A 56,444-nucleotide genomic window follows, 5' to 3' on the forward strand; every position below is an offset into this window, starting at 1 on the left:
TATGACGAAGGGTTATCCCACCTTTCGGGAACGATTCTGTTCAACCGGGCCGATGGCTATATCTCGGCATTCTCGATTCCGGTCCCGTTGCAGCAGGCCAACAGCTACAGCTACAATTTCCCGCATTCCCTGAGCTTCAGCAAGGAAAACAACAAATACCTCACCGCGATCCTGAGCGACGAGACCTATATCAATCCGCACCTGATCGTCAGCGGCAAATTGTTCATGATCCGCTCGTCGTCGGATTTCACCAGCTTCATGAACCCTTACGCGCCAGGAACCTATTCGCCGGACCCGAATTTCCCGTATCAGGTGAATTTCCAGGTTCCCTATCTCGGCTACGGCGCTCTCGGGCCGACGGCGGTAGCCAATGGCGTAGCGACCAACCCCGGCGCCTACAAGCCGGGGTTTTTCACCTACGATCCGTTCATGTTCGCGCCGGCGGGATGCAGCCCGACCAACGCGACCTGCTATTCCTACGGCGAATCCGCCGAGCAGATCAATAATCACAGCACCACCATCGGCTTCACCCCGAAGGCCAATATCTTCCTGCCGCATAACGACATCACCATCGGCGCTTTGATCGCCAAGGAATCGAGCAGCGGCCAAAGCTTCATGTACGCCACGCCGAACATGTCGAATGAGATCGGCTACAACTCCTTCGGCTTCGGCGGCGGTACCCAGCGCACGCTCTACTCGGCCTATGCGCAGGACAAGATCAGCCTGCTGAACAATAGGCTGCACCTGCTGCCCGGCGTCACTTTCACCGGGATCTATACCAGCAACATCACCCAGTTCAGCCTGCAGGGTCTGCCGGCGAAACTGCAGAACTGGGGCGCGGTGGCCGAACCCTATTTCGGCATCAGCTACGACCTGCCCTATCACCTGGTCGCCTACGCCAGCTACGGCAAATCCGCCCGCTTCGCCCCGGCGACCGATTATACGCTCGGAACGGCAGGGAGCACGACCCATGCGCCGACGCCGGAAATCGTGCATCTCTACGAAGCCGGCATGCGCTACGACACCTCGCGCCTCTATCTGAACGCCGACATCTACTACCAGAAGATCAACGACCAGTTCTCGTTCTACACCAACTACCAGACCCTGCTGTCGTTCTATTCGAACACAGGATCGTCCCAGTATCGCGGCTACGAATTCTCCGGCAAATACCGGCTGACCCACGATATCGAACTGTTCGGCAACGCCTCCTATACCAAGGCGAATTATCTCAACAATTTCTTCGCGCAGGATACGCCGTTCGAGGGTCAATTCGGCTACGTGTTCAAGGGCGAGCCACTGGCCGGTATTCCGAACTGGCTGGGCAATTTCGGCGTCGAATACGATCGCGGACCGTTCAGTGCCCGACTCTCCGGCCAGTATACCGGCCAGCAATACATCACCTTCGATCTGCCGGTGCTGCCGAATTCTCCGGTCATCGTTTCGGGCGTTCCGAATTCGGCGCTGTCTCAGGCGACCTCGCCCTATTATCCGACCGCGCCGGGCAATCTCGCCCAGGCGCTCGGCGGTCTGCCGCCGGTTCAGAACTTCAAGCTGCCCGGCCACATCCTGATGAATCTGTTCCTGAGCTACAAATTGCGGCTGCACGGCTACGACCATATCCAGTCGCTCAAATTCTCGCTGAACATCCACAATCTGCTCGGGCTGCACTACTATCAGCACTTCTTCCTGGCGCCAGCGGAAATCCCGCTAAATGGCAGCTTCGTGCCGACCCCGACCTACGCTTCCTCCTTCGTCGGCATCCCGCGCTCGATCTTCTTCAACGTCTCGGCGAAATTCTGATCGGACAATGTCCGGTTGCAAAGGGGTGGCGCGCCAGCGCCGCCCCGATGCGCAAAACCCTTCCAGATTGCACGATTTGATGATTTTTTCTTGCTCAATTCGTTCTAAGATACACATTCATGAGAGAAGCCTCGTCTCTTTTCGCGCTACATTGCATGATATCCTTGCTACCTGACGCGCATTCCGAGAACCGGCGAGACCAGACCATGACCGACGACCACCAGATTGCCTATACAGCCCATACAAGCCCCCGGAATCGCCGTCCGCGCCGCCTGTCCGCCGCCGTGCTCACCCTCGCCACGATCGTCACCGCCCCCGCTGTTTTTGCCGGGGCACCGCCCATTTGCGGCACCGTCATCGTGCCGCCCGGCGTCGGCCTCGGCACCCCGCCGGGCTCGGTCACCTCGCTCAACCCGCTGCTCGCGAAATCGGCCTATGACACCGAGGCATCCGGCCTGCTCTATTACGGGCTGCTCTGGGTCAACCGCGACCACAAGATCGACTGGTCGCGCAGCCTTGCGACGAAGATCGACGTTTCGACGGACGACACGACCTTCACCGTATCCATGAAGCCGTGGACATGGTCGGACGGCGTGCCGGTCACCGCCGCGGACGTGAAGTACACTTACGACCTCATCAGGAAACTTGGACCGACCTTCCTGAATTACGGCACCGGCGGCGTGCCGACGCTGATCAAATCGCTCGCGGTGCTGAGTCCCGAAAAATTCCAGGTCGTGATGAAGCATCCGGTCAACCCGGACTGGTTCGAACTCCAGGGCCTGCCGATCCTCACCCCCTTCCCCGCGCATTCCTGGGGGAAATACACGATCAATCAGATATGGCGGCGCCAGTCGCAGCCGAGCTTCGTCAAGGTGGTGGACGGCCCCTATCGCGTGGTCAGCTTCCGCATGGGGCGGCACGTCGTTTTCGGCGTCAACCCGACCTACCAGGGCCACAAGCCGGAAATCCCGCGCCTCGTCATGAAGTTCCTGCATTCGTCCGGCGCGGTCATCGCGGGGATGAAAACCGGCACGCTCGATATCGGCAACCTGCCCTTCTCGCTCTGGCAGGCGGGACGGCGCCTGCAGAACATCAACCTGCTCCGCATGACCCCCAACTGGGGGTTCGACTTCATCCAGATCAATTTCCGCAACCCGAAAGTCGCTTTTTTCCGCGACCTGAAGGTGCGGCAGGCGTTCGCCGACGCGATCGACCAGAAAGCCGCTATCAAGCTGCTGTTTCATGGCATGTCCCACGCGCAGCACGGGCCGGTGCCGGTCGATCCGCCAACCTTCCTGTCGCCCTCGGCGCGGGCGGGCAAATATCCGGTCGGCTACGATCCGGCCAGGGCACGCGGGCTGCTCGACGCGGCCGGATGGAAACCGGGGGCGGACGGCATCCGCGTGAAGGACGGCAGGCGGCTCGAATTCACCTATCTCACCTATGCGGGCGGCGCGACGGCGATGCTCTATGCCGAAATGATGCAGCAGGGTCTGCGCGCGGTCGGCATCCAGATGAATATCCGCCAGGTGACGTTCAACCAGTTGCTCGCGCTGTCGCACCGTCCGCTGACCTGGGAGGCGATGGGCTTCGGCTGGTCGCTCGCCTCCTATCCGTCCGACGGCAATCAGCTCGAAACCGGCGGAGCCTACAACCAGGCCGGCTACAGCAACAAGAAGCTCGACCGGCTGATCGAGGCGGTGCGCACCGAGCCGGGCGACAAGGCGCTCTATGCGTATCAGGACTACGCGGCGGAACAGCAGCCGGAAATCTTTTTCAACGAGCCGGGATCGGTCGTGATGGTCCGCAACGGGCTGAAGGGCATCCGCAAGTCGTTCCCGTCCACCGGCTCCTGGTCGCCGCAATATCTGCACTGGGCCCTGCCGCAATGCACGGCGCGGGTCGCGGAGAACGCCAGCCCATGACCGGCCACCCCAATTCCGCCGATACGGCCCATGCGCTTCCCCGGAATCGCATCCTGCGCCGCCTGTCCGCCGCCGCCGGGCTCGCCGCCCTGGCCGCGCTGGCGACCGCGCGCCCTGGTTTCGCCGCCGCGCCGCTTGCCTGCGGCACCGTGATCGTGCCGCCCGGCGTCGGCCTCGGCACCCCGCCCGCCTCGGTCACCTCGCTCAATACGTTCGTGCTCAGCTCGGCATACAACCAGGAAGCCGCCGGCCTGCTCTATTACGGGCTGCTCTGGGTCAACCGCGACCACAAGATCGATTTCTCGCGCAGCCTCGCGACGAAGATCGGCGTTTCGAAGGACGACACGACCTTCACGGTATCCATGAAGCCCTGGACCTGGTCCGACGGAAGGCCGGTGACCACCAAAGACGTGCAATTCACCTACGATCTGATCAAAAAGCTCGGCACGGCCTACATCCCCTATGGGTCAGGCGGCATCCCGATGCTGATCAAGCACTTCAGGGTGCTCGGCCCCGAACAGTTCCAGATCGTGCTGAAACATCCGGTCAACCCGAACTGGTTCGAGATCACCGGCCTCAGCCAGTTCATCCCCTATCCCGCCCATTCCTGGGGCAAATATACCGTCAACCAGATGTGGCGCCGGCAATCCGACCCTAGTTTCTTCAAGGTGATCGACGGGCCTTACCGGATCGTCAGCTTCAAGATGGGCCGGCACATCACTTTCGGGCCGAACCCCACCTATCAGGGCCATAAATCGCGGATCCGCCGCTTCATCATGAAGTTCCTGCACTCCTCGGGCGCGGAAATCCTCGGCATGCGCACCGGCACGCTCGATGTCAGCAACCTGCCCTTCTCGCTCTGGCAAGCCGGCCACCGGCTGAAGAACGTGCGGATGATGGAGGTGACACCGAATTTCGGCTTCCAGATGATCCAGCTGAACTACAAAAACCCGAGCGTTTCGTTCTTCCGCGACCTCCGCGTCCGCCAGGCGATCGCGGATGCGATCAACCAGGAACAGGCGATCCGGGTCCTCTACCATAACACGGTCAAGCCGCAATACGGACCGGTGCCGGTCGATCCGCCGACCTTCCTGTCGCCCTCGGCGCGCGCCGGCAAATATCCGGTCGGCTACGATCCGGCCAAGGCGCGCCAACTGCTCGACGCGGCCGGATGGAAAGTCGGGCCGGACGGGATTCGCGAAAAGAACGGCAGGAAGCTCGAATTCACCAACGTCATCCCCTCGGGCGGCGCGACGGCAACTCTGTGGACCGAGCTATGGCAGCAGAATTTGCGGGCGGTCGGCATCCAGATGGATATCCGGCAGGTGACGTTCAACCAGTTGATCGCGATGACCTACAAGCCGCTCGAATGGCAGGCGATGAGCTATGGCTGGTCGCTCGGCAGCTACCCGTCGGACGGCCCGCAGTTCCGCAGCAACGGCAATTACAACCAGATGGGCTATGACGATCCGAAAATGGATCGCCTGCTCGCCGCGGTGACCACCACCCCCGGCAATCAGGCGCTCTACAAATACGAGGATTACGCGTCCGAGCAGCAGCCGGTGATTTTCCAGAACAATACCGGCGTCGTGCTGCTCGCGCGCGACGGGCTGCGCGGCATCCGCAAGACATTCTCGCCAACCGGCTCCTGGTCGCCGCAATATCTGCACTGGACGACGCCGCATTGCGGCGCCCAGCTCGCGGCGAACACCAAGCCATGACCCGGCGTCGCCACCACGGAACGAGGCACGGAGCAGGAGCAAAAACATGCTGCGCATGATCACCACGCGGCTCGCCACCGCCATCCTCTCGCTGGTCATCCTGGTGTCCATCGTCTTCGCGATGACCCATGCGACCCCCGGCGGCCCGGCCTATTCGATTCTCGGCCAGAAAGCCACGCCCGCCGCCGTCCACGAACTCAATGTGCGCCTCGGCCTCGCGGCGCCGCTCTGGAAGCAATACGCGATCTGGTGGTGGCACCTGCTCCAGGGCCGGCTCGGCTATTCCTATCTGCTGAACCGGCCGGTCACCCAGCTGGTCGGCGACTACATGGCGAACACCCTGGCGCTCTATATCGGCGCGATCGTGCTTTCGGTCGTGCTGTCGATCGGCATCGGGCTGGTCCAGGGCGTCACCTACGGGCGCTGGCCGGCGAAGCTGATCGGCGCATTCCAACTCTCGCTCTACGCGCTGCCGACATTTTTCGTCGGCACCATTTTCATCCTGTATTTCAGCGTGACGCTCGGGATATTGCCGACCGGCGGCATCACCGATCTGCGCATCGAAAACCCCGGCCTCCTGGTCTATGCGCGGCATCTCGTGCTGCCGGTGCTCACCGTCGGGCTGCTCGGCGTCGCCGGATTGTCGCGCTATTTCGGCTCCTCGGTACATGAGGAGCTGGGCAAGGACTATGTGCGCACCGCGCTGGCCAAGGGGTTGACCTTCCGCGCCGTGCTGTTCCGCCACGTGCTGCGCAACGCGCTGCGGCCTTTGGTCACGATTCTCGGCCTGTCCTTTCCCTATATTTTCGCGGGCTCGGTGCTGGTCGAATCCGTGTTCAACTATCCGGGGCTCGGCTACCTGCTGTGGCGCTCGGCCTTGTCGCAGGATTATCCGGTGATTTCCGCGATCGTGCTGCTGATCGGCGTGATGACCGTGCTGGGCAATCTGCTCGCCGATCTGGTGAACGGGCTGCTCGACCCCAGGGAGAGATTCGAATGAGGATGGACGCGCATCATGAGTAATTCCCTGTCGCAATCGCTCGCCGCCCCCGGCGGAATGCTGCGCCGCTCGGCGATCGAACGCGCCTCGATCTGGATCGGCGACCGCGGCACGCTGATCGCCGGCATCGCCCTGTCGGTTTTCGTGCTCGGCTTCAGCCTGGTCGGCGGGCTGCTCTATCACGCGAGCCCTTATGCGGTGCATGGCCATCACGCCCTGCAGCCACCCTCGGCCGCCTTCCCGTTCGGCACCGACCAGATCGGCCGCAACGAACTCGCACGGCTGATCTCCGGCGGCTACGCGACGCTGATCGTCAGCATTCCGGCGGCGATTCTCACCTTCATGCTCGGCATCGTCTACGGTCTCGCCGCCGCACTCGGCCCGTCCTGGTTCGACAAGGTGCTGATGCGCCTGCTCGATGCGATTCTCGCTCTGCCCACCCTCGTCGTGCTGATCTTCTTCGCCGCCCTGGTGCCGCTCAATGATTTTTCGCTGGTCGTCCTGCTCGGGGTCACGTCCTGGCCCGGCCTCGCCCGGCTCGTGCGCAACGAGGCGATCGCTCAGCGCGGGCGGGATTTCGTGCTCGCCACCCGCCAGTTCGGCGGCGGCACCTGGTATGTCGCGCGCGTTCATATCCTGCGGGTGATGGCGCCGATCCTGGTGGTCAACGCCACCTTCCTGATCGGCGATTCGGTGCTCGCTCTCTCGGCGCTGAGCTTTCTCGGCCTGGGCGTGCAGCCGCCGCACACGAGTTGGGGCGGCCTGCTGCAGACCGGGCTGAACCTGATCGCGCTCAACCCGTGGTGGATGATCCTGCCGTCCGGCGCGATGATCTTTCTGGCGATCATGGCCGCCAACCTGCTCGGCCAGGGGCTGCTCGCGCGGTTCGGTGCGGCACGATGAGCGCGGTTCTCACCCTCGACAATCTGTCGGTCGCGCTCAAGCGCGGACGCGGCAAGCCGGTGCCGATCCTCGACGATGTCAATCTCACCGTCGCCGCCGGGGAAATGACCGCGCTGGTCGGTGAATCCGGTTCGGGCAAGACGGTCGCCTCGCTCGGCATCATCCGCCTGCTACCGCGCGGCGCCAAAATCGCCGGCCGCGTCCAGCTCGGCGATACCGACCTTACGCGCCTGAACGATGCCGAAATGCGCCGGGTGCGCGGCCGCGATATCGGCATGGTGTTCCAGAACCCGCTTTCCGCGCTCAACCCCACCACGCGGGTCGGCAATCAGATCGCCGAGGTCTATCGCCTGCATACCGGCGAGAGCGACCGCGCCGCCCGCGCCCGCGCGCTCGATCTGCTGGGTGAGGTCGGCATCCCGAACCCCGCCGACCGGCTCGACGACTATCCCCATCAGTTCTCCGGCGGGATGCGCCAGCGGGTGATGATCGCGATGGCGCTGGCCTGCTCGCCCAAGCTGCTGATCGCCGACGAACCCACCACCGGGCTCGATCTTCTCGTCGCGCGCCAGATTCTGGCGCTGCTCACCCGCTTACGCCGCGAACACCGCATGGGCGTGCTGTTCATCACCCACGATCTCTCGATCGTCGAGGAACACGCCGATCAGGTTCACGTGCTCTATGCCGGGCGCTCGGTGGAATGGGGCCGCGCCCGCGACTTCTTCGACCAGCCGCGCCACCCCTATAGCCAGGCGCTGCTCGGCGCGATCCCCCGGCTCGGCCAGACCCGCCTGACCAGCATCCAGGGCAATCTGCCCGATCCCGAAACCCGCCCGCCGGGCTGCCGCTTCGCGCCGCGCTGCGCCTTCCGCGAAGCCGCGTGCGAGACCGCCTATCCGGCGCCCGACACCACCGGCGGCACGGTCTTCGCCTGCCGGCGCGGCCGCGAGATCACCCAGGCCGACACGCTCGACGCGGTGACCGAGTCGCCGCCGCCGCGTGCGCGGACGGTGGACGGCACCGCGCTGAAAGTCGATCGCCTCGCCGTCGATTACGAACGAACCGCGACCAGCTTCCTGCGCGGCATCGTCGGCCGCAAGGACCGGCTGCGCGCGCTCGAAGATATCTCGTTCACCCTGAAGCACGGCGAATGCCTCGGCATTGTCGGCCAGAGCGGCTCCGGCAAATCGACCCTGGGCCGCGCCGTCCTGCAGATGATTCCCTATCACGGCGGCGTCGTGTTCGAGGACGAAAGCTTCGGCGCGATGAAACACCGCCGGCGCCGTCTCGCCAGGCGGCGCATCCAGGTCGTGTTCCAGGACCCGCGCGAATCCCTCAACCCGCGGATGCGCATCGGCGATATCGTCGCCGAACCGCTGAAACTCTCGGGAATCTCGGGCCAGCGCAAGCGCTGGACCCAGGCCGCCGCACTGCTCGACCGGGTCGGGCTTTCGGAGCGGATGCTGCCGATGTTTCCGGGCTCGCTCTCGGGCGGCCAGGCGCAGCGCATCGCGATCGCGCGGGCTCTTGCCACGAATCCTGGCATAATCGTTCTCGATGAGCCCACATCGAGTCTCGATGTTTCAACCCAAGCACTTTTATTGAACCTTTTGAAAGATTTGGCTTGTCAAGATGGTTTAAGCTATATGCTTATCAGTCATGACATTGCCGCAGTCAGCTATATGGCCGACAAGGTCGCCGTGTTGAACGGCGGAAGACTGGTCGAGTTCGGACCGGCGGGCGACGTGCTCGCGCATCCGCGCAACGACTATACGAAAGAACTGATCGCCGCCTCGCCGCATTTCCGCCCTCGCGCCGCTCAGGGCGGACGCGGCGGAGCGGATGAAATGCCCGCCTACGCAACCCGAACCGCTCAGCACGAGACCGCTCAGACCAAGGAGTATAACCCATGAATGAAATCATTCGACTTGTTCTTCTCACCGGCGGCCTTCTGGCCGTCATGCCCATCCTTCTGCTGATCACCCTGGTCGTCGCTTTCGAGCGCCTCTGGCTGCTCAAGCGGACGATCAGCGCCGGCACCCGCATCCATGCGAAACTGCGCCAGCTCGGCTATCGCAATGTCGAAGGGCTGCGCGACCTCGCCGAAGCGAACAGCAAGACGCTGCAAGGCCACCTGATCGTCACCGCGCTGGCCTCGCGCGCCGATACCGCCGACGAACTGGATAATCATCTCGAGGAAGAAATCATGGACAGCATGCCGCGGATCAATCGCGGCCTCTGGATTCTCGACACCTCGGTCACCATCGCGCCGCTGCTCGGCCTGTTCGGCACCATCATCGGCATGATCCAGGCGTTCAACGTGCTGTCGCAGCATGGCGGCCCGTCCAAGGTCACCGGCGGCATCGCGGATGCGCTGGTCTCCACCGGCGCCGGCCTGCTGATCGCCATCATCGCGGTCTATTTCGTGAACTACTTCAATGCGCTCAGCCGCCGGATCATCCAGCAGCTCGAACTCATCAAGGTCGTCCTGGTCAACCGCTTCCATACCAAGGGCCTGTCGGACGGTTCGCCGGCAAGCAACGAGACCCTGGCCGAAAGCCGCGCCTCCGAATACGCGGGAGTCTGATCCATGCGCCGCAGGCATAGTATGCTCGAACGCGAGCGACCCCGGCTCGAAATCGTGCCGATGATCGACATCATGATGTTCCTTCTGGTGTTCTTCGTGATGATCGTGCTGAAAATGATCCCGGATTCCGGGGTGAAGCTGCAACTGCCCGGCGCCTCGACGGCGAACGAGCTGAAACCGACCCAGATCGTCATCATGATCGACCCCACCGGCGGGCTGCACGTGAAAAACCAGTCGATCACCCGTGCGGGGCTGCAGACCTATCTGACCGGCCTCAAGGACGCCAACAAGAAGGTCGATGTCATCATCGCCGGCGACAAGTCGATCAAATACCAGCGGCTGATGCAGGTGATGAATGCGATCCGCAAATCGGGCATCACCGATATCGGCCTCGCGACCAAGCACTGAGATGGGCGGGGCCGGTGGCCCTGCGTCACGGCTGAGCGGAGTTGCGTTGCGCGCGGCGTTCCTGTCCTGGTTAGCGGGGGAACGCCGCGCCGCCGCCAAAACCACCGAGACCTATGGCGGCGATCTCGCCGAATTTCTCGGTTTCCTGACCAACCATCTCGGGCATGAGCCCACCGGCGCCGATCTCGCCGGCCTCGCCCTGGCCGATCTGCGCGCCTATCTCGCCGCCATCGCCGCCAATGCGGGCAACGCGACGCGGGCGAAAAAACTCTCCGCGATACGCAGCTTCTACCGGTTTCTCAGGCTCCGTCATGGCATCGCCAACGAAGCCCCCGGCCTGATCGTCACCCCGCGCGCCCGTCGCCCGCTGCCCCGCGCGCTGACCGCGCCGGATGCGCGCGCGGTTGTCGATGCGATCGGCGATGACGCGGCGACTCTCGCCATTGCCGCGCGCGATTCGGCCCTGATGGCGCTGCTCTACGGTGCCGGCCTGCGCATCAACGAGGCCCTGTCCCTCGATATCGCCGATCTGCCGCCCGAGGGTGCTGCGCTGATCGTGTGCGGCAAGGGCGGCAAGCAACGGGTTATTCCGCTCCTGCCGATCATCCGCACCGCCCTCACCGACTGGCTGCGCCATCATCCGGCCGCGCCCGACTCCCCGCTTTTTATCGGCGCGCGCGGTGCGCGGCTCAATGCCGGCGTGGTGCAGAAACGGCTGCGCGACTTCCGCCGGGCCAACGGATTGCCGGAACACGCAACGCCGCACGCGCTGCGCCATTCCTTCGCGACCCATCTGCTCGCCGGCGGTGCCGATCTGCGCTCGATCCAGGAATTGCTCGGCCATGCCAGCCTGTCCACCACCCAGCGCTATACCGATGTCGATACCGCGCAGTTGCTCGCGGTCTGGCAATCCGCGCATCCAAGAGCCGGAGCGCGCTGATCGACGGAAGAGCGCAATAAGGACCTATCGCATGCAAAGACATAAAGGCGCGTGCCACTGTGGACGCATTACCTTCGACTTCGACGGTAACGTTGACGCGGCCATTGAGTGCAACTGCTCGATCTGCCGCAAGAAAGGCGCCATCTGGCACGGCACAGACGATGCGCACTTCCGCATGCTGTCCGGCGAAGCCGATCTCGGCTTCTACCAATTCGGCACAATGACCGCCAAGCACTACTTCTGCAAAGCCTGCGGTGTCAGCCCTTTCAGCCACCCAAGAATCGCTCCGACCATGTGGGTCGTGAATCTGCGCTGTGTCGATGACATCGACCTGTCGCGGCTGAAGATCCACCCGTTTGACGGGGAAAACTGGGAGGCTGCCGCGCAACGGTTCATGCGAGAATAAATATCCGGTTTTCAGGCCGATATTCAGGGCGAAAAGCCCTACCCGACCAGCGGATCGATCGGCTCCCAGCGATACGCCGCCTGCGCCACCGGTATCCCGCCCACCCCGACCGTGCCGTCCGCCACGTGCCTGCCGCCCATCCGCTCGTAGAACCAGCGCGCCGGATTATCGGCCAGCACCCACAGGAACACCGAATTGCAGCCATGCGCCGCGAGATGCGCCGCCGCCGCGCGCAGCAATTGCCGCCCCAGCCCGCGCTCGCGGAAATCGTCGAGCACGTAGAGCGTCTCGATCTCGCCCTCGGCGAGCGCGCCCCGCCGCCGCCGCGCGGTCACGAACCCGACGACCCTGGTGCCGCTCTCGGGCGCCGCATCCGCCCCCGACGCGACCGCGACATGCACCCCGCCACCACTGCGGATCACCCGGTCGTAATACCCGGCCTGGCGCGGCGCCGAGAGCCCGGTCAGCACCGGCTCCGGCAACACCCCGGCATAGGTGCTGCGCCAGCTCGCGACATGGACATCGCCGATCCCCGGCGCATCCGAAGGCCGCGCGCGCCGTATGGTAATCATCGCGGCGCCGTCATGCCGCGCGCTCCAGCCGGCACGCGAAGAAACCATCGGTGCCGTCGCGCGCGGGCGACAGGCGCAGATAATCGCCCCGAAGATGGGCCGGAAACGCGTCGCCCAGCTTGGTCACGCGAAACCCCGGATGGCGGCGCAGAAACGCCGCGACCTGATCCTCGTTTTCCGGGGCGAGCATCGAGCATGTCGCATAGATGAGCGCGCCGCCCGGTTTGACCAGACGCTGCGCCTCGTCGAGGATCGCCGCCTGCTTTGCCGTCAGTTCCGCGAGATCGGTTTCGGTCAGCCGCAGCCGCGCATCGGGATTGCGCCGCCAGGTTCCGGTTCCGGTGCAGGGCGCATCGACCAGGACGACATCGAATTTCCGCTCCTGCCGCTTGGCCCATTTATCGCCCGGCGCGAGCAGATGCCGCTCGGCATTATGCACGCCGGCACGGCGCAGCCGCTTGATCGCGCCGTCGAGGCGCGGGGCCGAGACATCGCAGGCGATGATGTGCCCCTTGTTTTGCATGGTCATCGCCAGCGCCAGGGTTTTCCCGCCCGCGCCCGCGCAGTAATCGGCGACGCGCATCCCCGGCTGCGCATCCGCGAGCAAGGCGACCAGCTGGCTGCCCTCGTCCTGGATTTCCACGAAGCCATCGCGGAATGGCGCCGAGGTCGTGACACTCTGCCGCGCCGCCAGCCGCAGGCCCCATGGGCTCAGTTTCGTCGGCTCCGCCTTGAGTTTTGCCTTCGCCAGCGCGCCGATCGCCGCCTCGCGCGTCGCCTTGAGCAGATTGACCCGCAGATCGAGCGGCGCCGGTACCATCAGCGCCGCGCATTCCGCCGCCAATTTCTCGCCGAACCGCGCGCGCAGCAGCGGCACGACGAAATCCGGCATTTCGAGCCGCACCCCGTCCGGCATGTTCGGATGATCGAGCGTGTGCGTGTCGAGCTTCTCCAGCGCCCGGCGCTCAGCCTCGTCCAGCGCCGGCGGGGCGAAGCGCGAAGCGCCGAATTCGGAGGCCGCGCGATGCACCGTCACCCCGCCCAGCACCATCAGCGCCAGCACCATCAGGCGCGGTGTCGGCTCGGCGCCGATCCGTTCGAGCCACCAGCCCAGCCGGCGCCGCGCGCGCAGCACCGACCACACCGTCTCGCCGATGTCGCGCCGGTCGCCGCCGCCGATGAAGCGGCGGGTGCGCAGGAATTCGTTGGCGACGGCGTCCGCGGGCCGGCGATCCGCCTCGATCGCGCCGAGCAGCTCGATCGCCGCCTGAAGCCGTCCGGCCGGTGTCATGATAGGGTCTCAGTCCTGCCGGTAATTCGGCGCTTCGCGGGTGATCGCGACATCATGGACATGGCTTTCCCGCAGCCCAGCCCCGGTGACGCGCCGAAACCGCGCCTTGGTCTGCAATTCGGCGATATTGGCGCAGCCGGTATAGCCCATGCCGGCGCGCAGCCCGCCGACCAGTTGATGCACCACCGCCGCCATCGGCCCCTTGTAGCCGACGCGGCCCTCGATTCCCTCGGGCACCAGTTTCAGCGTGTCCTTGATCTCCTGCTGGAAATACCGATCCGCCGAACCGCGCGCCATCGCCCCTAGGCTGCCCATGCCGCGATAGGATTTATACGAGCGCCCCTGATACAGAAACACCTCGCCCGGCGCTTCGTCGGTGCCGGCGAGCAATGAGCCCACCATCACGCAATCCGCCCCGGCGGCGAGCGCCTTGACCATGTCGCCCGAGGTGCGCACCCCGCCATCGGCGATCGCCGGCACGCCAGCCTCGCGGCATGCGGCGGCGGTTTCCAGCACGGCGGTGAATTGCGGCATCCCCACCCCGGCGACCACCCGCGTGGTGCAGATGCTGCCCGGCCCGATGCCGATTTTCACCGCATCCGCTCCCGCCTCGATCAGCGCCGCCGCCCCTTCGGGCGTCGCGACATTGCCGGCGATGATCTGCACCGCGTTCGACCGCGCCTTGATCCGCGAGACCGCGCGCAGCACGCCCTCGGAATGGCCGTGCGCGGTATCGACCACGATCACGTCTACTCCGGCGCCGATCAGCGCCTCGGCGCGCACCGCGCCATCCTCGCCCACCCCGGTCGCCGCGGCGACGCGCAGCCGCCCCAGCTCGTCCTTGTTGGCGAGCGGATGCGCCTCGGCCTTATCCATGTCCTTCACGGTGATCAAGCCCACACAGCGATAGGCGTCGTCGACCACCAGCAGCTTCTCGATCCGGTGCTTGTGCAGCAGGTGCCGCGCCACTTCCGGCGCGACATCGGCGGGCGCGGTCACCAGATTCTCCCGCGTCATCAGCTCGTAAACCCGCGCGGCCGGATCGGTCGCGAACCGCACGTCGCGATGGGTCAGAATGCCGACCAGGCGATTGGTTTCGCGTTCCACCACCGGAACGCCGGAGATCCGGTATTGCGTCATCAGCGCCTGGGCATCGGCCAGGGTCTGGTCGGGATGGATGGTCAGCGGGTTGACCACCATGCCGCTCTCGAATTTCTTCACCTGCCGCACCTGGGCGGCCTGATCCTCGGGGGTGAAATTCTTGTGGATCACGCCGATGCCGCCCTGCTGCGCCATGGCGATCGCCATCGGCGCTTCGGTCACCGTGTCCATCGCCGCCGAGATCAGCGGGATGTTCAGCCGGATCGTGCGGGTCAGCCGCGTTTCGGTATCGACCGCGCCGGGCAGGACCTGCGAATAATCGGGCACCAGAAGCACGTCGTCGAAGGCGAATGCCTCGGTGATCCGGTCGATGCCGCGCGGTCCGGCGTCAGTCTGTGGGGAAGCCATGGTTCACCTTCGGGGAGTTGCGAAACCTTGGCGATCCCTACTAGCCATCGGCGACCATGGCGGCAAGGCCGGCGGCGCATTTCTGCCCCGCCGCCTCGTGCTCAGCCCTGCTGCGCGGGTACGGAAGTCTTCTGCGGAAGCTTGTAATCCGTGTAGATCAGCTTGGATGGCGGCGGCAGCGCGCCAGGTGGCAGATGCGGTACGGCTTGAGCGGGGGCAGACATCGGCGCCACCGGCGCGGGCATCGCCGCCGGAACCGGCGCGCAGCCATTGCCGAACCGCCGGACCGAAGCTACCGGCTGACCGTTTGGCCCCGGCACGACGGTCATGCTCTCGCCGCACGCACCACGCAGACCACTCACCGATACCATCGTCACCTGGGCAAAGCCGGCACCGCCCGGCGGAGGTGAAGCCGTCATCATCGGTTGCATCGCAAATTGCTGCAATGCGGCCATACTCGCCTGCATCTGATCCTGTATCAGAACAACTTGACGGATCAGCGCCATCGGCACCAGCGGCGGCAGTTCCATTATCACCGGCTGAAATGCCGGAACCATCATTCCGACCGGGCGAACCGCACCTTGCACCCGCTGCGCGGCGGCAACAGGCCGATAGAAAGCCCCGGTCCCCGGTCTATTATTCGTGCCGGTCCCCCGGTGGGCCGCCAGTGCCGCAGCGGGGAGCGCCACCGCGGCCGCCGCGATCAACCAACGTCTTTTCCTGGCCATGACGCATCTCCTATGATCCCGTGATCTCGGCAACGCCGATCGTCGGACGATTTTGGCGCGTCCGCCTGCAAAGTCCAGAACGCCACGCGCGGCTTGCATTCACAACACCGCGCACGGCGATCACCCCGCCGCGATTGGCGAGGCGGCCTACATGCTGTTAACTTCCGCGCAACGAACGACAGGAACCGTCCATGACCGATTATCGCACCGGACTCGGCAAGACCGCGGCGAATTACCAGCCGCTCTCACCGCTGTCGTTCCTCGCGCGCAGTGCGGCGATCTGGCCCGAGCGCACCGCCATCGTCCATGGCGCGCGGCGCCAGAACTGGGCGGAAACCTATCGCCGCTGCCGTGCTCTCGCCTCGGCGCTGGTCGCCCAGGGCATCGGCGCGAACGACACCGTCGCGCTGATGGCGCCGAACATTCCCGAAACCGTCGAGGCGCATTTCGGCGTCGCCATGGCCGGCGCGGTGCTCAACGCCCTGAACGTTCGGCTCGACGCCCCGACCATCGCCTATGTCCTGCGCCACGGCGAGGCGAAGCTTCTGCTTACCGACACCGAATTCGCCCCGGTGGTCAAAGCCGCTTTGGCCGAACTCGGCGATGCCGCGCCGATCGTCATCGACATCGCCGATCCCGAAGGGCCCCATGCTCAAGGCGGGGGCGGCGAATGTCTCGGCATCATGGACTACGAAGCCCTGCTCGCTTCGGGCGATCCGGCATTCGCCTGGCGCTTCCCGGACGATGAATGGTCGGCGATCAGCCTTAACTACACCTCCGGCACCACCGGCAAACCCAAGGGCGTGGTGTATCACCATCGCGGCGCTTATCTGAACGCGCTGGGCAACGCGGTCACCTGGAGCATGGGCCAGCATCCGGTCTATCTCTGGACCCTGCCGATGTTCCACTGCAACGGCTGGTGCTTTCCCTGGACCGTTACCGCGCTGGCCGGCACCCATGTCTGCCTGCGCCGGATCGACGCCGCATCGATCGCCGCCGCGATCGGGTGCTTCGGCGTCACCCATCTCTGCGGCGCGCCGATCGTCATGAACATGATGCTCAACGCGCCGGAGCCGGTGCGCGCGGTCTTCGCGGGCCGCGGTCTCGCGATGATGACCGCCGGCGCGCCGCCGCCCGCCGCGGTGATCGAGGGGATGGAAGCGCTCGGCATCCGCGTCACCCATGTGTATGGCCTCACCGAGGTTTATGGGCCGGTCACGGTCTGCGCCTGGAAGGATGAATGGAACGATCTGCCGCCTAGCGAGCGTGCCGCGCTGCGCGCGCGCCAGGGCGTAACCTACCCGGTGCAGGAAGGGCTGATGGTCGCGGAGTCGATGACCCACGCACCGGTCCCCGCCGACGGCGCCACCATGGGCGAGGTGTTCATGCGCGGCAACATCACCATGATGGGCTATCTCAAGGACCCGAACGCCACCGAAGCCGCTTTCGCGGGCGGCTGGTTCGCCACCGGCGATCTCGGCGTGACGCATCGTGATGGCTATATCGAGCTGAAGGATCGCGCCAAGGACATCATCATTTCCGGCGGCGAGAACATCTCGACCATCGAGGTGGAAACTGTGCTGTACCGCCATCCGGCGGTGCTGGAAGCCGCCGTGGTCGCCGCCCCGGACGCGCATTGGGGCGAGGTTCCCTGCGCCTTCGTGCTGCTGAAGCCGGGCATGGCGGCGAGCGCCGAAGACATCATCGCGCATTGCCGGGCCAGTATGGCGCGGTTCAAGGCGCCGAAACGGGTGATTTTCGGCGAGCTGCCGAAAACCTCGACCGGCAAGATCCAGAAATTCCTGCTCCGCGAGGCGGCGCGATCGTCTTCGGCCCATGATTGAAAGCACCGGCTTTTCAGTGTCCTGACTGGACGTTCATCCAACGACCATGACTGCCGGCATCAAGGTTCCGCGCGAAACTCTGCGCCGCCGGAATGAAATACAACGCGAACCACAGAATCAACAGGCAGGAGCAGAGACACGGAAGCACCGCCGTCAGGCCGGGCATCGCGATGCCGCGCCGTTCGTTCCGGCTCGAAGGCGCCTTTGTGCGCAATGACAGGGGCCGCTGCCATCCCAGCCTCATTGATGAATTCTCGATGCGATCCGGCGCGATCGAGAAGAACCGGATCTGAGCCGCATACGGGTTCATGTTTGCTCCTATGGCGCGAAGCTCCGCGCCTGCTGCCTGATGATGCAGACAGATAAGCAAACCCCATGCCAAGCCAATTCAGCCTTTGCTCCTGGTGAATCCGCGCTATCGGCTCCCGTCGGATCGCCCTGAATCCCGGTTCTGGAATTACCGGTCTCGTGCCGTCCCGGATTTCAGAACGATCCTGAAATCCCGGCACGGCACGTTAGAGCGGGCAATTTCACAGCTCTGCGGGTCGCTGCGCGATTCCGCTTAAAGCCATATCGTTCTTATACCATGTCTCGCTGATCGCGACCCATGGTATTCGCTCTTTATGTTCGCGCGCGCCGCCCGCCAACCCGCGCGCATACCAAATCTCATGAGTCGAGATTCATGAGATTGGTTATTAGTGTGGTGGCTCTGAAGTTCCTACGCATAGCGGCATTTGAAGCTAATGGCACTTGAAACGGTCGAAGCTTTCGCCGCATTCGGTGCAGTGCCACACCGCGCGGCAGGCGGTCGCGCCGAACGGACTGATTTCCTCGACCGCGTCGGCCAGGCATTTCGGGCAGACCACCGGCTTGTTGCGTTCCGGCGGGGCGATGCCGGCGTCGCGCAGCTTGCGCAACGCGTCTGCCGACATCAATTCGGTGCTCCAGACCGGGCTGGTCACCATCGTCACCTTGACCGGGAAAATTCCCGCCGCCGTCAGGGCCCTGCTGATTTCCAGCGCGATCATGTCGAGCGCGGGGCAGCCCGGATAGGTCGGCAGCATCAGTACCTCGACGCCGCCCTGATAAGGGAGAATGTCGCGCAAAATGCCGAGATCGACGACGCTGAGCATCGGCAGCTCGGGGTCGGCAATGCATTCGACCACCGCACGCGCGCGGCGGACGATGTCGGTTGCAACCAGGTCGGTTTCGTCGCTCATGGCGGGCTCCGGCAGGACGGGAACGGATGTCGGATATTCATGGAGAGAACGACCGGACGGTGCAAGCGATGTATCCGGGCGGATTTGGGCAAATAGGTCCGGTCTGGTTCCTTTGTTTCACGTGAAACAAAGGACAGTTATTATGACTAACTTTTTGTCACAGCGACACCGCTCATCTCGATAAAATGTGATTTCATCTTTGCCGGAAATCGTCTAGAATTCGCCTGCTATGATCGAAACCTTGGACATCGTTTCCTGGGCCGGTCCCTATGACGACAATTTCCGCCGGCGTGCCGCCGAGCGGCTCGAGGCGGGGGCGGTTCTGCTGTTCCCGTCGCTCGGCTTTCCGCTCGACGACACGGAGACGGCGCTGGTCCGCTCCGCCGGCTCGGATGGTTCGGCCAAGAATATCAGCCTCGATCCCGCGACCGGCCAGTGCAAGGGCAGCACCATCTCCGGCACCGAACTGGCAACGCTGACCGCGATGCTCGACCGGTTCGGCAAATCGGCGCGGTCCCTGGTCGAAGGATTGTTGCCGCATTATGCCGCCGGGCTCGAACGGGCGCGGACCAGCTTCCGCCCGGTCGAGATTTCCGGCCGGCACTCCTCCTGGCGGCAGGACGACAAGCGCCTGCATGTCGATGCGTTTCCGAGCCGCCCGATGCAAGGCCGGCGCATCCTGCGCGTCTTCGCCAATATCGACCTCGACGGCACGCCGCGCCATTGGCGGATCGGGCCGGATTTCAAAACCTATGCGGCGCGGTTCCTGCCGTCCTTGCCGCGCGCGGTGCCGGGAAAATCCTGGCTGCTGCACCGGCTCGGCGTAACCAGGGCGCGGCGCAGCCGCTACGACGAGGTGATGCTGTTTCTGCACGACGCCGCCAAGCGCGATCTCGGCTGGCAGCGCGATGCGCCGGTACAGGAGGTCGATTTTCCGCCCGGCTGCGCCTGGGCGGTGTTCACCGATCAGGTGGCGCACGCGGCGACCGCCGGGCGCAATGCGCTCGAACAGAGTTTTTATGTCGAACCGGGCGCGCTGGCGCGGCCGGAGACCGCGCCGCTCGCCGTGCTGGAGCGCATGTGCGGCGCGGCTATGGTCTGACTATACGACTTCCTCGACCTCGACGGTGACGTGCGAGAGTTCGCGAATCGCGGCGAGCTGCGCCTTGTAGCGCTCCGGCGGCGCGGGCGCGGGCGACTGGAGCGCGATGATCGCCCCGAGATGGCCCGGCCCGAGGCGCCAGACATGCAGATCGGTGATCCGGTTGCCGTCCCGCTCCAATGCCGAGCGAATCCGCGCCGGAATATCCGGGCTCGGCGTCATGTCGAGCAGGATGGCGCCGGCGGCGCGGATCAGCCCATAGGACCAGTTGGCGACGACGCCGGCACCGACGAGCCCCATGATCGGGTCCATCCAGACCCAGCCAAGGAATTTCGCCATCAGCAACCCGGCGATCACCAGCCCGGAGACCGCCGAATCGGCAAGCACATGGACATAGGCGGCGCGCATGTTGTTGTCGCGATGCAGCGCATCGTCATGCGCGTGCTCCGCGAACGCGATGTCGTGGGTTTCCGACGTTCCGCCCCGATCCAGCCGCACGACCGCCTGGAACTGGTGCGGTTCGGGGATCTCGTCGCGCGACTCCAGAAAACCGCTGCGCGCGACCATGGCGAAGCTCTGGCGCGTGCCATCCGGCCTGACGGTTTCGATGGTCGCGGCGAGGCCCTCGGCCGGGCCGGTCAGGCGGAAGCGCGGCGGTACGCCGTCTTCGAACACCTCAAGCGCGAACAGGCCGAACCGGCTCTGCACCGGATGCGCGTCGTCGTGATGATGGTCGTGCCCATGGTCGTGACCGTGATGATGATCATGGCCATGGTCGTGATCGCCAGCGAGCAGCAGCGCGCTCGCCGCGTTCACCGCGAGGCCGATAACCGCGATCGGGATGGCGGCGGCATAGTCGATATGTTCCGGCGCGAAAAACCGGCTGATCGCCGCGTAGCCGATCAGGAGCGCGAACATCGCGAGCACGATGGCGCTGGCGAAGGCGGCGAGATCGCCGAATTTGCCGGTGCCCAGCGCAAATCGCGAATCCTCGGCATGGCGGCGCGCATAGCGGTAGGCGAGGGCCGCGAGCAGCATGACGCCGGCATGGGTGCTCATATGGATGCCGTCGGCGACCAGGGCGATCGAATGGAACAGAGTTCCGCCGACGATTTCGACCAGCATCATCGCCGTGGTCAGCGCCACGACGAACCAGGTGCGGCGCTCGTTGCGCGCATTGCTCTCGCCCAGGAAGATATGCCGGTGCCCGTTCGTCATCGGGTCATCATAGCCGGAAAAACCGGATCAGAACAGGAAGCGGCGCTCGGCGTTCCAGCCATCGGCGAGGCGGCGGGCTTCGACCGACTGGTCGATCAGCCTGCCATGGCTGCGGGCGAGCTGCTCGGCGTAGCGCAGCAGAAGTTCAAGGGCTTTCAGCGCGGGATCGGCGGGTTCGGTATAGCGCAGCGCGCCGCCGCGATAGGCCAGAGGCGCTTCCTCGGCGATCGAACGGTCCGCGCCGGGCGAGAAATAGAGCGGATTGCCGACGAGCGTGCCGGGCGTATCGCGCAATTGCTCGAATGGCGCGCGGTAATGCGCCGCCCAACCCTGCGCCATCGCCGCCTCGCCGGCGGCGAGGATCTTGAGCCAGCCATTGACTATTTTATGGAGGTTCTGCCAGCCGGAGCGGCGCGAATAATGGGCGAGGCCGATGCGCCGGTCGAGCGGCGCCGGTAACATCCTGCCGTCGAGAAATCCGCAGTGATTGCCGGCATCGATGACGACACGGGTACCCAGACCGCCGCGCACGAAGATTTTGTAGGTGCCGGTGGGCGCGCGCATCCGCCAACGCATCCTGACCGGCACGACCGGCTCGGTCCGGTCGTCTTCCGCATAGTCAAAATAATGGATGAGCGGCACGGTGATCGCCTGATCGTCGTCATCGCGGCCGGCAAGCGCTTCGGCGAGGCTGGTTTCGGTCTCGGCCGCGATGAATTCGTCGGCGTCGAGAAAAATCACCCAATCGGCCCGGTGCATCTGGTCGGCGAGGCGATAGAGCCAGGTGTTGAACGAGGCTTCGTCGAACCGCGCCGACAGGGTCTGGAACACGGTGAGGGGAAACCCCTCGTCCTTGAGCGCTTTCAGGATGGCGAGGGTACGGTCGGTGCTGCCGTTGTCGAGAAAGATCATGTGCCCGACATGGACCGCGTTGTGGCGCACGAAGGCTTCGACGATATCGTCTTCGTTCAGGATGCGGGTGACGGCAACCAGGCGCATCGCCCTCACCCGCCCTGCATCGGCTAGCTGCGCCGGGCGACGGTGAAGGCGGCCAATGCCCGGAGCAGGTCGGCCTTTTCGCCGAAACTGTCGAGATAGGTCGCGGCCTGCTGGGCGAGGTGCCCGGCGTGCATGCGCGCGCGCTGGACCCCCATCACCGAGACCATGGTGGCCTTGCCCTGGGCGGCGTCCTTGCCGGCGGTTTTGCCCAATGTCGCCTCGGAGCCTTCGGCATCGAGAATATCGTCGGCGATCTGGAACGCGGCGCCGAGATCGCGGCCATAGGCGGCGATGAGATGGCGCAGCGGACCGGGCGCGCGGCCGAGAATCGCCCCCGCCTCGGCGCTGTACTGGATCAGCCGGCCGGTTTTCAGCGCCTGCAGCCTTGTGATCATCGGCGGTTCCAGCGTTTGGCCTTCCGAGACCATGTCGATCATCTGCCCGCCGGCCATGCCGCGCGCGCCGGAGGCGGCGCCGAGGGCGGCGACCAGTTCGCAGCGCGCCTCGGGGTCGGAATGGGTGTCGGGCTCGGCGAGAACCTCGAAGGCGCGGGTCTGCAGCGCATCGCCGGCGAGGATCGCGGTCGCTTCGTCGAACGCCTTGTGGCAGGAGGGTTTGCCGCGCCGGAGATCGTCATTGTCCATCGCCGGAAGATCGTCATGGACCAGGGAATAGGCGTGCAGCATCTCGACCGAGGCGGCGACCCTGGCCGCGCAGGTGATATTGACCGAGAACATCCGCGCGGTTTCGATCACCAGAAAGCCGCGCATCCGCTTGCCGCCGCCGAGCACGGAATAGCGCATCGCCTCGACCAGCCGGCGCTCCTCGCCTTCGGCCAGCGGCAGCAGCGCATCCAGCTCGGATTCGATGATCGAAGCAGCATCGTCCAGCGCCGCGCGCAGCGTTGTGTTCTCCGGCGCGAGATTCATGGCGCGTCCTTCAGCGAGAGCGCGCCGCCGGCGCCCGCGACGATCGCCTGCACCCGGCTTTCCGCCTCGGCGAGCCGCGCGTCGCAATGGCGCTTCAGCGCGGCGCCACGCTCATAGGCGGCGATGGCGTCCTCCAGTCTTTGCTGGCCGGATTCCAGCCCGCGCACGATGCGTTCGAGTTCGGCCAGCGCCTCCTCGAACGAGAAGGACGCAATATCAGGCGCGGGGTCCGGCGTGGTTGGCATCGGAATAACTCCTGGATTTCCCGTGCGGTAGCGGCGAATCAGATGCGCATCAAGGCGCGGACATGCGCCGCGCTGCCCGCCGCCAGAGCGCCGAGATCGTAGCCGCCTTCGAGCAGCGAGACGATGCGTCCGCCGCAATGGCGCTCGGCGACATCCATCAGCGCGGTGGTCACCCAGGCGAAATCCTCGGTCTCGACATTGAGCTGGGCGAGAGGATCGGCGCGGTGCGCATCGAACCCCGCCGAGACGATCAGCAGTTCCGGGGCGAACCAATCCAGCGCGGGGATCAGGATGTCGCGCCACGCCGCGCGGAATTCCGCCGATCCGGTATCGGGCCGGAGCGGGGCGTTGACGAGGTTGCCGGCGATGCCGCGCTCGGTGGCGCGGCCGGTGCCTGGGTAGCAGGGGAATTGATGCGAGGAGGCGTAGAACAGATCGGCGTCGTTCTCGAAGATCGCCTGGGTGCCGTTGCCGTGATGGACATCGAAATCGGCGACCGCGATGCGGCGCAGCCCGTGGGCGCGGGCGTGGTTGGCGGCGATCGCCGCGTTGGCGAACAGACAGAACCCCATCGCGCGGTCGGGCTCGGCGTGGTGGCCGGGCGGGCGGGTCGCGACGAAGGCGGCGCGCGCCCAGCCTTCCAGCACCGCATCGACCCCGCGCATCGCGCCGCCGGCGGCGCGCAGGGCGGCACGCAGCGTGCCGGGGCTGGCCACCGTATCGGCATCGAGATGGATGTGCTGGCCGGGTTCCGGTTCCAGAGCGAACATCGCATCGACATACTCGTCGCGATGCACCGCGCGGATCGCCTCTTCCGGCGCTTCGGGCGCGGCTTCGCGCAGCAGGGGCTGGAACTCGGGCGCTTCGAGGGCGGCGAGCACGGCGCGCAGCCGGGCCGGACGCTCGGGGTGGTGCGGCCCGGTATCGTGATCGAAACAGTCGGGGTGGGTGATCAGGGCGACCGGCATGTCAGGTTTTCGCGCCTTCGCCGCGCCTGATGGTGAAGCTGAACACGCCTTTCGCCTCGCTCCAGGAGATCAGGGCGTGGCCGTTGTCGCGGCAGAAATCGCGGAAATCGGCGACGGTGCCGGGATCGGTCGCGAGCACGCGCAGTTTTTCTCCGGCATCGAGCGCGCGCAGGGCGCGCGCGGCGCGCAGCACCGGCATCGGGCCCTTGAGGTATTTCGCGTCGATCACCGCTTCCGCCATGGGCACCATGGTGACGCCTCGCGGCCTCTTGAGCAAGAGCCGCGTTGGAGGATAGAGGGACAAGCGAACCCGCACATAGGATGGACCATGACCTATCGAATCGGCATCGATCTCGGCGGCACCAAGATCGAGATCGCGGCCCTGATGGCGAGCGGCGATCTCGAACACCGGGTGCGGGTGCCGACACCGCCCGATTATCGCGCGACGATCGAGACGATCGCCGAGCTGGTCGCGGGCGCCGAACGCGCGCTGGGACCGGCCCACGGCATCGGGATCGGGATTCCCGGCACGATCAGCCCGGCCACCGGCTTCGTGAAGAACGCCAATTCCGAGCGGCTGAACGGCAACCCGTTCGACAAGGATCTGGAGGCGCGGCTGGGCCGCAAGGTGCGGGTTTCCAACGACGCCAATTGCTTCGCGATGAGCGAGGCCGCGGATGGCGCCGGCGCCGGGGTGAATTGCGTGTTCGGGGTGATTGTCGGCACCGGGTGCGGCGGCGGCGTCGTGGTGAATGGGCGGGTGCTGGAAGGGCGGCACCGGATTGCTGGCGAATGGGGCCATACCCCGCTGCCCTGGCCGCGCGCCGACGAAATGCCGATGCGCCGATGCTGGTGCGGCAAGGTGGGGTGCCTGGAGACCTATGTGTCCGGCCCGGCGCTGGCCGCCGAGGCGGACGGGATCGGCGCGCGCGATGCCGGCGGGCTGCCGGCGCGCGCGGAAGCGGGCGACGAACGAGCGATCCGCGCACTCGATATTCATGCCGAGCGGCTGGCGCGCGGGCTGGCGATGATCGTGAACATCCTGGACCCGGACGTGATCGTGCTCGGCGGCGGCCTGTCCAATCTCGATCATCTGTACGAGCGGGTTCCCGCGCTGATGCCGCCCTATGTGATCAGCGATACGTTCGAGACGCCGATACGGCGCAACAAGCACGGCGATTCGTCGGGCGTGCGCGGCGCGGCATGGCTGTGGCCGGCGGGGTGAGCCAGCCGGCGCATCGCATTGGGCAGCGGCGATTTAAACGGGCCTCGCTGGAACGAAAATCAAGAATTTCGCACCAGCGGAAATCGACCCATGTCGGTCACCGGACCGCCGAGTGGACGATCCCGAAAGCGGTCGTTTCAGCCGTGAACGGTCTCTCCGCGTTCTAGCATACCAACGAAGTCCCTGATCTTTCGGGCTCTGGTTTCAGCTTTCTTCACCGCGCCAATCCGATACAAGATCGCATATCGGTTAGCGCCAGTGAGCGTAGCGAAGAAAGCTGCGGCCTTCGGGTTCGCATCGAGCGCGGTCTGCAAATCCGGTGGAACCTCAGCTTTGCTAGCTGGTGCATACGCCGCCTCCCATCTGCCATCTGCCTTCGCGTTATCAATTTCCAACTGTCCAGACGCCTGCATGCGCCCCTCCGAAATCAGTTCCAGCGCGCGTTTCCGATTTACATCCGACCACTTGCTGCGCGGTCGGCGTGGGGTAAAGCGTATCAACCAGCTTTCAGCATCATACTTGTCGAGTTGACCGTCGATCCAGCCATAGCAAAGGGCACTGTCGATCGCGTGAGCTTTGGTGACGCTGGCGACGCTCGAACCCTTCTTATGAAATCTAACCCATGCACCGTTGGAATCGCTCGGTTGCGCCGCCAACCAGCTCTCCAGTGCAATTTGATTAGCAAATGAAACTATCGGAAGGCCAGAACGCAATTCAGTCATTCTCTACCCTTAGCGCGGTCCGTGGATTCGATAAAGGTCCGCTTCCGTTAACCCGGGTCTGATAGCTGTCGATCCGCAAACCACCCAATTTTGCCGTTTGGTGCATAATTCGCGATTTCAGGCCAATGTCACCCCATAGACATGGAGCGGGCCTTTGTGGTGCGGAATTCCGGTGCATAGTCTGGGCGTGATTCACGACCGAGCATGGGGTTCGGCGGGCGGTGGTGCCCGGAGCAGAAATGTTTGCCGCGATGCGCTTTCAAGGCGGGCAGGAAGATGATCGACATTCCATGCCAGCCGTGCATCCGCACGGTGCAAGACAGGCGTAAGCCGGCCCTTCCGGTCGCTGGATTGCTTCGCCCGCGTCACGCGGGCTCGCAATGACGGGCCGTGTGGATTGGTTCGCCCGCGTCACGCGGGCTCGCAATGACGGGCCGTGTGGATTGGTTCGCCCGTGTCACGCGGGCTCGCAATGACGGGCCGTGTGGATTGGTTCGCCCGTGTCACGCGGGCTCGCAATGACGACGCGGCCGGCGGCGGCTTCGAGCTGGATGCGGTGAAAGCCAGGGCGGCCAAGGCCGGGATGCCGTATCAGCGTTTCATCCGCCAGGCGCTCGAAGCCGCCGTGCAGCCGCGCAAAAGGGCGTAAGCTGCACGCGGTGTCCGCTATCCCCGGCCAAAACACAGAAAATGGGGGTTTTCGAAGCCTTGTTTGCCGTAGCGGAGCGGAAATTCGTCCATGGTGAGGACGCGGCCGCCGGCGGCTTCGAGCACCGCCTGGGGGGCGGCGGTGTCCCATTCCATGGTGCGGCCGAGGCGCGGGTAGAAATCGGCGACGCCCTCGGCGAGGCGGCAGAATTTCAGCGCCGAGCCGATATTGGTGAGCTTGGCGACCTTGTAGCGGGCGAGATAGGCCGCGAGTTGCGGGTCATCGGCGTAGTGGCGCGAGGCGTAGACGGTGATGCCCTCGGCCGGCGGGGTGCGCGCCTCGATTCTGGTGGTGCCGCTGGCGTCGCGCTTCCAGGCCCCCTGGCCGACGATGCCGGCATAGACGATGCCCTGGGCCGGCGCGCCGACCGCGCCGAGCACCGCCCTGCCGTCCGCCACCAGCCCGATGCAGACGGCGAATTCATCGCGCCCGGCGGCGAATTCGCGGGTGCCGTCCAGCGGGTCGACCAGCCAGAATTTTGCACCAGGTTCGGTGATGCGCCCGGCGGCGACTTCTTCCTCGGCGATGACCGGAATGTCCGGCGTGGCGTCGCGCAGCCCGGCGACAATGAGTTTTTCGGCACGCGTGTCGGCCAGGGTGACGGGGGAAAAATCGTCCTTGCGATCAATAGTGAATCCGGCCTGACGGACCGCGAGGATTTCGCGGCCGGCGGCTTCGGCGAGGCGCGCGGCCAGTTCCAGGAGTTCGGTATCGTTCGGCATGGCGTTCATGGGTGCGGCTGATATCGCGGGGCTTGGAAAACGCCAAATTGGCGGGCATGGTGCGCGGCGAAACGAAACGCCGCCACGACAATTGGGGATGGGACCGGATGATCGACATCGCTTTCGCCAAGGCCGCTTTGCCGAAATCGGGCGCGCTCGCGCTGCTGCTGGGTGAGGGCGCGGCGCTCACCGGCCTCGCCGCCGAGCTGGATGCGGCGCTGAAGGGCGGGCTCGCCCGCGCGCTCGCCGCCGCCGCGTTCAAGGGCAAGCGGGATCAGAGCGCCGTGCTGCTGGCCCCCGGCGCCGGGCTCGACCGGGTGGTTGCGGTGGGGCTCGGCAAGCTCGATGAACTCACCGCGCATCATGCCGAGACCGCCGGCGCGAAAGCCGCCGCCGCGCTGCAAAAGGACGAGCAGGCGAGCATCGCGGCGGACGGGCTGGATGCGGCGATGCTCGCCCATGCCGGGCTCGGCGCGCGGCTGCGCAGCTATCGGTTCGACAAATACCGCACCACGCTGAAGGAGGACGCGAAGCCGAAGCTTAAGCGGGTGACCATTCTCGCGGGCGACGCGGCGGCGGCGCGCACGGCGTATATCCCGCTGGCGGCGGTGGCGTCGGGGGTCGAACTGACCCGCGATCTGGTTTCCGAGCCCGCGAATATCCTCAGCCCGGAGGAGATGGCGGACCGGGCGAAGGCGCTGAAATCGCTGGGCGTTGCCGTGGAGGTGTTCGACCGGCGCGATATGGAGAAGCTCGGCTTCGGCGCGCTGCTCGGCGTCGCGCAGGGCAGCGAGAACGAGCCGCGCATGGTGGTGATGCAGTGGCTCGGCGCGACGCCGGCGGAGGAGCATGGGAAATCGGGTAAGAAAGCGGCCAAGCCGGCGCCGAAGGAGCCGGTGGTGTTCGTCGGCAAGGGCGTGACCTTCGACACCGGCGGGATTTCGATCAAGCCCGCCGCCGGGATGGAGGACATGAAATGGGACATGGCCGGCGCGGGCACGGTGATCGGGCTGATGGCGGCACTCGCGGGACGCAAGGCGCGGGTCGATGCGGTCGGGCTGGTCGGGCTGGTCGAGAACATGCCGTCGGGCAATGCGCAGCGGCCGGGCGACGTGGTCACATCCTATTCCGGCCAGACCATCGAGGTGCTCAACACCGACGCCGAGGGGCGGCTCGTGCTGGCCGACGTGCTCTGGTACGCGCAGAAGCGGTTCGCGCCGCGCTTCATGGTGGATCTCGCGACCCTGACCGGGGCGATCATCGTCGCGCTCGGCCACGAGAATGCCGGGCTGTTCGCCAATGACGACGTGCTGGCGGAGCGGCTGATCGCGGCGGGCAAGGCCACCGGGGAAGACGTGTGGCGGATGCCGCTGGGCGAGGCCTATGACAAGCTGATCGATTGCGAGATCGCCGATATGAAGAATATCGGCAACGGACGGGCCGGCGGATCGATCACCGCCGCGCAATTCCTCAAGCGCTTCGTCAACGGCAAGCCCTGGGCGCATCTGGATATCGCGGGCATGGCCTGGGGCACCAAGGAGGGCGCGCTGGCGCCTAAGGGTGCGACCGGGTTCGGCGTGCGGCTGCTCGACCGGCTGGTGGCCGAGCATTACGAGCAGTAATGCCGGAGTTCTATGCCCGGATACGCTCGCGCACGGCCTGCGCGAGCACGCCGGACCGGCTGAAACCATGCCGCTCCGCATAGCGGTCGACCGCCTGCAGCAAATCCTCCGGCAGGGTGATGTTGACGCGGACCGAGCGGGATTTGGTTTCGCAGCGCACCAGGATGCGGGCAGCGATGTCGATATCCCCCAGCCAATCCGGGGTGGTATCGAGGTTGCCGGGCTCGGGGATGGCGTCGCCATGTTCGGTGCTGAGGTCGAGCCAGGTGGCGAGCGCTTCCTCGGCGTTGCGCGCCGCTTCCTGCACCGTGTCGCCCGCGCTGACGCAGCCAGGCAGATCGGGGAAAATCACGCCGTAGCCTTCGGTACCTTTCTCGATGACGGCGGGGTAGTAGCGGATCATTCTAGTTCTCTTTCAGCGTGATGCCGGATTGCCGCTCAATGCTGCGGAGCGTGCCAATCGGCAGGTCTTTCTTCGGATGCGGAACAGTCACGGTTCCGGGGCGTTCGTCGTGCCGAAGGTGATGGTGGCTGCCGGTGATCCGAACCGTCTGCCATCCGGCTTTGGTCAATGCCTTCAGGACGAGGCGGCTATTCATATGTGGATTTATACACATAATTATGTGATGTCAACATGGGGCTGAATTCGACAACGGCACAATCCGGTGGATGGTCGGGGCTTGTACGGCTCGGGGATGCGCCGGTTACGCGCATCCGGTTGGCGGGGGCGGCGATGCCGCGCCCCTTGCCCCGTCTGTGCATCGACGATGTGGCACTGGTCGCCGAGCACTGGGTGCAGTTTCACGCGGACGGGATGGCGGGCGAGCCGTTCGATCTCGCGTCGCTGGGGCCGATGGCGGTCAGGCTGAACGGGCCGGGGCTGATCTGGCGCGGCGGCGCGCTGCTCGACGATGACGCGATCATGCCGGTTTACGTGAAGCCGGTGCTGGAGAAATTCCGCGACGCGCTGGTCGCCGCGCCCTGCGCCCTGCCGGTGCGGCGGGATGGCAGGACGGCGCTGGTGTTTCATGGCTGGGGCATTCAGGTGTTCGGCCATTTCCTGATCGAGATGCTGCCGAAGCTTTTACTGGCGCGGCGCTTTCCCGCCGTGTTCGGCGACGCGATGCCGGTGCTCGACCGGGCGATGCCGGACTGGCTGCTGCGGAGTCTCGACCGGCATTTCGGCATCGGCGACGCGGGCGCGATCTGGTTCGATTCGCGAAGCGAGCAACTCGACCTGGATCGGGCGATTATTCTGCCGCTGGTCTCGCGCGCGGCGGGGTATCATCCGGCGGCGCGCGCATGGTTCGCCGAATTCGCGGCGCGCATCGCGGTGCCCCCATCGTCGCCGATCGAGCGGCTGTTCGTGGCGCGCGGCGAATTTTCCAACCCGGCGGCGCCGAACCGCGTGCTCGCCAACGAAGCGGAGCTGGCGGATATCGCCGCGCGCGCGTTCGGGTTTTCCGTGGTGCATCCCGAAACGCTGGAATTCGCCGAGCAGGTGGGGCGGTTCTCGCAGGCGCGGGTAGTTCTGGGCCAGGCGGGTTCGGGCATGCATAACGCGCTGTTCGCGCCCGAGGGTGCCGCGGTGGGGGTGATCCGGTTCACCGCACCCGACCAGTCGCATATCGCGGCGCTGCGCGGCCAGCGCATCGCCTATTTCACCGAAGGCGTGGCTGAAACCGCGCCCGGCGTGTTTCGCGCAGATGCCGGAAAATTCAGGCGTTTCGTCGCGGCGCTGTGCGGTCAGCCATGACCGGCGACCCGGTCGGTCAGTGCCAGTAACAGGCCGGTGACGACGAAGGCGAGCATCAGCCCGCCCTGGAACAGCACCACCCGGTCCGGCTCGCCGCGCACCTCCAGGAACACGCGCAGCACATGGACCGCGGCGATCGCGGTGATCGAGCCCATCAGTTTCAGCTTCAGCCCGCTGAAATCGATATTGCCCATCCAGTCCGGCCTGCGGTCGCCCTCCGCCAGGGTGATGCGGGCGACGAAATTCTCGTAGCCGGTGAGGATCACCAGGACGACCAGATTGGCGGTGAGCGAGAGGTCGATGAGCGACAGCGCCGTCATGATGACATGGGTTTCGTCCATCGTCGGCAGGGTCGGCACCGCGTGGATCAGTTCGAGCACGAAGCGCACGACCAGCAAGGCGAGCAGAACCAGCATCGCGAGATAGAGCGGGGCGAGCAACCAGCGCCCGCCGAACAGCAGCGCCTCGACGATGCGCACCGCGCGCGGTGGTTTTTCGTCACTCCCGTTCATGATCGGCCTCACGATGCAATGCCTCGGCGACAAGTTCCGCCTGCCGCGCGAGCCGGGTCAAGCTTTCCCGTGCCACTTCGCCGCCGACCGGCGCCGGCGCCGGCGAGGCTGGGCCGCGCGCGGGATCGAACGCGGCATCCAGCCAATCCCGCCACGCCTGCCAGAGCGGACGGTCTTCGGGTGCGGCCGGTGCGCGATCGAAACCGAGCACGGCGAGTCGCCCGGCGACGCGGCGCAGCGCGGCATCGGCCACCAGCGCCGAGCGCAGCAGCGGATCGCGCGTGCGATGGGGTTCCATCAGGGCGCGCGAGATCGACGCTTCGAGATTGTTGCTGGCAAGCCCGGCCTGCCGCCGCGCCGCATCGGGCAACGGTGCCCGGTCGAGCAGATGCGCGAAACTCGCCGCGAGATAGGCGCGATGCGCGGCGATCGCCTCATCGCGCGCCGAGGCAAGCCGGTTGCTCTCGAAGCTCGGCCAGAGCGCGAGATTCGCGGCGACCGCGAGCAGGCCGCCGGCAAGGGTGAAGCCGACCCGCGAGGCCGCGATGCGCCACTGATTCATGCCGGGCGCGATCTGTTCGATCAGCAGTACGATCATCGGCGTGAGGATCGCGATATAGGCGCTGTAATTCACCCCGCGAATCGCGAAGGCGAGCATGGTCAGCGGGATCATCGCGAGCGCGAGTTCCAGCCGGGTGTGGCAGACCAGGCCGATCAGCGCGGCGATGACGCCGCCCGCCGCGGTGCCGGCGACCCGCTCGATCGCGCGCACCCAGGTTCCCGCGAAATGCGGCTGAAGCACGAAAATCACCGTGATCGCGAGCCAGTGGCCGAACGGATCGCCCAGCCAGAACACGAAGCCGAGCACCGGCGTGCTGACCAGCGCGGTGCGCACCGCATGGCGCAGCGGCACTGAATTCCAGGTTAGGTTGGCGCGGATCGGGCCGAAGATCGTCTCGCGCCAGTCCGGGGCGGTACCGTCTGTCAGTGGCTGCGGGCCCGGCGCCTTCGAGACGTTCAGCACCACCGCGAGCCGTTCGGCGACGACATCGAGCAGGCGGTGCAGCGCGATGCCGGCAGGGAGACTTGCGGCGGCTTCGCGCAGGCTCGCGAGGGATGCGTGCAGCTTGTCGATGTCGAGCGAGCGATCCGCCTCGATCGCCGGGGCGACGGCGTCGAGCAGGGCGGCGAGATCGCGCAAGGCGGGTGCGACGGCGCGGCGCGGCGCCGGATCGGCAGCCAGCGCCTCGCCGATCGCGATCAGGGCGCCGAACAACTGGTCGAAAATCGCGAGGCGCAGCGCGATCGCGTTGGCGCGCGCGCTGGCAGCGCCGCGGCGCCGCAGAGTCGCGAGGGTGACGGCACGGGCGCGTTCGATCGCCTCGCGCACCGCGCGCCGATGGCCGCGGGCATGGAGATCGAATTCGTCCTCACCGGAACGGGCGGTGCCGTCCGCCGCGAGATCGACCAGATCGCGGGTGAGCGACGCGAGGGCGGCGGCGATATCGGCCAAGGCGGCGCGCGCCGGGCCGAACGGGCGGATGCGCCAGAGTGCGAGGGTGAGCAAGGCGGCACCGGCGGCACCGGCCCAGAACGCGACGCCCGGCGCCAGTGCCGCCGAGACGGCGCGCACCGGCGTATCGAGCGAGAGAACGGTGGCGACGGCGAGGAGATTGCCGGTCTGCAACCCGCCCTGGCCGTAGATGCGCGCGAAGCTGCAGGCGAAAATCGTCGCCCCCGCCAGCAGGATCGCGAAAGTCGGGCTGCGCGCGAGGATCAGGCCGAAGCCAGAGAAGCAGATGGCGCCGAGCACGCCGAAAATCAGCATCGGCGGCAGGCGGGCGCGCACCGGGCCGCCCGGATCGGCGAAGCAGGCGAGCAGCGCCCCGAGAGCCGCGATGCCGAGGCGAGGCGCACCGAGCAGCGAGCCCGCCGCCATGGTGCCGGCGACCGCGATTGCCGCGCGCACGCCTTCGAGCAGCGAAATCGCGCGGAAATTCAGCGTGAGGCCGGCAATCGACGGCAGGCCGGCGCGGTCGCGATCGGCGATTCCAGCGAGCGTGGCTTCAGCCCGCGCCATCGCCGAACATGCCGGAGCGCGGGAAGCCGCTGGGCGGCAGGCGGCCGGCCTGGCCGCGCGCGCCGAGCCAGTCGGCGAGCCTGGTTTCCGTGCGGGTCTTGTCGCCGAGGCGCCAGGTGAGACCGTCGGCGAGGGTGAAGGTTTTGGCGTCGGCAAGGCCGCCATCCTTGTATTTCTGCAGGATCACGCCGGCGCCGCGCGTCATCTCCGGCACCTGGTCGAGCGGGAAGACGAGCAGTTTTCGATTCTGGCCGATCACCGCGAGATGATTGCCCGATGCCTGGATGCAGAGTTTGGCTTCCTCGCCGGGTTTGACCGTGAGGATTTGTTTGCCGGTGCGCTTTTCCGCGGCGAGTTCCGCGCCGGCGACGATGAAGCCCCTGCCCGCCGTGTTCGCGACCAGGTAGCGCGCGGCTTGGTCAGCGACGAACAGGGCGACCACATCGTCCTCGTTGCCGAGTTCCACTAACAGCCGGATCGCCTGACCATCGCCGCGCCCGCGCGGCAGGTCGGCGGCGCGGATGGTATAGATGCGTCCATTGGTGGCGAACACCGCGATGCGGTCGGTGGTTTCGCAGCGGAGCAGAAATTTGAGGCGGTCGCCTTCCTTGAAACGGAGATCGGCATCGGCGGCGACATGGCCTTTCAGTGCGCGGACCCAGCCCTTGTCGGAGAGAATGACGGTGAGCGGTTCGCGCTCGACCAGGGCTTCGGCAGTGACCTCGACAACGGTTGGGGCAGCGCCGATGGTGGTGCGGCGCACGCCGAGCGGGCCGGTGCCGAAGCGCTTGCGCGTGTCCTCGATTTCGGCCTCGATCCGCGCCCAGCGCTTCGCGGGGTCGGCGAGCATCGCGGCGAGCGATTTGCGTTCGGCCGAAAGCGCTTTGTGCTCCTTGCGGATTTCCATTTCCTCCAGCCGGCGCAAGCTGCGCAGCCGCATGTTGAGGATCGCCTCGGCCTGGGTATCCGTTAGCGAAAACGCGGCGATCAGGGCTTGTTTCGGTTCGTCCTCGGTGCGGATGATGCGAATCACCTCGTCGAGATTGAGAAACACCGCGAGATAGCCTTCGAGGACTTCAAGGCGCCGGGCGATCGCGGCGAGGCGGTGGCGCGAGCGCCGTTCCAGCACGACATGGCGATGATCGAGCCAGGCGCGCAGCATATCGCGCAGGCTCATCACGCGGGGCGTGCGGTCGGCGTCGAGCACGTTCATGTTCATCGAGAAACGCTGCTCGAAGGCGGTGGCGCGGAACAGGCTGGCCATCAGCATATCGGGATCGACGTTACGCGATTTCGGTTCCAGCACGATGCGCACATGTTCGGTGCTCTCGTCGCGGATGTCGGCGAGCAGCGGGAGTTTGCGCTCGGCGAGGAGTTCGGCGACCTGCTCGATCAGGCGGGATTTCTGCACCTGATAGGGAATTTCGGTGACGACGATCTGCCACATGCCGCCCTTGAGATCGGATTTGGTCCAGCGCGCACGGACGCGCAGGGAACCGCGACCGGTCTCGTAGGCGGCGCGCAGAGTTTCGCGGTCCTCGACCAGTTCTCCGCCGGTCGGGAAATCCGGCCCCTGGACGATATCGAGAAGATCGCCGGTCGGCGTTTCGGGATCGCGGATCAGACGGATCGCGGCGGCGCACAGCTCACCAGCGTTGTGCGGCGGGATCGAGGTTGCCATGCCGACCGCGATGCCGGCGGCGCCGTTGGCGAGCAGATTGGGAAACGCGCCGGGCAGCACGATCGGTTCGCTGTCCTCGTTGTCGTAGGTGGCGCGGAAATCGACGGTATCCTCGTCGATTCCGTCGAGCAGGGCAGCGGCGATTTCGGTGAGTCGGCTTTCGGTGTAGCGCATCGCCGCCGCGTTATCGCCGTCGATATTGCCGAAATTGCCCTGGCCCTCGATCAGCGGATAGCGCGAGGCGAAATCCTGCGCGAGACGCACCAGAGCTTCGTAGATCGACATGTCGCCATGCGGGTGGAATTTGCCCATCACGTCGCCCACCACGCGGGCGCATTTCTTGAAGCCGGAGCCGGGATCAAGCTTGAGCTGGCGCATCGCGAAAATCAGCCGGCGATGCACCGGCTTCAGGCCGTCGCGCACATCGGGCAGCGAGCGCGCCATGATGGTCGAGAGCGCATAGGCCAGATAACGCTCGGATAGTGCGGTTGCGAGCGGGGTGTCCTGGATCGTGCCCCGGTGATCATCCGGCATGGGTATCGTCTCCGTTCAGTCTTCGTCTAACGAGTGCGGTGGTTCTGAAGTTCCTACGCGTATGCGGTGGCGATTTTAGGAACTTCAGAACAATGAACCACACTCGAACCATATGTTTACCTAGTGTCCCGATTCGGCAATTCGTAGAGCGCTTGGTTCGGCTACGACGAATTGCCGAATCGGGACACTAGGTCATAGAGGGCGAGGCGGGCCTGGGGAAGCGGCGCGTGGCGCGAGCCGAAGGCGTCGCGGGCGAGGAAATGGCCGGTCAGCGCCAGGCCGTCGCGGCAGGCGGCGAGATCGGCCGGGGCGTCGCCGACCAGGAATGCCGGCAGGACGAGCAGGCGGGATTCCCAGATGCCGGCGGCCTCGCGCGCGACTGCGCGGCCGGTGCGCGGCGAGACGAAGGCAAGGTTTTCGGTGACCCCGGTAAGCGCGCAGGCGGACAGATCGAGCCCGTAGCCGAGTTCGCGCAGCAGATCGACCTCGAAGCGCACCAAAGCGGGGAGTGCCGCGTTTTCGATGGCGATGCCGGCGAGCAGGCGGGCGAGGCCGAGAAACGCCGAGGGATGCGGTTCGCGCTCCGGCAGCGCGCCGGCGGCGACCGCGCAGGCGGCGCGCAGCACGGCGAGCGCCAGCGGATTTTCCATGGCAAGGGCGGCGGCGGGATGGACCAGCTCGCCGGTCAGGCTGCCGAGCTGTTCAGGCAGGCGCGCGACCCAACGGGCCGCGACCAGATTGCCTTCCTGCCAGATCGCGGCGCCCCGCCGCGCGGCGCCGCCGCGCGCGAGCCCGTGCCAGGCGCCCTGCGCCTCGGTGAGCACCACGGCGCGCAGATCGCCCTCGCCATACGGGGCGATGCTGAGGACGATGACGGGTTCGGACCACTCCAAGGCGCGTTATAGAAAGCCCGGATCGATGAATTCGGCCCAGGCGAAGCCGTTGGCATCGGCGGGATCGGCCATTTCGGTCGAAAACGCGATCCGCGCCTCGCCGAAATAAAGCGGCAGGTCGGCGGACCATTGCCGGGTTTCGCTCGCGCTCAGCACGGTTTCGTCGCGATGGATCGCGCGATCGGTCTCGCCGGCGAAAATCGCCACGCGGAACCGGACCGGCCGTGCCTCGGCATGGTTGAGGCGCAAGGTGGACTCGAACCGGCGGGGCCCGGCGAGAAACTGGCGCAGGATCAGCCGTGGCGGCAGTGCATCGGCCGGGTTCGGGTGCAGCCGGAACCCGGTATCGCTGATCGGGAAGAACGACCAGGGGTCCGAAGTGATGCCGATGCGCTCGCAGGACGTGGCGGCGCCGCCGATATCGAACGCGGCGAGCCGGCGCGGCGGAGCGACCGGCGTTTCGGATTCGCGCCTGAAGAACAGCTCGTAGTCGCGGCTGGCCCGGCGCGCATGGGTGGCCTCCGGCAGGTTGGCCAGCAGTCCGGCGGGCAAGGCAACGTCCGGTCCGGGGCGGGCGATCGCGATCAGGCGAATCCCGGCAAGTGCCGGCGCAATGGCGGCACTATCGAGGCCGGAGCAAAAATCCGGGTCGGCGATCAGCACATCCGCGCCGTCCCAGCCGAGCCGGCGATAGAGTTCGGCCAGGGTGACGGCCTGGATCGGGCCGTTTTCCATGGCGGCGAGCGCGGGGCGGCCGGTATCGGCATGGGAAGCGACGGCGTAGTGCCGCGCCGTCTCCGACACGGCGAGCCTGGCGCCGGCGATCTGGCGCCAGGGCAGCGTGTTCAGCGCATGGAGCCGGGCGAGCGCCGGCACCGCTTCCAGGCTGGCGATCGTCGCGTCCGGGTGCGCCTGGGCGAGGGCGACGCTGCGATAGCCGGCGCCGGCGCCGAGTTCGATGATGCGTTTCGGCGCGAAGGGAATGCGCAACTGCGCGGCGAAGTCGCGCATGGTGGCGGCGCAGTCGGCGGCATCGTTCGAGCCGGCACGCAGCCAGAGCGGATGGGCGAGATCCGGCCAGGACACGCTGACCAGGCCGATTTTTCCGGCCGTCGCCGCAGCGAGCGCGGCGGCGGGATCGATGGCGGGCGCCGGTTCGGGCCGCAGCGCCGGAGCAGGTTCCGGTTCGGGTGCGTCCGCCGCTTCGCCGATCAGCAACCGGGCAAGGTGCCGGCGGGTATCGGCCGAGAGCGGGGCGAGCCAGCGCGTCGGAAGCTCGGGCTCGAAGCCAGTGCTCATCCGGCAAGCGCCCGTTTCGCGGTGGCGGCGAGATAGGTGGCGGCGGCGGGCAGGATCGCGTCGTTGAAATCGTAACCCTGGTTGTGCAGGAACGCGCCCTTGCGCGCCGGGCCGTTGCCGATCCAGGCATAGGCGCCGGGGATTTCGCGCAGATACCAGCCGAAATCCTCGCTCGCCATGGTGGGCGGCAGATCGCGCCGGACCGGCATGCCGATGCTCGCCGCAGCCTCGGCGGCGAGTTCAGCTTCGGTCTTGTGGTTGATGGTGGCCGCGACGGTGCGTTCGAACACGACATCGGCGCGGCAGCCCATCGCCTCGGCGGTGCCGGTCACCACCGCCCTGATCCGCGCCGAGACCAGCTCGAACACTTCGGGCCTCAGCGCGCGAAAGGTGCCGCGCATGGTGACGGTGTCGGGGATCTGGTTTTCCGCCTCGGCGCCCTGAAGCACGCAGATCGAGACCACGGCGGCGTCCAGCGGGTTGACGTTGCGGGCGACCACCGATTGCAGGGCGACCAGGATATGTCCGGCGCACATCACCGGGTCGCTGGTGAGATGTGGCATCGCGGCGTGGCCGGCATGGCCGTGCACGGTGATGGCGATACGCTCGCCCTGGGCCATCATCGGGCCGTCATGGATCATCACCGTGCCGGCATCGAGGCCGGGCCAGTTGTGGTAGCCGAAGATGCGCTCCATCGGGAAGCGCGCGAGCAGGCCGTCGGCCATCATCGCGCGGGCGCCGCCGAAGCCTTCCTCGGCGGGCTGGAACACCAGATGCACCGTGCCTGACCAGTCGGGGTCGTCGCGCAGCAGGATGGCGGCGCCGAGCAGCGAGGTGGTGTGCCCGTCATGGCCGCAGGCATGCATCACCCCCGGATTGGCGGAGGCGTAGGGCAGGTTGGTGGCCTCGACGATCGGCAGCGCGTCCATATCCGCGCGCAGGCCCACGCTGCGATTGCCGCCGCGCCGCAAGGTGGCGACCACGCCGTGGCCGCCGATGCCGGCTTCGAACGGGATACCGAGTTCGGTGAGTTTGTCGCGGACGAACTGGGCGGTTTTTTCCTCGTGCAACGACACTTCGGGGTGCCGGTGCAGATGATGGCGCCAGGTCGTGAGCGTATCGGCGATGCGTTCGGCGGCGAAATCGGGCATGGGAACACCTGTTGGTCGGACAAAAGAGATAAGCCCCGGTTCCGGCACTCGGCAAGAGGCGGATTTGCCGCACCGCACCAAGGTTGCTACAGGCAGGTGCCCTGCCCCTGAAGTTCTTGCATGGACTTCAGAAATCAGCAGGTCACCAAAATAATAGAGTCTGGTGTTCCGAAGGGGATGCGCATGGACGAACTGATCAAGGGATACCGGCGGTTTCGCACGGAACGCTGGCCGCACCAGCGGGACGCCCTGGAGGCGCTGGCGCGCGACGGTCAGCAGCCGCACACGCTGGCGATCGCCTGCTGCGACTCGCGCGTCGCCCCCGAGATGATTTTCGACTGCGCGCCGGGCGATATCTTCACCGTGCGCAACATCGCCAATCTGGTGCCGCCCTATGCGCCGGACATGGCGAATCACGGCACCTCGGCAGCGCTGGAATTCGGGGTGAAGGTGCTGAAGGTGCGGCGCATCGCGGTGATCGGCCATAGCGGTTGCGGCGGCATCCACGCGCTGCTCCACGAACCGCCGGCCGAGGCGAGCGATTTCGTCGCGAACTGGGTGCGCATCGCCGAGCCGGCCAAGCGCCGGGCCGAGGCGGTCGCGGACGGCGATGCCGAGGCGCTGCGGCGGGCGGCCGAGATCGAGACCGTGCGGGTTTCGCTCGAAAATCTCGCGACGTTTCCCTGGATCGCCGATGCGCGCGACGCCGGGCATCTGGCCGTGCAGGGATTTTATTTCGATGTCGGCACCGGCACGCTCGGGCGCGTCCTGCCGGATGGCGGACTGGGCGAACCATGACAACGGAGAACGGGATGGACAAGCCTGTCGGACAGGTCACGCCGGCGCGGAAGACGGACCGGAAATCGATCGCGTCCTGGGATCGCGCCAAGCGCGACGGCGAAATTCGCGCGCTGATCACTGCCTATGACTATCCGTTCGCGCGGCTGGCGCAGGAGGCGGGGATCGACGGCATCCTGATCGGCGATTCGCTGGGAATGACCGTGCAGGGCGAGCGCGATACGCTGCGCGTCAGCCTCGACCAGATCGTGTATCATACCGGGCTGGTCGCGCGCGGCGCGCCGGACTGCCTGATCATGGCCGATCTGCCGTTCGGCAGCTTCGAGGCGGGACCGGCGCAGGCCTTCGCCAGCGCCGCCGAACTGCTCAAGGCCGGGGCGGATGTCATCAAGCTCGAAGGCGGCGCCGCCATGGTGGAGACCGTGGGGTTCCTGTCGGCGCGGGCGGTGCCGGTCTGTGCGCATATCGGGCTGACGCCGCAGCATGTGCGGCAGTTCGGCGGGTTCAAGCGCCAGGGCAAGACCGAGGATGCGGCGGCACGGCTGATCCTGGATGCGGTCGCCCTGGCCGAAGCCGGTGCCCGCATGGTGCTGATGGAAGCGATCCCCACGCCACTCGGGGCCGAGATCACCCGGCGCGTGGCGGTGCCGACCATCGGCATCGGCGCGGGCGGTGGCACCGATGCGCAGATTCTGGTGCTGCACGACGTGCTTGGCCTGACCGGCGGCTATGTGCCCGGTTTCGCCCGGACCTATCTGGACGGCGCCGGGCTGGTCCGGGGCGCGATCGGCCACTATGCCGAGGAGGTCAGGGCGCGGGCGTTTCCGCCCGAGTCTTGATCGCTTACTGGTTCGGCGGCGGGACCGGGACCGCCTGCGATCCCGGCGGCACGACGATATAGGTTTTCTGCGGCGGCGAACCGCCGCCGAGCGAAATACAGCCCGACAAGGCGCCTGCCATGACCAGCCCCAGCGCAAGGGTGATCGCGCCCCGGAGCCGCCTGGAGCGGATGGTTCGATCGGTCCGAAGTGATGTCATGCTCACCCTTTCATTACCAATGGGAGTAGAGCGTGATCGGTTCAAGTCAATCACGCTCTACTTTTGTTTTGGCGAGCAAGCTGGCCGGTTCTGATTGAACGGAATGGTTCAACCAGAACCTACCTTGCTCTAGCGCCGAAGCCGGCATAGTGCCTGCTCCGGCGCGATTGGCAATGTGCGCGTGGGCGGATGACGCGAAATTAACGGATTACCCGGACAGGACATAAAGATTGTCTGGAAATTCGCTCCGGCGAGTCGGTCGGCGTGGTTTTCGAGAACCGGTGCGGAGCGTGCCTGAAGGCACGTGAGCACCGGAAGCGGAGAAAACCGCGTTGCATGGCCGCCGGAGTAGAATTTACGGGCAGTCTTTTAACGCGAGTAGAACTCGACGACGAGGTTGGGTTCCATCTGCACCGGATAGGGCACGTCGGCCAGTTTCGGCGCGCGGGTGAAGCGGCCCTTCATCGCCCGGTGATCGACCTCCATGTATTCCGGCACGTCGCGCTCGGCGCTCTGGGTGGCGTCGAGCACTACGGCGAGCTGCTTGGATTTCTCGCGCACCTCGATCACGTCGTCGTCGCGGACCTGATAGGAGGCGATGTTCACGCGGCGGTCGTTGACCAGGATATGGCCGTGGCTGACGAACTGGCGGGCGGCGAACGGGGTGATCGCGAATTTCATGCGGTAGACCACCGCATCGAGCCGGCGCTCCAGCAATTCGATCAGGTTTTCCGAGGTGTCGCCCCGGCGGCGGACCGCTTCCTCGTAATACCGGTAGAACTGCTTTTCGCCGATATTGCCGTAATAACCGCGCAGTTTCTGCTTGGCCATGAGCTGCACGCCGAAATCCGACGGCTTCTTGCGGCGCTGGCCGTGCTGGCCGGGGCCGTATTCGCGCTTGTTGATCGGCGATTTCGACCGGCCCCAGAGATTGACGCCGAGGCGGCGGTTGATCTTGTACTTGCTTTCGGTACGCTTGGTCATGCGTGCCGCACTCCTTTTTCTTCGTGTTGCGCCGGTAGGCCCCGCTGCACGCGCAGCGAGACGGGCGCGCATCCCGAAGATGCGTCCGCGTTCCCGGCAATGCGGGAGGCGCTACAGAAGGCGAGGCGGATTGTCAAATGGCGATACGCGACTGCCAGAGGCACAGAAGCGGGGTGACGACGAGTTCCATGGTCATGCCGAAGAGCATCGACGGTCCGGGAACGCCATGGAGCGCCAGGCTCGCAAGCCGGCCGAGGCCGCCGATCGCCACGATCAGGGTCAGCAGGCGGAACCGGGCGGCGTGGCGCTCGATACGTGGGATCGTGCTGTAGAACAGCAGGCCGATGGCGAGCAGCAGCCCCGAGAGATAGGCGAAATGGCTGGTGAGGTCCGGGATTGCCAGCACCTGCCCGACGAAGCCTGGGCCCGCGATGATTCCGGCAAGTCCGGCGCCGACCGGGACCAGCCCGGCGATGGCTATCACGATTTGCAGGGTCCGGCGGGAGAGTGTCGCGCGCATGGGATGGCACATGCGCCTTTTGCGGTGCGGCGCAAGATCAGCGAGACATGATATAAGGCATGGCGCTCGCCTGCCAGCACGGAATGCTGCCGAGGATTTCCATGCTGATGCGCCGCGCGGCGCGTGGCAGCAGAAGCTCCGCCCGTTCCGTGCTCCAGCGTCCCCGGTCGGCAGGGGCGCGCGGATGCCATCCGGCGCCGGTTTCGGCGGCGACGATGCGCCCATCGGCGCGGACCGCGCCCGCGCAGACGCCGAGGCGGCGGCGGTCCTCGGATGCCGGATCGGTTTCGGCCGGGACGCCGCACGCGGTGCGCAGCGCGATCCGGTTTGTGGGGTTCGGCAGATCGAAGATCATGCGCGTGCCGCGCCGCCGGGCGACGACGATATCCGCGCCGATCGCGGCGTCGAGCCGGGTGCCATGGACGATTTCATAGCCCAACGCGAGCGCGCGCCGGTGCAGTGCAATGCGGGCGGCGCGGAGCGGCGTGCCGCCGAGCATCAGTTCGGCGCAGGCGGGCAGGAATGCGCCGGGCACGCCGAGGGATTCGGCGAAGCGGCCGCGATTGCCGTTGTCGCGATAGGTTTCGGCGGGCAGGTTTTCGGCGAGCACGATATCGTGCCGGTCGAGCTCGACATGATAATAGGTGACGGCGAAGGCCGCCGCGTCGCGGGTGATGGTGGCGCCGTTGACCAGCAATATCGCCGGGATCAGCGCGTCCTGCACGAAAATGGCGTGCAGCGGCGAGACGGCGAGCACGCGGCCCGGCCGGCCCGGCCCGAAGGCGCCCGGCGCGATCGCCACCGGGCGCAACGCGTCCACCGAAGGATCGGTCGCGAGATCGAGGCTGCGCCAGCCGATCCAGGCGACGCGCCGGGCGATGCCGCCGATGGTGACAAGCTTGTCTCCCGGCCGGAGACTTTCCACCGTCCGGTAGCCGTCCGGGGTGAGCAGCATCGTGCCGCGCGTGAAACACGGCATCGCGCCGCCGGCGGTGATCAGGCTGCCGCCATGGCCGTCGCCAGAGACTGTCGGGGATGGCTGGCCCGAGCCGGTGGCAAGCGCGAACTGCGCGGGATCGGTCCCGGCGAAACCGATGGTGCCGCCCGATGCGCCGCCCACCAGATCGAGCACCGCGTTCGCCGCGATGGCCGCATCGCCGGCGAGATCGCCGCCCAGGATCAGTGTGCCGCCCTCGGCTTCGAGCATGCCGGCGGCATCGATCGGAATGAGCGACACGCCGGTCGCGGCGGCACCGATCGCGCCGGAACCAGTGAGGGTGGCGCCGGAGGCGACGGTGAGGCTCGCGGCGGCAAGCGTGCCGGCGGCAAAATCGAGCATTGCACCGGAGCCGAGGCTGACCGCGCCGGCGAGCGATGCCACACCGCCCGCGATGGTTGCCGCGCCGGAGGCATCGAGTACCGAGGCGGCGAGATGTCCCGCGAGATCCAGCGTCGCGGCAACTCCGATCGCGATCGTGCCGGCGGTGAGGCCAGTTTCGGGTCCAATGGCCAGCAACCCAGCGGCGAGGGTAGTGGAACCAGCGGTCGCGATGGCGCTGCCGGCGAGGGACAGCGTACCGTTCGCGATATCGAGCGCGCCGAGGCCGAGCGATGCGGTGCCGGCGGCGAGGATCGCGCCGGAGCCGGCCGCGCCGCCGAGCGTGGTGGCCGCGAAACCCAGCGTTCCCGCGACATCGGCCGTTGCCGGCGCTTCGGTGCCGATCGCGAGGCTGGAACCCGAGACGCTGCCGGTGACATCGAGCAGGCTGCCGGCCGCCCGCGCCGCGCCACCGACGGTGATATCGCCAACCAGGGTTCCGGCGACGCCCAGAGTGCCCGCGCCCGTTACATCGCCGATCATGGCCGCGCCGCCGAGGGTGACGACGGCGTTGGCGTCGAACAGCGCCGTCGCGCCGGAACCGATGTCGAGCGCGGTGCCGGCCAGGCCGGGCAGATCGAAAACCCCGGCAAGATCGTAAGCTCCGCCGATGGAAACCTCGCCCGCGACTCCCGGTCCGGTGACGATGTCCGGGCCGCCGGCATGGGTGCCGAGCACCGCCAGATCGCCGTTCGCGGGGGCGACGCCGCCCTGCCAGGCATCGTCGGCGCCGAACCCGGCGCCGCTGGCGCCATCGAAGCCGAGGGTGGCCGGGGCGGTGACAGCGACGCCGATCGCGGCGGTGAAGCCGGCGAGCCCGCCGCCGCCGGTAAAGCGCAGCGTATCGCCCGAACCGCTGCCCCGCGACGTATAGGCGAGCGCCGCGAGATCGGCGTTCAGCGCGAGCGCGGTCGCGGCGGTCAGGGTGAGCGAGGCGGTCGCTGCACCGCCCGACTCGGCGATCAGCCCGGTAACCGGGGCGATGGTGAGGACCAGCCCGGCGCCGCCGTTGCTCGGCACGATCAGGCCGAGCCCCTCGATCGGCGTGGCGAAGCCGCCGACCGCGTCGATTTCCGCGCTGGTGGCCGGGGTGTCGTTCACGGTGAGGGCGGCGCCGGTGGCGCGCAGGCCGATCACCGGATTGCCGGCGGCGTCGGTTTCGATCGCCGGGCTCGATCCGCTGGCGTAGCTGGCGTGGATTGTCACGATCTCGGTCTGGCCCGCCGCGTTCACGCCCGAAACCTCGAAGGAGGTGCCGGTGACGTCGAACACCGACAGGCTGGTCAGGGTACCGAATACGATGCGGTCGCCGGGGGCGAAATTGTCGATGGTGCCGGAAAAATGGCCGGGATTGTCGAGCACCAGCACGCCGCCCTGCTCGCCCAGCGCGCTGGCATAGGGGCCGCGATCCCGCGCGTCGCTCGCGCCGGGTGCGAAACTGATGGTCGCCGAGCCATCGACGCTGATCGGCGTCGGGTTAAACACGCCGAACAAGGGCGAGATCGCGCCGAGTTCCAGCACCGCGCCGGGGGCGATGACCAGATGCGCGCCGCCGCCGAGGCTGCCCGCCGAGACGGTGAGCGGCGCGGGGCCGCGGGCGAGGATGGTGCCTGGGCCGGCGATGTTTTCGGATTCGCTGAAATTGCCGGCGATCAGCGTGCCGGCGCCCTCGATGGTGGCGCCGGCATCCAGCGAAATAGCGATGAGGCCGGTCGTCGCCGCCGCCGAATCCACCTGCACCAGCCCGGCAAAGTCGATCAACCCACCTTGTTGCACCGCGACCGGGCCGCCAAGCACCGCACCATTGGGCAGCAGCGCCGTGCCCTGCGCGTCCAGCCCCTCCAGCACCAGGGCGCCGAAATCGATCAGCGCGCCGGCCGGACCGAGAGTGACGCCGCCCGCGTTGAAGCTGCCACCAATGATCGCGAGAGTGCCGCCGGCGGCAAGATCGGCGGAGCCGACGCCGATCGCGGCGTCGAGAACCACCGAGGCATTCGCCGCGAGCGAGATTTGCGCCGCGACGCCGTCGCCTTCGAGTGTCGCGCCATTGCCGATGGTCACCGTGCTGCCGAGACCGGGTGCCGCGCCGCCCGACCAATCGGCCGGATTTTGCCAGTCCCCTGCGCCGCCCGACCAGGTTTCGGTGCTCGCGGCGATGCTGCCCGACGCGGCATAGGTCAGGCTGCCCGAGGTGACGGTCGCGGTCAGCGGCCCGCCGGTCTGCCGCGCGATGTATTCGAACGTGCCGCCGGACGGCGCCTCCAGCGCGATGGCGGAAAGGGCGGCGTTCAGCCCGGCAAGATCGGCGGAGGTCGCGGACAGGGTGATCGCATCGGTGGCATCGCCGACGATCGCGATGCCCGGAAATGCCGAAGGGTCGAGCAATAAGTCACCGCTGCTCGCGATCAGCGTGACGGTGAGCGATTCCGGGGCCGCGCCCAGCACACCGAGCGCCGACGCCGCACCGTCGGCGAGGGTGAGACCGAGCGGCGTGGCGATTCCGGCGGTGAGGGCGAGGCTTGACGGCGGTGCGACGAAGGCGGGCGGCGCGTCCGGCACGGTCTGCACTGCGAGCGTGGCCGTGGTGCCGAGCGTGCCGTCGCTCGCCGCAATCGCGATCGTGGTGGTGCCCGGCGCGGTGCCGGAAATCGACAGGTTGGCGAGCGCGTCATTCACCGCGGCGAGGGCGCCGGAGATGGTCAGGTTGCCGGACACGCCGGAAATCGTCGCGCCGCCCGCGCTGCTGGCCGACAGCGCGGCCGGGCTTTGCAGGGTGACAGAAACGCTTGCAGCAGGGTTAGAATCGGCCAGGGCGATGCCGCCGGGCGGCAGCAGATCGAGCGAGGTGGTGGCGACACCCTCGATCAACTCGACCTCGCCCGGCCCGACGATCTGCAACGTTCCGCTCATGCCTGCCTCCGCTGATGGGAGGCAGGTTACAATTCAACTACAAGTTGTTCAACATGGATGTTGATCAACCGCGCAATTCTCGGCGCAATATTTTGCCGGTGACGGTTTTCGGCAGATCGTCGATGATCGCGACCTCCCGCGGGTATTTATAGGCGGCCATACGCTCCTTGCAGAAGGCGATGATGGCTTCCGGCGTGGTCGTGGCGCCGGGTTTCAGGCTGATCACCGCCTTGACCGTCTCGCCGCGATAGGAATCCGGCACGCCGACCACCGCGGCCTCACGCACCGAGGGGTGGGTGTAGAGCACATCCTCGACCTCGCGCGGCCAGACCTTGTAGCCGGCGGCGTTGATCATGTCCTTCTTGCGATCGACCAGGTAGAACCAGCCCTGCCGGTCCATGAAGCCGACATCGCCGGTGTGGAACCGCCCGGCGCGGATCGCTTCGGCTGTCTTGTCGGGTTTGTTCCAGTAGCCGGGGACCACCATCGGGCCCTGGGTGACGATTTCGCCGACCTCGCCGATCGGCACGGGTTTGCCGTCGTCATCACAGATCCACGAGGTGGTGTTATAGACCGGCACGCCGATGGCCAGCGCGCCGGAAGCGGGATCGACCGGCGCCTCGCGCGACAGCGGCACGACATGCGAAGGCGAATTGGTCTCGGTCAGGCCATAGCCGTTATGGATGTAGTGGCCGAATTTTTCCCGGAACGCGACGACCACGGAGGGCGGAATCGGCGCGCCGCCGGAATAGATTTTGGTGAGCGTTCCGAGTTTCGCCGGCACCGCGCTCGGATGGTTCATCATCGCGATGAAGGCGGTGATCGCGCCGATGGTGAAGGCGGCTTTGTGTTCCTCGATCGCATCGAGCATCACGCCCGCCTCGAACCGATAGGCGAGGATGAGCGGGGCGGCGGTGATGAAGGCCGCCGCCACATGGCCGATCAGCCCGGTGATATGGAACAAGGGCGCGATGCCAAGGAGCGGCGCGCCCTCATCCAGGCCGATCCAGTCGCGATAGGTCTGGGCGTTGAACGTCACGTTGCCATGGGTGCTCATCGCCCCTTTCGGCACGCCGGTGGTGCCGGAGGTATAGACCAGGAAGGCGATGTCGTCCGCGCCGGATCGTGGCGGCGGGGTGGGCTTGCCTGCTTCGGCCATGACGGTTTCGAAATCGGCCGTGTGGGCGACGCGTCCGGGCTTGACCTCTGCGAACAGGCGCGGATCGTTGCGGGTCTGGAAGGCAAGCGCGCTGGTGGTGATGACGATTTGCGGGCGGAGCGCTGGATCGAGCGCCGCGACGGTCTGTTCATAGGTCGAGCCATGGCAGATCACCGCGCGCGGTGTGCAATCGGCGAACAGCACGCCGATTTCGCGCACGCGGTTCATCGGGTTGACCGCGACCGCGATGCCGCCGGCTTTCCAGGCCGCGACGATGGCGATGACGAATTGCGGCACGTTCTGCAGATAGATCGCGAAGCGGTCGCCTTTCGCGAAACCGCGTTCGATCAGGAAAGTCGCAAGAGAATCGCTCAGACGATCCAGTTCGGCATAGGTGATCGCGGCATCGAAATACAGGATCGCCGGGCGGTTGGACGCGCGGACGACGGCTGAGCGGAACATCGCCAGCGCATCGGTATAATCCTGGGTCAAGGTTTCGGGCTGGCCGGGATCATACAGGCCGAGCCAGGGTTTGTCGTCATAGACGCTCGCGGGAACGCTCATGGCCGCCGCCTATTTGATCACCACCGGATTGACCGGCGCGCCGGTGCCACCCGCGACCTTCAACGGTGCGGCGGTGTAGAGAAAACTCCATTGGCCGTCCTTCGCGCAATCCTCGGCCAGCGCGTCGAGCGCGGCGATTTCGGTGAAGGTGATGCCGAGATTGCGCATCAGCGCGTTATGCAGCGGCAGGACCACGCCGGAAACCGGATCGGCGGTGACCTCGTTGGCGATGGTGTCGGTGACGAGGTTGGGAATCTCCATTTCATGAAACCATTGGACCAGTGCCGGCGAATAGGTGAGGCCGGGCTCGATGAAATCCTTGTAGAATTCGGTCTTGTCGCGATCGTAGAACGAGCCGATCCAGCCGGTGCGGATCAGTAGAATATCGTGTTTCTCGATGGTGCAGCCTTGAGCCTTGGCGGCGGTGAGAACGTCCTCATGGGTGAACGTCTCGCCACGATCGAGCACGGGTTTGCCGCGATGGCGGGCGATGTCGATCAATATCCCGCGCCCGGCGACGCCGCGTTCGGCGATCGGCAGGACGCTGGCTTTTTCCATTTTGCCGGCGGTGGTGCGCGCGTCGTAGCCGTTATAGAGCGTGTCGTCGCACCAGACATGGCCGAGCGCGTCATACTGCGTCGAGCCTTGCAGATACATGATGAGCATATCGTCGGCGTATTCGGCGTGGCCGGGAAACACCGGGCCCTTGCCGCATAGATAATGCCCCTTGTCCATCACGTTGACGCGCACCGGCTGGGCGCGGCCGGGCCAGACCGGATCGCCCTTTGGATGGCCCATCATTACCTGGAGGGTGAAGGTTTTGCCCTGCTTCACCGCCTGAACGCCGCGCAGAACCTCCGCCTGGGTCAGGAAATTCAGGCTGCCGACCTCATCCTCCGCACCCCAGCGGCCCCAGTTCTTCGGATCGTTCTTGAGCAGTTCGGTGACGGGGATTTCCGCGCGCAAGGCCATGGCGATCTCCTCCTGATGTTTGCGGCATCCTGCATTCGGGATCGTTTGCGCGCAAGAGGATTATTCCGAGCGATTCGGCGGCAAAATTCCCCGCGATGTCACGCCCCGAACGGCACCAGCTTGCGCCGTTCCGCGTCCCACAAAGCAAGGCGCGCGCATTTCAGGCTGGCGCGCAAGGTCAGCCGAGGTGCTGCCTGGAAGGCGGGATTTGCCTCGTGGCATTCGCGCAGCCGGTAATTCGGAATTCTGCTGGAAAGATGGTGAATGTGATGAAACCCGATATTGCCGGTCATCCAGTGCAGGACGCGCGGCAGGTCGTAGAACGAGGCGCCCTGCAGCGCCGCCGCGCGGAAATCCCAACGCGACCGGGGCTCCCAGTACGCGTCCTCGAACTGGTGCTGGATATAGAACAGCCAGACCCCGATCGAGGCCGCCAGCAGCATGACCGGCAGCCAGCCGAGCAGCACCGCCGCCGGCCCGAGGGTCAGCACCAGCGTGGCCAGCATGGCGGCCAGAGCCGCGTCGGTGCCGATGATACTCAGCCAGTCCCGCCAGCGGCGCCGGGGATTGCCGGCCGGGATACGATTGCAGATGAAGAACAGCCAGATGGGGCCGATACCGAACATCACCAGAGGATGCCGGTAGAGCCGATAGGCAAGTCGCCGCCATTTCGGCAGGGCCAGATATTCGGGCAGCGTCAGCGTGGTGACGTCGCCGATGCCGCGGCGGTCCAGATTGCCCGCACTGGCATGGTGGATCGCGTGACTGCCGCGCCAGGACGTGTATGGCGTCAGGGTCAGCACACCCAGCACCCAGCCAAGCAGATCGTTCGCCCAGCGCGCCGCGAAGAACGAGCCATGTCCGCAGTCATGCTGGAACATGAACAACCGCACCAGCAACACCGCACCGACGGGAAACAGCAGCGCCGCCGCCAGGATTCCATGGTCCAGCGCCACGAACATGCTCGCCATTACCGCAAGGAACGGCAATCCGGTGTTCACCAACTGGATCAGCGCACGCCGCGCATCCGGCCTCAGATAGGGCGCCACCATGGCGCGCCAATTGGCGTCTGCCGATGCGGGAAGGCTCGGAGTGGTTCTGGGCTGGGGCATGGGCGACACGGGGCGTTGGTTCCAGGGAATAAGGGCGTGCGGTTTGGCGAGCGAACTGCCCGATCGTTCGGAGACCGGGCCTGCCGGGCTGCCGATCCCGCAGGCCCGACCAAAAAACACAGTTCGACAAGTGTTTGGATGCACGGACTGATATATAGCGGGCGTCATGACACACAATCCCCCCAGCACACGAAGGGAAGTCTTCCGCATCCACAATAGCCGACATTATTACAATAGTGGCCGGTATAAATTGGAAAGTCGCGTTCCGATCACACTGTCGTCATTTGGCGTCGGCCATTGCTGGCGCGTGGCTTCGTTTCGCGACCACCGGCTCCAGGCTCGCATCGGCGCGCTCCACCAGGCGCCGCTCGGCGGCGAGGTTCAGGGAACGGCACGCGAGAAGGTAGACGATGGTGGAAACCGGCAGGCCGACGAGCATCGAAATATCTGCGCCGCCCAGCATGTGGGCGATCGGCCCGGTATAGATGCCGGTGCTGAAAAACGGGATCATGACGACGAAGCCGATCGCGTAGGCGACCAGGCCGCGCCAGTTCCAGCGGCCATACATGCCCTTTGGATTGAAAATTTCGCGGATCGAGTACATTCCGTGCCGGACGAAATAGAAATCGACGAGATTGATCGCCGTCCACGGCGTGAACAGATACAGCAGAATTGTCAGGAAATTACCGAATCCGGTCATGAAATTCCCCGAGGCCATGAAGGCGATCGCGGTTGCCGCGACCGCGACCGCGAGCACGCTGATAATTCTGGTCTTCACGCTGGTTTTCACCGGCTTGAACGAATCGACCGCGCTGAGCAGCGTCAATGAGCCGCCGTAAAAATTGAGACCGGTGATGGTGATCAGACCAAGAAACGAGGCGACGAGAACGATGACGCCAAACCCCGGAAATATCAGATTTCCCGCGTGGAGGACGGCTTGCGCGACATCGACCTTGGGCGCCAGGGCTGCGGCGAGCGCGCCGACGATCATCATCCAGGCGCCGCCGATCAAGGCGCCGAGATAGGTCCACCAGAATGACGCGCGAACGCCGACATCGGGCGGCAGATATCGCGAATAGTCGGAAACGTAGATCGCCCAGCTCAACTGATAGGCCGCCGCCGCGAAAAATTCGGCGAGGAACGGGATGGACCGAAAGGACGCCAGATCGAATGCGTGTCCGGGAAATCCGGCATAGGCGCTGACGCCGACGGTGAAAACCACCAGAACGGCGATCATGATGAACGATATCAGCCGCTGCGCCCTATGAATCCAATCATAGCCGATGATTGCGATGACGATCGAAACGATGGTGAAGACCGAAAACGATAACTTTGTGTTAACGGCGGTCAGTTGATGAATCGTCTGGCCGGCGAGCAACTGATTGAACGCATTGAACCCGATATAGCAGACGAGCGCGATGATCCAGACCAGCAAGGCGCCCATATAGCCGAATTGCGGCCGCGATTGGATCATCTGCGGCAGGCCAAGCTGCGGACCCTGCGTCGAGTGGAATGCCATGAAGAACGTGCCGAACGCGCAGCCGAGAACGATCGCGATGATCGTCCAGATCAGGTTGGCCCCCATCGACAGACCCAGCACGCCGGTCGCGAGGGTCGCGAGATGGGCATCGCCGGTGAACCAGACCGGCCACAGATGCCAGACCTTGCCATGACGTTCTTTCAGCGGAATGTAATCGATCGAATGGGCTTCGACCAGATTGGACCGGCTGGCGGTCGGACTCGGGCGACCGGCGATATGATGGACGGTTTCCTGCATTTTTCTCTCTTTTTCGTTCGCGATGGCTCGGACCTGTCGCAGGCGAGCCGGATGGTGTTAGGGCGCCGCGATCTCAGGCGCGGTCATCACGCCGACATGCCGTCCGGCCTGCTCGGGCCGTTCCAGGTGGACATGCGCGTCACGCAGGGCGATGACCCGTTCGTGGATGTCGGCGCGCGCGGGGCAGGCACGGCTCTGCCGCGTATCGACATGCAGCAGCATTTGTTCAGCGCTGGCCAGTAAATCATGCGATCGGCCGTGATGCAGGCGATGAAACACGTGCAGGCGCTTCGGGTCGGCATCGAGGATTTGCGTGGTGGTATAGAACGGTTCAAGACCGGCGATTTCGCGTCGATGAACGATATGCGTCTCCACCGTGTAATAGCTGAAGCCGGATGCGTGGTAGTCGCCATCGATGCCGATGGAGTGGAACAGCGCGTCGGAACTGTCGCCGAATATTTGCAGGTAGCGGCTTTCGGTCATGTGGTTGTTGTAGTCCACCCATTCGGGGAGCACGCGGCCGGTGTGCAATTGCAGAGGCTGGGTCGGATCGGTCTCGCGCTCAGCACCGGCGTCTTCATGCGCCGCGGTGAAGAGTTTCTCTTCGTAGCCTGCCAATACCGCACCGGCGGCATAGTCCTGGGTTTTCAACGCCTGCATGATCGCCACCAGGCAATCGTCGCGCTTGCGTTCCGCGTCGCGAAGCGGAGCGCCGCCGGCCTGGGCGTCGGATTGCCTGGCGATTTTGTCGATGAACGCATCGGTCAATTCCGGCACATCGGTCAGCTTGCTCCAGGGCAATTGCAGGGCGGGACCGAACTGCGCCATGAAATGACGCATTCCGTCCTCGCCGCCGGCGAGGCGGTAAAGCTGGAAGGTGCCCATGAAGGCCCAGCGCAGACCGGCGCCGAAGCGGATCGCATCGTCGATCTCTTCGACCGTGGCGATGTCGTCATGCACCAGCCAGAGCGCCTCGCGCCACAGCGCCTCTAACAGACGGTCCGCGATGAAGCCGTCGATCTCCTTGCGGACCACGAGCGGCCGCATGCCGATCCCGTTATAGAATTCGCGCGCGCGGGTGATGGCATCGGCGGCGGTCCGTTTGCCGCCGCACAATTCGACCAGCGGCAGGAGATAGACCGGGTTGAACGGGTGCCCGACCAGGAAACGGTCCGGGTATTTCATGTCCATTTGCAGGCGGTTCGGCAGCAGGCCGGAAGTGGACGAGCACACCAGCACATCGGGGCGCGCCCTGGCGTCGATTTCGGCGAGCAGGGCTTTCTTGACGTCCTCGCGTTCCGGCGCGCTTTCCTGCACAAAATCAGCCTGGGCGACGGCCTCCGCGATCGATGGGGCGAAACGCAGCGTTCCCTGCCGGCCGCTCGGCGCCATGGTCAGGCGGGCATGGGAACGCTCGGCATTCGCCAGCACGTCGCGGGTGCGGCGCTCGGCCTCCGGGTGGGGATCGTGAACGATAACGTCGATGCCGTTCAGCACGAAGCGCGCGGCCCATCCCGCACCGATCACGCCCGCGCCGATCACCGCGGCGGTTCGGATATCGCTCATGCTACCGCTCCCTGGACCGCCGGGTTCCGCAGGCGCAGCTTGCGGCGCACCTCGGCCGGACCCAGCAGACGCGCGCCCATGGCGCGCAATGTCGTCGCGGCGCGTTCCACAAGCTGGCCGTTCGTCGCTTTGACACCTCGGTTCAGCCAGATATTGTCCTCCAGCCCGACGCGGACATTGCCGCCGGCAAGCGCCGCCATCGCGACATAGGGGAGTTGCATCCGGCCGATCGAAAAGGCCGAGAACACGCAACCGGCCGGCAGGTTCTGCACCATCGCCTGGAGGGTGGCCATGTCGTTCGGGGCACCGTAGGGGATTCCCATGCAGAGCTGAATCATCACCGGATCGTCGATCAGCCCTTCGCTGACCAGTTGCTTTGCCAAAACCAGATGTCCGGTGTCGAACACTTCGATTTCCGGCCGCACGCCGAGCGTCTGCACACGCCGCGCCATGGCGCGGAGCATTGCCGGCGTGTTGGTCATGACGTAGTCGCCTTCGGCGAAGTTCATCGACCCGCAGTCGAGCGTGCAGATTTCCGGCAGCAGTTCCGCGACATGCGCCAGCCTTTCGTCCGAGCCGGCCATGTCCGTCTTGGCCGGATCGAGCGGAAGCGGGCAATCGGTGCCGCCGAGAACGAGATCGCCGCCCATGCCGGCGGTGAGGTTCAGCACCACGTCGGTTTCCGAGTCGCGCACCCGCTGCACAACCTCCCGGTACAGGGCCGGGTCGCGCGACGGCGCGCCGGTTGCGGGATCGCGCACATGGATATGGGCGATCGCGGCCCCTGCCCTCGCCGCTTCGATGGCTGAATCGGCGATCTGCTTCGGGGTGATCGGGATGTGCTCGCTCCTGTCGGCCGTGAGGCCAGAGCCGGTGACGGCACAGGTAATGAAAATATCCCAGTTCATGGCAGATCGTTCCCTAACAGGCGGCGTTGTCGCCGCGATAAATTCCCGCGCAAAGCTTGTCTCGGGTGCGCATAACATGCTATACAAAAAGCGAAAATCTTGATACGAATTCGGTAGTTCTACGTTCCGTTCACGGAAATCCATGTCGGACTGGTCAAGACTATTCGCATCGGCCGAAGGCAGGATCTGTCATATCGACGTTCTGGTCCTGCCGGATTTTTCGCTGATGTCGCTCGCCGCGACGATCGAACCGCTGCGCGCCGCGAACCGGGCATCGGGCCGGGAGCTGTATCGCTGGCGGCTGCTGTCCACCGATGGTGCGTCGCCGCCGACCAGTTCCGGGATTCCCATCGTGGTCGAAGGAAAATTTGCCACCGATGAGATACGCGACGCGCTGTTCGTCGTGGCCGCTTTCGGTGCGCGGCGCCACGCCGCGGGCCTGACCTCCAGCCTGCGGCGCCTGGCGCGGCGCGACATGCTGCTGGGCGGAATCGAATCCGGCAGTTGGGTGCTCGCGAAAGCCGGTTTGCTTGACGGCTGCCGCGCCACCACCCATTGGGAGGATATCGAGGAATTCGCGGCGGCATTTCCCGCCGTGGACGTGGTCAACGAGCGCTATGTGATCGATCGCGGGCGCTGCACGACCGGCGGCGCCGCGCCAACCCTCGACATGATCCTGGACATGATCCGCGCGCGACACGGCCTCGCTTTGGCGCTGGATGCCGCCAGCATCTTCATCTACGACCAGAAGACCATCGCGCAGCAGCCACAGCACATCGTCCTGGCCGGCGAGCTGAAAACCAAGGACCCGGCTTTGGCCAGGGCCATCGGCTTCATGGAAACCAGCCTGACCGAGCCGCTGCCGATCGAGACCATCGCCCGGCAGGCGGGATTGTCGGTGCGGAATCTGCAGTTGCGGTTTCATGCACAGCTCGGCATGTCGCCTTACGGATACTATCTCAACCTGCGGCTCGCGGCGGCGCGGCGCATGTTGCAGCAGACGCGCAACAGTGTCGCCGAAACCGCCGCTGCCTATGCCTTCGGGTCCGCCTCGGCCTTTGCGCGGGCATTCCGCAGCCGCTACGGCGTTAGCCCGATTGACGCACGCCGTCAGGCTTCCGAGGGGTTTCGCTGGTAGATTTCGCGCGCGGCCCGGCGCCTGCGCGCGCGCATTCGGCCACCAGCCAGTCCCGAAACCGGGCGAAAGCCGGCGGGGTTGACCGGTTCGCGCCTTCCACCAGGTAATATCCCATGTCGGTGGAGACCGGCTGATCCAGAACCGGAACGAGAAGCCCTGCATGGATCGCATGGTCGATCAATGGTCGCCAGCCGAGCGCGATACCTTGCCCCGCGATCGCCGCCTGCTGGACCAGCGAGTAGGTATTGAAAAAGAAATCGCCCTGGCGCGAATTCAACGCGACGCCGTGGCCGGCGAACCAGCCGCTCCAGGTCAGCCAGGGGCAGCGGTCGCGGCTTTCAAGATGCAGCAGCCGCAACCGGGCCAGCTCGGCGGCATTTTTCACCGGCCCGCATTTGG

Annotated in this window: 52 protein-coding genes (1 of these 52 running past the window's edge); 20 read left to right on the forward strand and 32 right to left on the reverse strand. The window is 66.0% G+C overall.

All coding sequences use genetic code 11. The features are described from left to right. From AiwAL_RS08395 to AiwAL_RS08440, 10 genes are all read left to right on the forward strand, one after another. Positions 1-1,800 (forward strand): TonB-dependent receptor domain-containing protein (locus AiwAL_RS08395; RefSeq protein WP_262312502.1); only part of this gene is annotated, 1,800 nt, incomplete at its 5' end. A 206-nt stretch (positions 1,801-2,006) separates the two neighbouring features. Beyond that, positions 2,007-3,725 (forward strand): peptide ABC transporter substrate-binding protein, encoded by a 1,719-nt coding sequence (locus tag AiwAL_RS08400; protein WP_262312503.1) that lies wholly within the window; start codon positions 2,007-2,009, stop codon positions 3,723-3,725. Continuing rightward, positions 3,722-5,446 carry a peptide ABC transporter substrate-binding protein gene (locus tag AiwAL_RS08405; protein ID WP_262312504.1) on the forward strand — a complete coding sequence of 575 codons (1,725 nt, stop codon included), beginning with the start codon at positions 3,722-3,724 and terminating at the stop codon, positions 5,444-5,446. The genes AiwAL_RS08400 and AiwAL_RS08405 overlap by 4 nt, the downstream gene beginning before the upstream one ends. Before the next feature lie 46 nt (positions 5,447-5,492). Next, positions 5,493-6,446 (forward strand): ABC transporter permease, encoded by a 954-nt coding sequence (locus AiwAL_RS08410; protein WP_235702441.1) that lies wholly within the window; start codon positions 5,493-5,495, stop codon positions 6,444-6,446. A 15-nt stretch (positions 6,447-6,461) separates the two neighbouring features. Next, positions 6,462-7,349, forward strand: coding sequence for an ABC transporter permease (locus tag AiwAL_RS08415; protein WP_235702440.1), 888 nt, complete (start codon positions 6,462-6,464; stop codon positions 7,347-7,349). Continuing rightward, on the forward strand, positions 7,346-9,262 hold the full coding sequence (locus AiwAL_RS08420) for an ABC transporter ATP-binding protein (protein WP_262312505.1): 1,917 nt from the start codon (positions 7,346-7,348) through the stop codon (positions 9,260-9,262). Before AiwAL_RS08415 ends, AiwAL_RS08420 begins: the two co-directional genes overlap by 4 nt. Continuing rightward, a complete protein-coding gene (locus AiwAL_RS08425) occupies positions 9,259-9,936 on the forward strand; it encodes a MotA/TolQ/ExbB proton channel family protein (RefSeq protein WP_235702438.1) in 678 nt (225 codons plus the stop codon). The genes AiwAL_RS08420 and AiwAL_RS08425 overlap by 4 nt, the downstream gene beginning before the upstream one ends. A gap of 3 nt (positions 9,937-9,939) precedes the next feature. Then, entirely contained in the window at positions 9,940-10,344 is a 405-nt protein-coding gene (locus AiwAL_RS08430; protein ID WP_235702437.1) for a biopolymer transporter ExbD, read from the forward strand. Continuing rightward, positions 10,319-11,284, forward strand: a complete 966-nt coding sequence (locus AiwAL_RS08435) for a tyrosine recombinase XerC (protein WP_408851443.1) — start codon at positions 10,319-10,321, stop codon at positions 11,282-11,284. The genes AiwAL_RS08430 and AiwAL_RS08435 overlap by 26 nt, the downstream gene beginning before the upstream one ends. A 31-nt stretch (positions 11,285-11,315) precedes the next feature. Next, positions 11,316-11,690 (forward strand): GFA family protein, encoded by a 375-nt coding sequence (locus AiwAL_RS08440; protein WP_262312506.1) that lies wholly within the window; start codon positions 11,316-11,318, stop codon positions 11,688-11,690. 38 nt (positions 11,691-11,728) lie between these two features. On the opposite strand, the gene AiwAL_RS08445 is transcribed toward AiwAL_RS08440, so the two are convergent. From AiwAL_RS08445 to AiwAL_RS08460, 4 genes are all read right to left on the reverse strand, one after another. Then, complete coding sequence (locus AiwAL_RS08445; RefSeq protein WP_262312507.1) at positions 11,729-12,310, reverse strand: GNAT family N-acetyltransferase; 582 nt, start codon at positions 12,308-12,310, stop codon at positions 11,729-11,731. Beyond that, the gene (locus tag AiwAL_RS08450; RefSeq protein ID WP_262312508.1) at positions 12,273-13,553 is read right to left on the reverse strand and encodes an RsmB/NOP family class I SAM-dependent RNA methyltransferase; all 1,281 of its coding nucleotides are present in this window, start codon (positions 13,551-13,553) and stop codon (positions 12,273-12,275) included. Before AiwAL_RS08450 ends, AiwAL_RS08445 begins: the two co-directional genes overlap by 38 nt. A gap of 9 nt (positions 13,554-13,562) precedes the next feature. Then, complete coding sequence (gene guaB, locus AiwAL_RS08455) at positions 13,563-15,062, reverse strand: IMP dehydrogenase (RefSeq protein ID WP_235702432.1); 1,500 nt, start codon at positions 15,060-15,062, stop codon at positions 13,563-13,565. Positions 15,063-15,163: 101 nt separating this feature from the next. Continuing rightward, complete coding sequence (locus AiwAL_RS08460) at positions 15,164-15,790, reverse strand: hypothetical protein (RefSeq protein ID WP_262312509.1); 627 nt, start codon at positions 15,788-15,790, stop codon at positions 15,164-15,166. A 191-nt stretch (positions 15,791-15,981) separates the two neighbouring features. Between AiwAL_RS08460 and AiwAL_RS08465 the strand changes: the two genes are divergently transcribed. Continuing rightward, positions 15,982-17,634, forward strand: a complete 1,653-nt coding sequence (locus AiwAL_RS08465) for an acyl-CoA synthetase (RefSeq protein ID WP_262312510.1) — start codon at positions 15,982-15,984, stop codon at positions 17,632-17,634. A 92-nt stretch (positions 17,635-17,726) separates the two neighbouring features. Next, positions 17,727-17,927, forward strand: coding sequence for a hypothetical protein (locus AiwAL_RS08470; RefSeq protein WP_235702429.1), 201 nt, complete (start codon positions 17,727-17,729; stop codon positions 17,925-17,927). A gap of 447 nt (positions 17,928-18,374) precedes the next feature. Here AiwAL_RS08470 and paaD read toward each other — a convergent pair whose 3' ends face one another. Continuing rightward, entirely contained in the window at positions 18,375-18,854 is a 480-nt protein-coding gene (paaD, locus tag AiwAL_RS08475) for a 1,2-phenylacetyl-CoA epoxidase subunit PaaD (RefSeq protein ID WP_235702428.1), read from the reverse strand. A gap of 229 nt (positions 18,855-19,083) precedes the next feature. Here paaD and AiwAL_RS08480 point away from each other — a divergent pair, with 229 nt between their 5' ends. After that, positions 19,084-19,956, forward strand: a complete 873-nt coding sequence (locus AiwAL_RS08480; protein ID WP_262312511.1) for a Kdo hydroxylase family protein — start codon at positions 19,084-19,086, stop codon at positions 19,954-19,956. Here the strand turns inward: AiwAL_RS08480 and dmeF are convergent, their stop codons facing one another. Genes dmeF through AiwAL_RS08510 form a run of 6 tightly spaced genes read right to left on the reverse strand, consistent with a single transcriptional unit; the run spans position 19,957 to position 24,565 of the window. Further along, positions 19,957-21,174, reverse strand: a complete 1,218-nt coding sequence (gene dmeF, locus AiwAL_RS08485) for a CDF family Co(II)/Ni(II) efflux transporter DmeF (RefSeq protein WP_235702426.1) — start codon at positions 21,172-21,174, stop codon at positions 19,957-19,959. Positions 21,175-21,201: 27 nt separating this feature from the next. Further along, positions 21,202-22,173 carry a glycosyltransferase family 2 protein gene (locus tag AiwAL_RS08490; protein WP_235702425.1) on the reverse strand — a complete coding sequence of 324 codons (972 nt, stop codon included), beginning with the start codon at positions 22,171-22,173 and terminating at the stop codon, positions 21,202-21,204. A gap of 23 nt (positions 22,174-22,196) precedes the next feature. Next, on the reverse strand, positions 22,197-23,102 hold the full coding sequence (locus AiwAL_RS08495) for a polyprenyl synthetase family protein (RefSeq protein ID WP_235702424.1): 906 nt from the start codon (positions 23,100-23,102) through the stop codon (positions 22,197-22,199). Continuing rightward, positions 23,099-23,347: an exodeoxyribonuclease VII small subunit gene (locus AiwAL_RS08500; protein WP_235702423.1), complete on the reverse strand. Its 249-nt coding sequence runs from the start codon at positions 23,345-23,347 to the stop codon at positions 23,099-23,101. The genes AiwAL_RS08495 and AiwAL_RS08500 overlap by 4 nt, the downstream gene beginning before the upstream one ends. A 38-nt stretch (positions 23,348-23,385) precedes the next feature. After that, the gene (locus AiwAL_RS08505; RefSeq protein WP_235702422.1) at positions 23,386-24,315 is read right to left on the reverse strand and encodes a histone deacetylase family protein; all 930 of its coding nucleotides are present in this window, start codon (positions 24,313-24,315) and stop codon (positions 23,386-23,388) included. Position 24,316: 1 nt separating this feature from the next. Beyond that, positions 24,317-24,565 carry a sulfurtransferase TusA family protein gene (locus AiwAL_RS08510; RefSeq protein ID WP_407932499.1) on the reverse strand — a complete coding sequence of 83 codons (249 nt, stop codon included), beginning with the start codon at positions 24,563-24,565 and terminating at the stop codon, positions 24,317-24,319. Positions 24,566-24,643: 78 nt separating this feature from the next. On the opposite strand from AiwAL_RS08510, the gene AiwAL_RS08515 reads away from it, so the two are divergent. Continuing rightward, positions 24,644-25,540: an ROK family protein gene (locus AiwAL_RS08515; protein ID WP_235702421.1), complete on the forward strand. Its 897-nt coding sequence runs from the start codon at positions 24,644-24,646 to the stop codon at positions 25,538-25,540. A gap of 137 nt (positions 25,541-25,677) precedes the next feature. On the opposite strand, the gene AiwAL_RS08520 is transcribed toward AiwAL_RS08515, so the two are convergent. Then, complete coding sequence (locus AiwAL_RS08520; RefSeq protein WP_262312512.1) at positions 25,678-26,262, reverse strand: YdeI family protein; 585 nt, start codon at positions 26,260-26,262, stop codon at positions 25,678-25,680. Between the two features lie 472 nt (positions 26,263-26,734). Between AiwAL_RS08520 and AiwAL_RS08525 the strand changes: the two genes are divergently transcribed. Next, positions 26,735-26,911 carry a hypothetical protein gene (locus tag AiwAL_RS08525; protein WP_262312513.1) on the forward strand — a complete coding sequence of 59 codons (177 nt, stop codon included), beginning with the start codon at positions 26,735-26,737 and terminating at the stop codon, positions 26,909-26,911. Between the two features lie 17 nt (positions 26,912-26,928). On the opposite strand, the gene cysQ is transcribed toward AiwAL_RS08525, so the two are convergent. After that, complete coding sequence (cysQ, locus tag AiwAL_RS08530; RefSeq protein ID WP_235702585.1) at positions 26,929-27,693, reverse strand: 3'(2'),5'-bisphosphate nucleotidase CysQ; 765 nt, start codon at positions 27,691-27,693, stop codon at positions 26,929-26,931. 107 nt (positions 27,694-27,800) lie between these two features. On the opposite strand from cysQ, the gene AiwAL_RS08535 reads away from it, so the two are divergent. Continuing rightward, positions 27,801-29,315: a leucyl aminopeptidase gene (locus AiwAL_RS08535; protein WP_235702584.1), complete on the forward strand. Its 1,515-nt coding sequence runs from the start codon at positions 27,801-27,803 to the stop codon at positions 29,313-29,315. Positions 29,316-29,325: 10 nt separating this feature from the next. Here AiwAL_RS08535 and AiwAL_RS08540 read toward each other — a convergent pair whose 3' ends face one another. Then, positions 29,326-29,718 (reverse strand): type II toxin-antitoxin system HicB family antitoxin, encoded by a 393-nt coding sequence (locus tag AiwAL_RS08540; protein ID WP_235702418.1) that lies wholly within the window; start codon positions 29,716-29,718, stop codon positions 29,326-29,328. Between the two features lies 1 nt (position 29,719). Next, positions 29,720-29,914 carry a type II toxin-antitoxin system HicA family toxin gene (locus AiwAL_RS08545; protein ID WP_235702417.1) on the reverse strand — a complete coding sequence of 65 codons (195 nt, stop codon included), beginning with the start codon at positions 29,912-29,914 and terminating at the stop codon, positions 29,720-29,722. 35 nt (positions 29,915-29,949) lie between these two features. Here AiwAL_RS08545 and AiwAL_RS08550 point away from each other — a divergent pair, with 35 nt between their 5' ends. Beyond that, the gene (locus AiwAL_RS08550) at positions 29,950-31,071 is read left to right on the forward strand and encodes a DUF563 domain-containing protein (protein ID WP_262312514.1); all 1,122 of its coding nucleotides are present in this window, start codon (positions 29,950-29,952) and stop codon (positions 31,069-31,071) included. Here the strand turns inward: AiwAL_RS08550 and AiwAL_RS08555 are convergent. From AiwAL_RS08555 to AiwAL_RS08580, 6 genes are all read right to left on the reverse strand, one after another. Then, positions 31,062-31,583, reverse strand: a complete 522-nt coding sequence (locus tag AiwAL_RS08555) for a TIGR00645 family protein (RefSeq protein WP_235702415.1) — start codon at positions 31,581-31,583, stop codon at positions 31,062-31,064. The genes AiwAL_RS08550 and AiwAL_RS08555 overlap by 10 nt on opposite strands. Beyond that, the gene (locus AiwAL_RS08560) at positions 31,570-33,663 is read right to left on the reverse strand and encodes an FUSC family protein (protein ID WP_235702414.1); all 2,094 of its coding nucleotides are present in this window, start codon (positions 33,661-33,663) and stop codon (positions 31,570-31,572) included. Before AiwAL_RS08560 ends, AiwAL_RS08555 begins: the two co-directional genes overlap by 14 nt. Then, positions 33,650-35,878 carry a DNA topoisomerase IV subunit A gene (gene parC / locus AiwAL_RS08565; protein ID WP_235702413.1) on the reverse strand — a complete coding sequence of 743 codons (2,229 nt, stop codon included), beginning with the start codon at positions 35,876-35,878 and terminating at the stop codon, positions 33,650-33,652. The genes AiwAL_RS08560 and parC overlap by 14 nt, the downstream gene beginning before the upstream one ends. A gap of 161 nt (positions 35,879-36,039) precedes the next feature. Next, on the reverse strand, positions 36,040-36,771 hold the full coding sequence (gene recO, locus AiwAL_RS08570) for a DNA repair protein RecO (RefSeq protein WP_235702412.1): 732 nt from the start codon (positions 36,769-36,771) through the stop codon (positions 36,040-36,042). A 6-nt stretch (positions 36,772-36,777) separates the two neighbouring features. Next, a complete protein-coding gene (locus AiwAL_RS08575) occupies positions 36,778-38,070 on the reverse strand; it encodes a hypothetical protein (protein ID WP_235702411.1) in 1,293 nt (430 codons plus the stop codon). After that, a complete protein-coding gene (locus AiwAL_RS08580) occupies positions 38,067-39,221 on the reverse strand; it encodes an amidohydrolase (protein WP_235702410.1) in 1,155 nt (384 codons plus the stop codon). Before AiwAL_RS08580 ends, AiwAL_RS08575 begins: the two co-directional genes overlap by 4 nt. 183 nt (positions 39,222-39,404) lie before the next feature. Here AiwAL_RS08580 and AiwAL_RS08585 point away from each other — a divergent pair, with 183 nt between their 5' ends. Both AiwAL_RS08585 and panB read left to right on the forward strand, forming a co-directional pair. Beyond that, positions 39,405-40,019: a carbonic anhydrase gene (locus tag AiwAL_RS08585; protein WP_235702409.1), complete on the forward strand. Its 615-nt coding sequence runs from the start codon at positions 39,405-39,407 to the stop codon at positions 40,017-40,019. Positions 40,020-40,033: 14 nt separating this feature from the next. Further along, positions 40,034-40,858, forward strand: coding sequence for a 3-methyl-2-oxobutanoate hydroxymethyltransferase (gene panB / locus AiwAL_RS08590; protein ID WP_235702408.1), 825 nt, complete (start codon positions 40,034-40,036; stop codon positions 40,856-40,858). 4 nt (positions 40,859-40,862) lie between these two features. Here the strand turns inward: panB and AiwAL_RS08595 are convergent, their stop codons facing one another. The 10 genes from AiwAL_RS08595 to AiwAL_RS08640 all read right to left on the reverse strand — a co-directional run bounded on the left by AiwAL_RS08595 (position 40,863) and on the right by AiwAL_RS08640 (position 54,907). Then, positions 40,863-41,057 carry a hypothetical protein gene (locus tag AiwAL_RS08595; RefSeq protein ID WP_235702407.1) on the reverse strand — a complete coding sequence of 65 codons (195 nt, stop codon included), beginning with the start codon at positions 41,055-41,057 and terminating at the stop codon, positions 40,863-40,865. 369 nt (positions 41,058-41,426) lie between these two features. Further along, positions 41,427-42,041: a 30S ribosomal protein S4 gene (gene rpsD / locus AiwAL_RS08600; protein WP_235702406.1), complete on the reverse strand. Its 615-nt coding sequence runs from the start codon at positions 42,039-42,041 to the stop codon at positions 41,427-41,429. Between the two features lie 133 nt (positions 42,042-42,174). Next, on the reverse strand, positions 42,175-42,561 hold the full coding sequence (locus AiwAL_RS08605) for a DUF4345 domain-containing protein (protein WP_262312515.1): 387 nt from the start codon (positions 42,559-42,561) through the stop codon (positions 42,175-42,177). Between the two features lie 37 nt (positions 42,562-42,598). Continuing rightward, entirely contained in the window at positions 42,599-46,849 is a 4,251-nt protein-coding gene (locus tag AiwAL_RS08610; protein WP_262312516.1) for a Hint domain-containing protein, read from the reverse strand. Between the two features lie 64 nt (positions 46,850-46,913). Further along, on the reverse strand, positions 46,914-48,572 hold the full coding sequence (locus AiwAL_RS08615) for a class I adenylate-forming enzyme family protein (protein WP_262312517.1): 1,659 nt from the start codon (positions 48,570-48,572) through the stop codon (positions 46,914-46,916). 9 nt (positions 48,573-48,581) lie between these two features. Then, a complete protein-coding gene (locus AiwAL_RS08620; protein ID WP_235702402.1) occupies positions 48,582-49,544 on the reverse strand; it encodes a cyclase family protein in 963 nt (320 codons plus the stop codon). 98 nt (positions 49,545-49,642) lie between these two features. After that, positions 49,643-50,596: a fatty acid desaturase gene (locus AiwAL_RS08625; protein ID WP_235702401.1), complete on the reverse strand. Its 954-nt coding sequence runs from the start codon at positions 50,594-50,596 to the stop codon at positions 49,643-49,645. Between the two features lie 340 nt (positions 50,597-50,936). Continuing rightward, positions 50,937-52,433 (reverse strand): cytosine permease, encoded by a 1,497-nt coding sequence (locus tag AiwAL_RS08630; RefSeq protein ID WP_262312518.1) that lies wholly within the window; start codon positions 52,431-52,433, stop codon positions 50,937-50,939. 57 nt (positions 52,434-52,490) lie between these two features. Continuing rightward, positions 52,491-53,999: a carnitine 3-dehydrogenase gene (locus AiwAL_RS08635; RefSeq protein ID WP_262312519.1), complete on the reverse strand. Its 1,509-nt coding sequence runs from the start codon at positions 53,997-53,999 to the stop codon at positions 52,491-52,493. Further along, positions 53,996-54,907: a 3-keto-5-aminohexanoate cleavage protein gene (locus AiwAL_RS08640; protein WP_235702398.1), complete on the reverse strand. Its 912-nt coding sequence runs from the start codon at positions 54,905-54,907 to the stop codon at positions 53,996-53,998. The genes AiwAL_RS08635 and AiwAL_RS08640 overlap by 4 nt, the downstream gene beginning before the upstream one ends. Before the next feature lie 142 nt (positions 54,908-55,049). On the opposite strand from AiwAL_RS08640, the gene AiwAL_RS08645 reads away from it, so the two are divergent. Continuing rightward, positions 55,050-56,045, forward strand: a complete 996-nt coding sequence (locus AiwAL_RS08645) for a GlxA family transcriptional regulator (RefSeq protein WP_235702397.1) — start codon at positions 55,050-55,052, stop codon at positions 56,043-56,045. Here the strand turns inward: AiwAL_RS08645 and AiwAL_RS08650 are convergent. Further along, positions 55,996-56,444: the 3' end of a LysR substrate-binding domain-containing protein gene (locus AiwAL_RS08650; RefSeq protein ID WP_262312520.1), read on the reverse strand. The gene runs 529 nt beyond the window's last position; the window shows 449 of its 978 coding nt (coding positions 530-978); the start codon falls outside the window, past its right edge; the stop codon is at positions 55,996-55,998. The two genes, AiwAL_RS08645 and AiwAL_RS08650, sit on opposite strands and share 50 nt — an antisense overlap.

It is taken from the genome of Acidiphilium sp. AL (genome assembly GCF_025499445.1).
GTDB classification, from domain to species: Bacteria; Pseudomonadota; Alphaproteobacteria; order Acetobacterales; family Acetobacteraceae; genus Acidiphilium; species Acidiphilium iwatense.

Bases quoted from the DNA above. Each gene is read 5' to 3' on its own strand.
- AiwAL_RS08400 (WP_262312503.1), top strand. From the start codon at position 2,007: ATGACCGACGACCACCAGATTGCCTATACAGCCCATACAAGCCCCCGG.
- AiwAL_RS08405 (WP_262312504.1), top strand. From the start codon at position 3,722: ATGACCGGCCACCCCAATTCCGCCGATACGGCCCATGCGCTTCCCCGG.
- AiwAL_RS08410 (WP_235702441.1), top strand. From the start codon at position 5,493: ATGCTGCGCATGATCACCACGCGGCTCGCCACCGCCATCCTCTCGCTG.
- AiwAL_RS08415 (WP_235702440.1), top strand. From the start codon at position 6,462: ATGAGTAATTCCCTGTCGCAATCGCTCGCCGCCCCCGGCGGAATGCTG.
- AiwAL_RS08420 (WP_262312505.1), top strand. From the start codon at position 7,346: ATGAGCGCGGTTCTCACCCTCGACAATCTGTCGGTCGCGCTCAAGCGC.
- AiwAL_RS08425 (WP_235702438.1), top strand. From the start codon at position 9,259: ATGAATGAAATCATTCGACTTGTTCTTCTCACCGGCGGCCTTCTGGCC.
- AiwAL_RS08430 (WP_235702437.1), top strand. From the start codon at position 9,940: ATGCGCCGCAGGCATAGTATGCTCGAACGCGAGCGACCCCGGCTCGAA.
- AiwAL_RS08440 (WP_262312506.1), top strand. From the start codon at position 11,316: ATGCAAAGACATAAAGGCGCGTGCCACTGTGGACGCATTACCTTCGAC.
- AiwAL_RS08445 (WP_262312507.1), bottom strand. From the start codon at position 12,310: ATGGTTTCTTCGCGTGCCGGCTGGAGCGCGCGGCATGACGGCGCCGCG.
- AiwAL_RS08450 (WP_262312508.1), bottom strand. From the start codon at position 13,553: ATGACACCGGCCGGACGGCTTCAGGCGGCGATCGAGCTGCTCGGCGCG.
- guaB (WP_235702432.1), bottom strand. From the start codon at position 15,062: ATGGCTTCCCCACAGACTGACGCCGGACCGCGCGGCATCGACCGGATC.
- AiwAL_RS08460 (WP_262312509.1), bottom strand. From the start codon at position 15,790: ATGGCCAGGAAAAGACGTTGGTTGATCGCGGCGGCCGCGGTGGCGCTC.
- AiwAL_RS08465 (WP_262312510.1), top strand. From the start codon at position 15,982: ATGACCGATTATCGCACCGGACTCGGCAAGACCGCGGCGAATTACCAG.
- AiwAL_RS08470 (WP_235702429.1), top strand. From the start codon at position 17,727: ATGAAATACAACGCGAACCACAGAATCAACAGGCAGGAGCAGAGACAC.
- paaD (WP_235702428.1), bottom strand. From the start codon at position 18,854: ATGAGCGACGAAACCGACCTGGTTGCAACCGACATCGTCCGCCGCGCG.
- AiwAL_RS08480 (WP_262312511.1), top strand. From the start codon at position 19,084: ATGATCGAAACCTTGGACATCGTTTCCTGGGCCGGTCCCTATGACGAC.
- dmeF (WP_235702426.1), bottom strand. From the start codon at position 21,174: ATGACGAACGGGCACCGGCATATCTTCCTGGGCGAGAGCAATGCGCGC.
- AiwAL_RS08490 (WP_235702425.1), bottom strand. From the start codon at position 22,173: ATGCGCCTGGTTGCCGTCACCCGCATCCTGAACGAAGACGATATCGTC.
- AiwAL_RS08495 (WP_235702424.1), bottom strand. From the start codon at position 23,102: ATGAATCTCGCGCCGGAGAACACAACGCTGCGCGCGGCGCTGGACGAT.
- AiwAL_RS08500 (WP_235702423.1), bottom strand. From the start codon at position 23,347: ATGCCAACCACGCCGGACCCCGCGCCTGATATTGCGTCCTTCTCGTTC.
- AiwAL_RS08505 (WP_235702422.1), bottom strand. From the start codon at position 24,315: ATGCCGGTCGCCCTGATCACCCACCCCGACTGTTTCGATCACGATACC.
- AiwAL_RS08510 (WP_407932499.1), bottom strand. From the start codon at position 24,565: ATGGTGCCCATGGCGGAAGCGGTGATCGACGCGAAATACCTCAAGGGC.
- AiwAL_RS08515 (WP_235702421.1), top strand. From the start codon at position 24,644: ATGACCTATCGAATCGGCATCGATCTCGGCGGCACCAAGATCGAGATC.
- AiwAL_RS08520 (WP_262312512.1), bottom strand. From the start codon at position 26,262: ATGACTGAATTGCGTTCTGGCCTTCCGATAGTTTCATTTGCTAATCAA.
- AiwAL_RS08525 (WP_262312513.1), top strand. From the start codon at position 26,735: ATGACGGGCCGTGTGGATTGGTTCGCCCGTGTCACGCGGGCTCGCAAT.
- cysQ (WP_235702585.1), bottom strand. From the start codon at position 27,693: ATGCCGAACGATACCGAACTCCTGGAACTGGCCGCGCGCCTCGCCGAA.
- AiwAL_RS08535 (WP_235702584.1), top strand. From the start codon at position 27,801: ATGATCGACATCGCTTTCGCCAAGGCCGCTTTGCCGAAATCGGGCGCG.
- AiwAL_RS08540 (WP_235702418.1), bottom strand. From the start codon at position 29,718: ATGATCCGCTACTACCCCGCCGTCATCGAGAAAGGTACCGAAGGCTAC.
- AiwAL_RS08545 (WP_235702417.1), bottom strand. From the start codon at position 29,914: ATGAATAGCCGCCTCGTCCTGAAGGCATTGACCAAAGCCGGATGGCAG.
- AiwAL_RS08550 (WP_262312514.1), top strand. From the start codon at position 29,950: ATGGGGCTGAATTCGACAACGGCACAATCCGGTGGATGGTCGGGGCTT.
- AiwAL_RS08555 (WP_235702415.1), bottom strand. From the start codon at position 31,583: ATGAACGGGAGTGACGAAAAACCACCGCGCGCGGTGCGCATCGTCGAG.
- AiwAL_RS08560 (WP_235702414.1), bottom strand. From the start codon at position 33,663: ATGGCGCGGGCTGAAGCCACGCTCGCTGGAATCGCCGATCGCGACCGC.
- parC (WP_235702413.1), bottom strand. From the start codon at position 35,878: ATGCCGGATGATCACCGGGGCACGATCCAGGACACCCCGCTCGCAACC.
- AiwAL_RS08575 (WP_235702411.1), bottom strand. From the start codon at position 38,070: ATGAGCACTGGCTTCGAGCCCGAGCTTCCGACGCGCTGGCTCGCCCCG.
- AiwAL_RS08580 (WP_235702410.1), bottom strand. From the start codon at position 39,221: ATGCCCGATTTCGCCGCCGAACGCATCGCCGATACGCTCACGACCTGG.
- AiwAL_RS08585 (WP_235702409.1), top strand. From the start codon at position 39,405: ATGGACGAACTGATCAAGGGATACCGGCGGTTTCGCACGGAACGCTGG.
- panB (WP_235702408.1), top strand. From the start codon at position 40,034: ATGGACAAGCCTGTCGGACAGGTCACGCCGGCGCGGAAGACGGACCGG.
- AiwAL_RS08595 (WP_235702407.1), bottom strand. From the start codon at position 41,057: ATGACATCACTTCGGACCGATCGAACCATCCGCTCCAGGCGGCTCCGG.
- rpsD (WP_235702406.1), bottom strand. From the start codon at position 42,041: ATGACCAAGCGTACCGAAAGCAAGTACAAGATCAACCGCCGCCTCGGC.
- AiwAL_RS08605 (WP_262312515.1), bottom strand. From the start codon at position 42,561: ATGCGCGCGACACTCTCCCGCCGGACCCTGCAAATCGTGATAGCCATC.
- AiwAL_RS08610 (WP_262312516.1), bottom strand. From the start codon at position 46,849: ATGAGCGGAACGTTGCAGATCGTCGGGCCGGGCGAGGTCGAGTTGATC.
- AiwAL_RS08615 (WP_262312517.1), bottom strand. From the start codon at position 48,572: ATGAGCGTTCCCGCGAGCGTCTATGACGACAAACCCTGGCTCGGCCTG.
- AiwAL_RS08620 (WP_235702402.1), bottom strand. From the start codon at position 49,544: ATGGCCTTGCGCGCGGAAATCCCCGTCACCGAACTGCTCAAGAACGAT.
- AiwAL_RS08625 (WP_235702401.1), bottom strand. From the start codon at position 50,596: ATGGTGGCGCCCTATCTGAGGCCGGATGCGCGGCGTGCGCTGATCCAG.
- AiwAL_RS08630 (WP_262312518.1), bottom strand. From the start codon at position 52,433: ATGCAGGAAACCGTCCATCATATCGCCGGTCGCCCGAGTCCGACCGCC.
- AiwAL_RS08635 (WP_262312519.1), bottom strand. From the start codon at position 53,999: ATGAGCGATATCCGAACCGCCGCGGTGATCGGCGCGGGCGTGATCGGT.
- AiwAL_RS08640 (WP_235702398.1), bottom strand. From the start codon at position 54,907: ATGAACTGGGATATTTTCATTACCTGTGCCGTCACCGGCTCTGGCCTC.
- AiwAL_RS08645 (WP_235702397.1), top strand. From the start codon at position 55,050: ATGTCGGACTGGTCAAGACTATTCGCATCGGCCGAAGGCAGGATCTGT.